This is a genomic window from Rugamonas sp. GW822-FHT03B10 (genome assembly GCF_058801745.1).
In genome coordinates this window covers 55,354-112,161 of sequence record NZ_JBXANP010000017.1, presented here as the reverse complement: position 1 = coordinate 112,161, position 56,808 = coordinate 55,354, and the positions used below count along the sequence as shown (strand labels likewise).

Annotated in this window: 53 protein-coding genes and 2 pseudogenes (2 of these 55 cut by a window edge); 20 read left to right on the top strand and 35 right to left on the bottom strand. The window is 64.9% G+C overall.

The window, feature by feature from the left end; translation table 11 throughout:
• The 7 genes from AC1RQG_RS22360 to AC1RQG_RS22330 form a co-directional block, all read left to right on the top strand.
• Positions 1–135: the end of an FtsW/RodA/SpoVE family cell cycle protein gene (locus AC1RQG_RS22360; protein ID WP_493134673.1), read on the top strand. The gene continues 2,340 nt to the left of window position 1, outside the view; 135 of the gene's 2,475 nt are visible here — the last part of the coding sequence; its start codon lies beyond the left edge, outside the window; its stop codon occupies positions 133–135.
• A complete protein-coding gene (locus AC1RQG_RS22355; RefSeq protein WP_493134671.1) occupies positions 96–1,697 on the top strand; it encodes a hypothetical protein in 1,602 nt (533 codons plus the stop codon). The genes AC1RQG_RS22360 and AC1RQG_RS22355 overlap by 40 nt, the downstream gene beginning before the upstream one ends.
• 21 nt (positions 1,698–1,718) lie before the next feature.
• The gene (locus AC1RQG_RS22350; RefSeq protein ID WP_493134669.1) at positions 1,719–2,225 is read left to right on the top strand and encodes an SH3 domain-containing protein; all 507 of its coding nucleotides are present in this window, start codon (positions 1,719–1,721) and stop codon (positions 2,223–2,225) included.
• 47 nt (positions 2,226–2,272) lie between these two features.
• Positions 2,273–3,262, top strand: coding sequence for a PP2C family protein-serine/threonine phosphatase (locus AC1RQG_RS22345; protein ID WP_493134667.1), 990 nt, complete (start codon positions 2,273–2,275; stop codon positions 3,260–3,262).
• 175 nt (positions 3,263–3,437) lie between these two features.
• Positions 3,438–4,955: an FHA domain-containing protein gene (locus AC1RQG_RS22340; RefSeq protein ID WP_493134665.1), complete on the top strand. Its 1,518-nt coding sequence runs from the start codon at positions 3,438–3,440 to the stop codon at positions 4,953–4,955.
• Between the two features lie 120 nt (positions 4,956–5,075).
• A complete protein-coding gene (locus AC1RQG_RS22335; protein WP_493134663.1) occupies positions 5,076–5,255 on the top strand; it encodes a type II toxin-antitoxin system HicA family toxin in 180 nt (59 codons plus the stop codon).
• A gap of 73 nt (positions 5,256–5,328) precedes the next feature.
• Positions 5,329–5,742 (top strand): type II toxin-antitoxin system HicB family antitoxin, encoded by a 414-nt coding sequence (locus AC1RQG_RS22330; RefSeq protein ID WP_493134662.1) that lies wholly within the window; start codon positions 5,329–5,331, stop codon positions 5,740–5,742.
• Positions 5,743–5,798: 56 nt separating this feature from the next.
• Here the strand turns inward: AC1RQG_RS22330 and AC1RQG_RS22325 are convergent, their stop codons facing one another.
• The 5 genes from AC1RQG_RS22325 to AC1RQG_RS22305 all read right to left on the bottom strand — a co-directional run bounded on the left by AC1RQG_RS22325 (position 5,799) and on the right by AC1RQG_RS22305 (position 11,212).
• Entirely contained in the window at positions 5,799–7,460 is a 1,662-nt protein-coding gene (locus AC1RQG_RS22325; RefSeq protein ID WP_493134660.1) for a methyl-accepting chemotaxis protein, read from the bottom strand.
• Between the two features lie 83 nt (positions 7,461–7,543).
• Positions 7,544–9,328 (bottom strand): sigma-54-dependent Fis family transcriptional regulator, encoded by a 1,785-nt coding sequence (locus AC1RQG_RS22320; protein WP_493134658.1) that lies wholly within the window; start codon positions 9,326–9,328, stop codon positions 7,544–7,546.
• A gap of 195 nt (positions 9,329–9,523) precedes the next feature.
• Positions 9,524–10,402, bottom strand: coding sequence for a pirin family protein (locus AC1RQG_RS22315; protein ID WP_493134656.1), 879 nt, complete (start codon positions 10,400–10,402; stop codon positions 9,524–9,526).
• Positions 10,403–10,413: 11 nt separating this feature from the next.
• Positions 10,414–10,812, bottom strand: coding sequence for an OsmC family protein (locus AC1RQG_RS22310; RefSeq protein ID WP_493134654.1), 399 nt, complete (start codon positions 10,810–10,812; stop codon positions 10,414–10,416).
• Between the two features lie 112 nt (positions 10,813–10,924).
• Positions 10,925–11,212 carry a DUF1330 domain-containing protein gene (locus tag AC1RQG_RS22305; protein WP_493134652.1) on the bottom strand — a complete coding sequence of 96 codons (288 nt, stop codon included), beginning with the start codon at positions 11,210–11,212 and terminating at the stop codon, positions 10,925–10,927.
• 143 nt (positions 11,213–11,355) lie between these two features.
• Between AC1RQG_RS22305 and AC1RQG_RS22300 the strand changes: the two genes are divergently transcribed.
• On the top strand, positions 11,356–12,240 hold the full coding sequence (locus AC1RQG_RS22300) for a LysR substrate-binding domain-containing protein (RefSeq protein WP_493134650.1): 885 nt from the start codon (positions 11,356–11,358) through the stop codon (positions 12,238–12,240).
• Positions 12,241–12,503: 263 nt separating this feature from the next.
• Here the strand turns inward: AC1RQG_RS22300 and AC1RQG_RS22295 are convergent.
• The 4 genes and pseudogenes from AC1RQG_RS22295 to AC1RQG_RS22280 form a co-directional block, all read right to left on the bottom strand.
• Positions 12,504–12,660, bottom strand: a pseudogene (locus AC1RQG_RS22295) (SDR family NAD(P)-dependent oxidoreductase); the annotation flags it as partial.
• 31 nt (positions 12,661–12,691) lie between these two features.
• Positions 12,692–13,696, bottom strand: coding sequence for an aldo/keto reductase (locus AC1RQG_RS22290; RefSeq protein WP_493134648.1), 1,005 nt, complete (start codon positions 13,694–13,696; stop codon positions 12,692–12,694).
• A gap of 37 nt (positions 13,697–13,733) precedes the next feature.
• Complete coding sequence (locus tag AC1RQG_RS22285; RefSeq protein WP_493134711.1) at positions 13,734–14,186, bottom strand: MaoC family dehydratase; 453 nt, start codon at positions 14,184–14,186, stop codon at positions 13,734–13,736.
• Positions 14,187–14,285: 99 nt separating this feature from the next.
• Positions 14,286–14,465 carry a hypothetical protein gene (locus AC1RQG_RS22280; RefSeq protein WP_493134646.1) on the bottom strand — a complete coding sequence of 60 codons (180 nt, stop codon included), beginning with the start codon at positions 14,463–14,465 and terminating at the stop codon, positions 14,286–14,288.
• Between the two features lie 223 nt (positions 14,466–14,688).
• Here AC1RQG_RS22280 and AC1RQG_RS22275 point away from each other — a divergent pair, with 223 nt between their 5' ends.
• Both AC1RQG_RS22275 and AC1RQG_RS22270 read left to right on the top strand, forming a co-directional pair.
• Positions 14,689–15,534 carry an alpha/beta fold hydrolase gene (locus AC1RQG_RS22275; RefSeq protein ID WP_493134644.1) on the top strand — a complete coding sequence of 282 codons (846 nt, stop codon included), beginning with the start codon at positions 14,689–14,691 and terminating at the stop codon, positions 15,532–15,534.
• 46 nt (positions 15,535–15,580) lie between these two features.
• Complete coding sequence (locus AC1RQG_RS22270) at positions 15,581–15,979, top strand: helicase (RefSeq protein ID WP_493134642.1); 399 nt, start codon at positions 15,581–15,583, stop codon at positions 15,977–15,979.
• Between the two features lie 87 nt (positions 15,980–16,066).
• Here the strand turns inward: AC1RQG_RS22270 and AC1RQG_RS22265 are convergent, their stop codons facing one another.
• The 16 genes from AC1RQG_RS22265 to AC1RQG_RS22190 form a co-directional block, all read right to left on the bottom strand.
• Complete coding sequence (locus AC1RQG_RS22265) at positions 16,067–16,465, bottom strand: hypothetical protein (RefSeq protein ID WP_493134640.1); 399 nt, start codon at positions 16,463–16,465, stop codon at positions 16,067–16,069.
• 108 nt (positions 16,466–16,573) lie between these two features.
• Entirely contained in the window at positions 16,574–16,984 is a 411-nt protein-coding gene (locus tag AC1RQG_RS22260; protein WP_493134637.1) for a type 2 periplasmic-binding domain-containing protein, read from the bottom strand.
• Between the two features lie 9 nt (positions 16,985–16,993).
• Positions 16,994–18,157 carry a porin family protein gene (locus AC1RQG_RS22255; protein ID WP_493134635.1) on the bottom strand — a complete coding sequence of 388 codons (1,164 nt, stop codon included), beginning with the start codon at positions 18,155–18,157 and terminating at the stop codon, positions 16,994–16,996.
• A 127-nt stretch (positions 18,158–18,284) separates the two neighbouring features.
• Positions 18,285–19,289: an NADP-dependent oxidoreductase gene (locus AC1RQG_RS22250; RefSeq protein ID WP_493134633.1), complete on the bottom strand. Its 1,005-nt coding sequence runs from the start codon at positions 19,287–19,289 to the stop codon at positions 18,285–18,287.
• A gap of 16 nt (positions 19,290–19,305) precedes the next feature.
• Positions 19,306–20,943 (bottom strand): GMC oxidoreductase, encoded by a 1,638-nt coding sequence (locus AC1RQG_RS22245; protein WP_493134631.1) that lies wholly within the window; start codon positions 20,941–20,943, stop codon positions 19,306–19,308.
• Positions 20,944–20,946: 3 nt separating this feature from the next.
• Positions 20,947–21,642, bottom strand: coding sequence for an OmpW/AlkL family protein (locus tag AC1RQG_RS22240; protein WP_493134629.1), 696 nt, complete (start codon positions 21,640–21,642; stop codon positions 20,947–20,949).
• A 53-nt stretch (positions 21,643–21,695) separates the two neighbouring features.
• Positions 21,696–22,505: an SDR family oxidoreductase gene (locus AC1RQG_RS22235; RefSeq protein ID WP_493134627.1), complete on the bottom strand. Its 810-nt coding sequence runs from the start codon at positions 22,503–22,505 to the stop codon at positions 21,696–21,698.
• The gene (locus AC1RQG_RS22230; RefSeq protein ID WP_493134625.1) at positions 22,498–23,970 is read right to left on the bottom strand and encodes a class I adenylate-forming enzyme family protein; all 1,473 of its coding nucleotides are present in this window, start codon (positions 23,968–23,970) and stop codon (positions 22,498–22,500) included. The genes AC1RQG_RS22235 and AC1RQG_RS22230 overlap by 8 nt, the downstream gene beginning before the upstream one ends.
• A 38-nt stretch (positions 23,971–24,008) precedes the next feature.
• A complete protein-coding gene (locus AC1RQG_RS22225) occupies positions 24,009–24,917 on the bottom strand; it encodes an alpha/beta hydrolase (RefSeq protein WP_493134623.1) in 909 nt (302 codons plus the stop codon).
• 5 nt (positions 24,918–24,922) lie between these two features.
• Positions 24,923–25,897, bottom strand: coding sequence for an enoyl-CoA hydratase/isomerase family protein (locus tag AC1RQG_RS22220; RefSeq protein WP_493134621.1), 975 nt, complete (start codon positions 25,895–25,897; stop codon positions 24,923–24,925).
• Between the two features lie 117 nt (positions 25,898–26,014).
• The gene (locus AC1RQG_RS22215) at positions 26,015–26,722 is read right to left on the bottom strand and encodes a TetR/AcrR family transcriptional regulator (protein WP_493134619.1); all 708 of its coding nucleotides are present in this window, start codon (positions 26,720–26,722) and stop codon (positions 26,015–26,017) included.
• A 139-nt stretch (positions 26,723–26,861) separates the two neighbouring features.
• The gene (locus AC1RQG_RS22210) at positions 26,862–27,320 is read right to left on the bottom strand and encodes a DUF2147 domain-containing protein (RefSeq protein WP_493134617.1); all 459 of its coding nucleotides are present in this window, start codon (positions 27,318–27,320) and stop codon (positions 26,862–26,864) included.
• A gap of 77 nt (positions 27,321–27,397) precedes the next feature.
• Positions 27,398–28,405, bottom strand: coding sequence for an NADP-dependent oxidoreductase (locus AC1RQG_RS22205; protein WP_493134615.1), 1,008 nt, complete (start codon positions 28,403–28,405; stop codon positions 27,398–27,400).
• 119 nt (positions 28,406–28,524) lie between these two features.
• Positions 28,525–29,607 (bottom strand): alkene reductase, encoded by a 1,083-nt coding sequence (locus AC1RQG_RS22200; RefSeq protein ID WP_493134613.1) that lies wholly within the window; start codon positions 29,605–29,607, stop codon positions 28,525–28,527.
• 35 nt (positions 29,608–29,642) lie between these two features.
• The gene (locus tag AC1RQG_RS22195) at positions 29,643–30,440 is read right to left on the bottom strand and encodes an SDR family NAD(P)-dependent oxidoreductase (RefSeq protein WP_493134612.1); all 798 of its coding nucleotides are present in this window, start codon (positions 30,438–30,440) and stop codon (positions 29,643–29,645) included.
• Positions 30,441–30,536: 96 nt separating this feature from the next.
• Entirely contained in the window at positions 30,537–31,145 is a 609-nt protein-coding gene (locus AC1RQG_RS22190) for a TetR/AcrR family transcriptional regulator (RefSeq protein WP_493134610.1), read from the bottom strand.
• 681 nt (positions 31,146–31,826) lie between these two features.
• Here AC1RQG_RS22190 and AC1RQG_RS22185 point away from each other — a divergent pair.
• From AC1RQG_RS22185 to AC1RQG_RS22160, 6 genes are all read left to right on the top strand, one after another.
• Entirely contained in the window at positions 31,827–33,290 is a 1,464-nt protein-coding gene (locus AC1RQG_RS22185; protein ID WP_493134608.1) for an efflux transporter outer membrane subunit, read from the top strand.
• 129 nt (positions 33,291–33,419) lie between these two features.
• Positions 33,420–34,037, top strand: coding sequence for a TetR/AcrR family transcriptional regulator (locus AC1RQG_RS22180; protein ID WP_493134606.1), 618 nt, complete (start codon positions 33,420–33,422; stop codon positions 34,035–34,037).
• Positions 34,038–34,128: 91 nt separating this feature from the next.
• Complete coding sequence (locus AC1RQG_RS22175; protein ID WP_493134604.1) at positions 34,129–35,265, top strand: efflux RND transporter periplasmic adaptor subunit; 1,137 nt, start codon at positions 34,129–34,131, stop codon at positions 35,263–35,265.
• Entirely contained in the window at positions 35,262–38,405 is a 3,144-nt protein-coding gene (locus AC1RQG_RS22170; protein ID WP_493134603.1) for an efflux RND transporter permease subunit, read from the top strand. The genes AC1RQG_RS22175 and AC1RQG_RS22170 overlap by 4 nt, the downstream gene beginning before the upstream one ends.
• A gap of 125 nt (positions 38,406–38,530) precedes the next feature.
• Positions 38,531–39,055 carry a PaaI family thioesterase gene (locus AC1RQG_RS22165; protein WP_493134710.1) on the top strand — a complete coding sequence of 175 codons (525 nt, stop codon included), beginning with the start codon at positions 38,531–38,533 and terminating at the stop codon, positions 39,053–39,055.
• Positions 39,056–39,091: 36 nt separating this feature from the next.
• Complete coding sequence (locus AC1RQG_RS22160) at positions 39,092–39,898, top strand: oxidoreductase (protein WP_493134708.1); 807 nt, start codon at positions 39,092–39,094, stop codon at positions 39,896–39,898.
• An 89-nt stretch (positions 39,899–39,987) separates the two neighbouring features.
• Here AC1RQG_RS22160 and AC1RQG_RS22155 read toward each other — a convergent pair whose 3' ends face one another.
• From AC1RQG_RS22155 to AC1RQG_RS22115, 9 genes are all read right to left on the bottom strand, one after another.
• Positions 39,988–42,822, bottom strand: coding sequence for a TonB-dependent receptor (locus AC1RQG_RS22155; RefSeq protein ID WP_493134601.1), 2,835 nt, complete (start codon positions 42,820–42,822; stop codon positions 39,988–39,990).
• An 88-nt stretch (positions 42,823–42,910) separates the two neighbouring features.
• Entirely contained in the window at positions 42,911–43,855 is a 945-nt protein-coding gene (locus AC1RQG_RS22150; RefSeq protein ID WP_493134600.1) for a carbohydrate kinase family protein, read from the bottom strand.
• On the bottom strand, positions 43,852–44,973 hold the full coding sequence (locus AC1RQG_RS22145) for an ABC transporter ATP-binding protein (protein ID WP_493134599.1): 1,122 nt from the start codon (positions 44,971–44,973) through the stop codon (positions 43,852–43,854). The genes AC1RQG_RS22150 and AC1RQG_RS22145 overlap by 4 nt, the downstream gene beginning before the upstream one ends.
• Before the next feature lies 1 nt (position 44,974).
• The gene (locus AC1RQG_RS22140; RefSeq protein WP_493134597.1) at positions 44,975–47,269 is read right to left on the bottom strand and encodes a GH32 C-terminal domain-containing protein; all 2,295 of its coding nucleotides are present in this window, start codon (positions 47,267–47,269) and stop codon (positions 44,975–44,977) included.
• A 48-nt stretch (positions 47,270–47,317) separates the two neighbouring features.
• Positions 47,318–48,283: a family 43 glycosylhydrolase gene (locus tag AC1RQG_RS22135; protein WP_493134595.1), complete on the bottom strand. Its 966-nt coding sequence runs from the start codon at positions 48,281–48,283 to the stop codon at positions 47,318–47,320.
• A gap of 25 nt (positions 48,284–48,308) precedes the next feature.
• Positions 48,309–49,193, bottom strand: coding sequence for a carbohydrate ABC transporter permease (locus AC1RQG_RS22130; RefSeq protein WP_493134593.1), 885 nt, complete (start codon positions 49,191–49,193; stop codon positions 48,309–48,311).
• Positions 49,190–50,260: a carbohydrate ABC transporter permease gene (locus tag AC1RQG_RS22125; protein ID WP_493134592.1), complete on the bottom strand. Its 1,071-nt coding sequence runs from the start codon at positions 50,258–50,260 to the stop codon at positions 49,190–49,192. The genes AC1RQG_RS22130 and AC1RQG_RS22125 overlap by 4 nt, the downstream gene beginning before the upstream one ends.
• On the bottom strand, positions 50,250–51,536 hold the full coding sequence (locus AC1RQG_RS22120; RefSeq protein ID WP_493134590.1) for a sugar ABC transporter substrate-binding protein: 1,287 nt from the start codon (positions 51,534–51,536) through the stop codon (positions 50,250–50,252). Before AC1RQG_RS22120 ends, AC1RQG_RS22125 begins: the two co-directional genes overlap by 11 nt.
• Positions 51,533–52,699 (bottom strand): LacI family DNA-binding transcriptional regulator, encoded by a 1,167-nt coding sequence (locus AC1RQG_RS22115; protein ID WP_493134589.1) that lies wholly within the window; start codon positions 52,697–52,699, stop codon positions 51,533–51,535. Before AC1RQG_RS22115 ends, AC1RQG_RS22120 begins: the two co-directional genes overlap by 4 nt.
• A gap of 509 nt (positions 52,700–53,208) precedes the next feature.
• On the opposite strand from AC1RQG_RS22115, the gene AC1RQG_RS22110 reads away from it, so the two are divergent.
• The 4 genes and pseudogenes from AC1RQG_RS22110 to AC1RQG_RS22095 all read left to right on the top strand — a co-directional run.
• Positions 53,209–53,829: a TetR/AcrR family transcriptional regulator gene (locus AC1RQG_RS22110; protein WP_493134588.1), complete on the top strand. Its 621-nt coding sequence runs from the start codon at positions 53,209–53,211 to the stop codon at positions 53,827–53,829.
• Complete coding sequence (locus AC1RQG_RS22105; RefSeq protein WP_493134586.1) at positions 53,822–54,715, top strand: NAD(P)/FAD-dependent oxidoreductase; 894 nt, start codon at positions 53,822–53,824, stop codon at positions 54,713–54,715. The genes AC1RQG_RS22110 and AC1RQG_RS22105 overlap by 8 nt, the downstream gene beginning before the upstream one ends.
• 97 nt (positions 54,716–54,812) lie before the next feature.
• Positions 54,813–55,676 (top strand): class I SAM-dependent methyltransferase, encoded by an 864-nt coding sequence (locus tag AC1RQG_RS22100; RefSeq protein ID WP_493134584.1) that lies wholly within the window; start codon positions 54,813–54,815, stop codon positions 55,674–55,676.
• 87 nt (positions 55,677–55,763) lie between these two features.
• Positions 55,764–55,859 (top strand): annotated as a pseudogene (locus AC1RQG_RS22095) (oxidoreductase); the annotation flags it as partial.
• Positions 55,860–56,003: 144 nt separating this feature from the next.
• Here the strand turns inward: AC1RQG_RS22095 and guaA are convergent.
• Positions 56,004–56,808 carry the final stretch of a glutamine-hydrolyzing GMP synthase gene (gene guaA / locus AC1RQG_RS22090; RefSeq protein WP_493134582.1) on the bottom strand. 806 nt of this gene lie beyond the right edge of the window, so 805 of the gene's 1,611 nt are visible here — the last part of the coding sequence; its start codon lies beyond the right edge, outside the window; it ends in the stop codon at positions 56,004–56,006.

Sequence of the window (56,808 nt, the reverse complement as noted above, 5' to 3'; positions counted from 1 at the left end):
TTCCTGTCCGCCGGCGGCAGCCACCTGCTGTTTTTCCTGTGCCCCCTGCTAACGCTGGTTGCGGTCAGCGCATCATCATCCGAGGAGAATCCATCATGCCGATCTATGTTCAACACCAAGTCCTGGGCCGGGTAGCGGACGTTTTCAACGCCGAGGCGATCTGGCAGGCGCCGGGCCTGGCGCTGTTCGCGCGCCGTCCGCTGTTGCGCGACCTGCTCGAACGCTGCCCGCGCGAACACCGGGGTCGCGCCGCCACCCGCTGCTTCTCGCACGTGACGCTGATGCTGCCGCAGGAGGAGGTCGATGACGACTACCACCTCACGCGCGGCGCCCGCGCGCGCGACCTGGCCCAGACGCTGACGGCCCTGCACCAGAAGGACTTCGGCGACCTGCTGGGCGCCGACCAGGTGCGCTACGACGTGGTGGGCGCGGACGCGGTCGCACCCGGCCAGATCGAGGTCAAGTTCGGCCACGCCGTCTACCTGCCCGCGCCGGGCGAGAAAATCCTGTTCAACGTCAGCGTCTCGCGCGACAGCGCCGTGTGGCATCCCGTGTGTCCCGTCTATCCCGACCAGCGGCTGGTGCTGATCGGCGCCGACGCCGGCGGCGCAACCTGCGCCGCCCCCGGCTGGCCGTTCGGCCCGGACGGCGCCATCCTCATCATCAACGACGGCCCCGACGCCCCGCCCACCGTCCAGATGCGGCCCAAGGACGCCTTCGATTGCCGCTTCGACCCGCGCAGCGGCTACTACACCATCAAGTCGGCCACGGGCGGCATCGACGGCGGCGCGGGCGGCCCGCGCCTGCTGCTGAAGATCACGCGGGTCGGCCCCAACCCGACCGCCATGGCCGCGCCGCCCATCTCCGCCCCGCCATCGGCATCGCGCAACAGCATCAAACCCGCCGTCTGGCAAAGCCGCGCGGCCGCCCATTGCGCGCCGCCGGCACCACCTGCGCCGTCCGCGCCCGCCGCCGCCGATCTGACGGCGCTGCCGGCCAGCCACAAGCACCTGTCGCGCCCGGCCGAGAGCGAAGCCACCTATGCGCCCACCGCCCAGCAGCGCGTCAGCCTGGTGGCGCTGGCCCTGCCGCGACTGAGCCGCTACCGCGACACCGGTGCCAGCGTGCTGGAACTACCGTTCGACGCCGCGCTGGCCATTTCGCACGACGCGGCGGCCATCACCTTCGGCGTCACGGCCGCCGACGAACTGTATGCGCGCACGGCGGCCGGCCGCCAGCGCATCGCCGCCCCGGCCACCTTCAATCCCGTCGACGGCCGCAGCATGGCGCTGCTGGCCGTGGCGCCCGAGATGGCCGAACGCTATTGCGCGCTGCTGTCGCTGGCCCAGCCGCTGACGGCGCCCGTGGCCGGCGGCGCGCGCTTCACGTTCGGCCGCAGCAGCCCCGTGCTGGCGGCGCTGCGCGTGCTCGACTCGCCCCGGTTCCTGCGGCGCGACGCCGGCGCCGATGGCGCCAGTGCCGAGCGACTCGGCCTGTCGCGCACGGCGTTCAGCTTTGAGGCGACGGCGCAGGGCTACCGGATCGGCCGCCTGGCGGCCACGCAGGCCCTGTTCCACCTGGACGACAAGCTGGCCTTCGTCGCCACCATCGGTGAGGCGAGCGCCGAGGCGCCCTACCTGCTGCCCACCGGCCACCACCTGGCCGTCGGCCACTACGTGCTGCGCTTCGACGCATGATCAAAGGGGGATGGCATGGACATGGCTAAACTCTACGGCGCGGCAGCGTTCCTGGCCGGGCTGGTGCTGACGCTGTTCCTGGCGTCCGCGCTCACGCCGCGCCAATGGTGGCGCCGTCCCAATGCGCGCGCGCTGCTGATCCTCGTCGCCGGCAGCTGGGGCCTGGGCAGCCTGATCCTCGCGCTGGCGCCCGCGCCGCGCACGTGGGCGCAGGCGACCGGGCGGTCCGGCATCGCCACCACGCCGGCCACCGCGCCGACAATCGCCGGTATGAACACCTCGCCTCCCGGTCCACATGACGCGCCGCGCCCCGACACCGCCGGCCAGCCGTTCCAGACGCACCGCGCCTTGCACCTGCGGGCCGCCGCCGGCGTGAACGCACCGCTGCTGGCCACCGTGCCGCCCGGCGCCACCGTCACGCCCACGGGCGCGCGCGACGGCGACTGGTGGCAGGTGCGCGCCGTCATGGCCGAAGGCAGCAACGTCGGCTGGGTCAGCAGCCTGTGGCTGCGCCGGGGCGGCGAATGAGGTGCATGCGCGGCGCCAGCGCCCCACAGCGCCCTTCCAGCGATCCCATGACCTGCCTGGCCGACAGTCTCGATTTTGGCCCCGGCTTGACGGTGGCCGCCCGCAGCGCCGCCAGCGCGAGCCGGCTCGTGGTGCCCGAGAACCAGGACAATGTGCTGCTGATCGACGCCACCGGCCACGCCGTCCGCCTGCAAGGACAGGCGCCGCTGCGCACGCGCGTCGAGGGCTGGCCCGCCGGCCACGTACGGCTGGCCGTGCTCGATGGCATGGGCGGCCACGGCAACGGCAGGCAGGCGGCGGAAGCCGTGGCCACCGCCCTGCTCGACGTGCCGGCCTGCCGCACGCTCCACGAACTGTCATCCCGCCTCGACGCGCTGCACGCCACGCTGCAAGCGCGCTTCCGCCAGCCCGGCGATGCCGACACCTTCCGCCGTCCAGGCACCACGCTCACCTTGCTGGAGATCGCCCCCGGCCAGGCGCCGCTGCTGTACCACGTGGGCGATTCGCGCCTGTACGAAGTGACGGCCGACATGGCCGTGCCGCTCACCATCGACCACGTGCCGGCCACCGGCTACGCCATGCACGGCCTGCTCGGCGCGCACGAATGGTGGCAGCAAGTGCACACCGAGCACCGCACGCAGATCGCGCAAGCCTTCATCCTCGGCAACGCCTTCGCCAACCCGCAAGTGCTGGACGACGGCCTGCATGCGCTGGACCAGGCGACGCTGCCGCCCTTCCTCCATCCGCTGGCCGACCGCCGCGCGCTGACGCTGCGGCCCGGCGCCCTGTACCTGCTGGCCACGGACGGCCTGTGGGCCTGCGGCCAGCCGCAGCCATGGCTGGCGCGCTGGCCGCGTCTGCTGGCGCAGCACACGGTCCGCGTCGACGACGCGCTGGCCACCCTGTTCGACGCCTGGACGACCAGCCCGCCCCCGAAGTTACATATCGACAACATGACGGCCATCGCCATCCGCTTCACGGAAAACAATCTTGACCAGACGGCACTGCCACATTCCATTCTGACCACATTTTGCTGAACAGCGTTGTTACAAAAACAGCAAACCGGCGCAATCGGGCCACAAATCCTGTGCAACCCCGGTTCCTCGATTGCCAAGGGCCGGCAAAAGCGCATAAACTCATGGTTATCCCGTCGGTTTGAATGCCATGAAAAAATGCAGTAACCCGCAGCATCCGCACTGCACGTACTGGGTCATGCCTGGCGAAGACGTGTGCGCGGGCGGCCACGGCCAGCCCGCAGCGCAACCTTCCAGCTACGACCTGCTCAGTGCCGTGCGCCATGCCCGCGCCGAAGTCCCGGCGACGGCGCAGGCGGCTGCACAGGCATCCCACCATCCCGACACCGGCGCGCCGGCCGCCGCCGACCTGGCCCCCGCCTACGCCCGCACGCTGGTGCGCGCCCAGGCCGAACGTCCCCAGCTCCACATCAGCGGTTTCGACCCGCGCGCCGCCGGCGGCCGCCAGACCCTGAAAATGGAATTGCGCGGCATGCCGCAAGGCTGCGCGCCCCAGCTGGCGCTGCAACTGCAATCGGACCTGATTCCGCACGGCGCCGCGCGCCAGCAGATGGTGCGCTCGACCAACGGCGACTGGCGCCCGGTGTTCGTGGAATTCTCCTCGCGCGGCATGGAACATGGCCAGTACCAGATCAGCATCGAAGTGCTCAGCCAGCACCCGGAACTGGCCGCGCGCAAATGGGTGTGCACCTTCGTCATCCTCGTGCCCCGCCCCGACGCCACGCTGACGGAAATCCACCGCATCTTCCTGTCCACCCACAAGAACGTGCGCGTGATGGCGGAGGACGCGTCGATCGCGCGCGTGAGCGCGCAAGGCGGCGACCGGCTCGACATCGACGTCACCGCCCGCAACGCCGGCATCGCGCACCTGGACCTGGGCGCGCCGCAAGGCAAGGTGGACCTGGGCTTTTCCACCATCGCGTGGGATGAGGACCTGATCGAGATCGACATGCCGGCCGCGTCGGCGCTGCATCCGCACCCGAGCCGGGCGGCCTGCCTGGTGAACGCGGCGCCGGAAGCGGGCGCGCAGCGCCAGATCCGCCTGTTCGCGCTCGACGAATGCGTGTTCGGCCGCTTCGAACTGGTCGACCCCGAGGCCGACGCCCTGCTCACCCATTACACCGGCGATGGCCAGGAAACCAATGGCCTCACGCGCCGCCTGTCCGGGCGCCATGCCGTGATCCGCCGCGCCGGCCACGGCTTCGAGATCGAGGACGTGTCGCGCTACGGCGTGCTGCTGGACGGCGCCTGGCCCGGCAAGCACAAGCCGACGGCGCTGCGGCTCGGCATGCGCATCGAACTGAGCGCCAGCATCAGGGGCATCGTGGTGCTGACCGTGTCGGCCATCCTGCCGCACGCCGTGATCCTGCACCGCATCGACGAAGGCGCGCGCGCCGAGTGCTTCTACCTGGTGGCGCCGGAAACCCACCCCGGCTACCCGATGCCGGCCTACGCCAGCACGCCGCTGGCGTCCGGCCTGCCGCTGCTGCTGCACCACGACGGCGGCTTCTGGCACCTGGACCAGTTAAGCGGCAAGGAAACGGCGCTGGCGCCCACCACCTCGCTCGACAAGCTGACCCGCATCGCGCGCCACAACCGCTTCGCCAGCGACCCCTATCCCGAACACTGGATCATCCGCACCGGCGCGACAGGCCTGCACAGCACCATCGCCGCGCACGACTTGTCGACCGCCTGATTCACGACCTGGACCAGGGCCTGAGTCCTTCCCGACCGCACGGAAAAACATAACACATCTGTTTCAATAACAACAGAAGTGTTCTACAATGGCGTCATGGATTGACCATTCGGGCTGTTCATGAAATACAGCGAGTTCCGGCGGTGGCTAGAGCGGCAGGGGGCGCAGTTTACTCCGGGCCGTGGCAGTCACAACAAGGTAACTTTGAACGGTCAACGCGCCACCTTTCCGGACCACGGGACCAAAGAAATCAACAAAAGGCTGGTGGAAAAGATCAAGAAAGACCTTGGACTGAAATGAAGCAAACTCCGCAGCGGACTTTCCCGGACTCGCTAATGTGATCCCCCCTCGTACCTTGAAAGGACGAACCTTGTTGAATTACCCGATTAACATCACCCCGGACGGGGATACCCACCTGGTGGACTTTGTGGACTTCCCCGACGTGCATTCGGTGGGCGACACCGTGGAGGAAGCGTTGCGCGAAGCTGTCGACGGCCTGCTGACTGGCGTGGAGATGTATATGGATGACCGCCGCGCCGTGCCGCTGCCGTCCGCTGTGGCTGCTGGTCAGCACACCGTCAACCTGCCCGCGCTGGAAACGGCCAAGGTGCTGCTCTGGAACGAAATGCTGGCCAAGAAGCTGCGCAAGGCCGATCTGGCCCGCCTGCTGGACGTCCACCAGCCGCAGGTCGACCGCCTGTTCGACCTGCGCCACTCGTCCAAGGTGGACCAGGTGGAGCAGGCCGCCGCCGCCCTGGGCCGCCGCTTGAATGTGGAGCTGGTGTGAACGTGACGGTTGCAGGCAGGCGCGCCAGCGCTCTGTAGACGGACAAACGCGCCGCGTCAGCGCGCCGCGCGCGCGGCCGCGCCCGCCAAGGCGGGACGGCGCGTGGTCAGCGCGGCCTTGCCAGCACCCCCACGTGCCGGGGCGGACGTGGCGGCGGGCGCGGATGCGGTTGCTGGCGTCGCCACCGGCGCCGTGCTGGTCGCCGCATCCGAACGGTAGCCGATCCGGAACCCGCCCCAATGCCGGCCCCGCACCATGATGGGCGCCGACAGGTCGTGCATCACTTCCCCGGTGTCGCGCTTGTAGGTCTGCAGCAGGAAGGGCTGGGTGTGCGAGCCGCAACGGACGCCGATGCGGTCGTCGAAGATGCGCTTGGTGCGGTTGTGCACCAGGTCGTAGTCCATATCGCCGGTCAGCGGCTGGCTGAACTTGCGGTTATGGGTGGGGAAATAGCCATGGTCGTCCACGGCGCCGGCGTAGGCCAGCTGCGGCAGGCGCTCCAGCACCGCTTCCTGGATCGCCGGCAGCACACTGTCCGTGTAGGCGTCGAAGGCGGTGCGGTACTTGGGCGGATTGGTCCCGGCGATGGGCGTGTAGCGCCGGTCGAACAGCGCTTGCTCGCTGATGACGCCGCACTTGAGTCCCTGCTCGAACAGTTCCCCCACTTCGCGCGCGGCCTGCTGGGCGGCGGCGCGGATGGCGTCATGCGCGCCGGCCGCGTCGGCGCCCGCGCCCGCGTGGAACAGGGCTTCGGCCCGCTCGCTCAGCATCATGGCCGACTGCGAGGCGAGCGGCAATTCGGCCTGCGTGTTGAGCATGCCGTCGCGGATCGCCTCGATGGCGCCGCCGATGGCGCGCGTGCTGTCCACATGGCCGCGCGAGGACAGCGCGATGCCCTGCACCTCGCCTTCCGCCGTGGCCGAGGCCTGGTCGATGGTCTGGAAGAAGGCGTGCACCTGTTCGACCTTGCCGCTGGCCGCCACCACCTTGCCGCTCAAGGCCTCCATGCCGCTGGCCGCGCGCTCGGCCTGCTCGCTGATGGCGCGCACCAGCTGGCCGATCTCGTTGCTCGATTCGCTGGTGCGCTGCGCCAGTTGTCGCACCTCGCCGGCCACCACTGCGAATCCACGCCCATGCTCGCCGGCGCGGGCCGCCTCGATGGCCGCGTTCAGGGCCAGCAGGTTGGTGCGCTGGGCGATCTGGTTGATGGTGTCGGTGATGGTGTGGATGGTGCGCGACTTCTCCTGCAAGGCCCGCATCAGCGCGACGGCCGCATGGGCGTCATCGCGCGCCTGGCCGATCTGCTCCAGGCTCCGGTCGGCCTCGCTGCGGCCGGCCAGGCTGGCCTGCCGCACCTGGGCCGCCACGGCCGACGCGCGCTCGGCGTTGGCCGCGATCTGTTCCGTGTTGTCGGTGGAGCGGGCCGCGTGGCGCACGATCTCCTGCACGGCCTGCAGGTCGTGCTCGACCTGCTTGCGGATGGTGTCGATGAAGTGCGAGGTCTCGGCCGCGCCTATCATCATCTGGTCGATCATGGAGCCGCTGCTGGCCAGCAGTTCTCCGGGCGAGCCCGCGCCGCGCCCGCGCAGCAAGGCCCCCAGCCAGATGCCGCCGGCGGCCGACAGCGCCGCCGCCAGCCGCGCCGGCCACGCCGCCCCGGCCAGCGCGCTGATCCCCAGCGCCAGGGCGGCGAACAGGGCCGCCGTCGTCAAAACCATCAACCGCCGCCGCGGAACGGATTGCGCAATCATCGTCGTCTCCCACTATCTCGTTATGGTGTCGCGCCCGGCCCGGGCGCGCCTCACGCCGCCGCCAGCCGGTCCATACCCAGCTTGCGATAGATCGTGTTGCGCGAAATGCCCAGGGCGCGCGCGGCGGCGGACGTGTTGCCGCCGTGCGCTGCCAGCGTGCGCTGGATCATTTGTAATTCCATCTGGTCCAGACCGTGCGCCGGTGCACTGTCGTTGTAAGCAGCTTCCGTGCCCGCGATGTCCGCCCCCAGGTCATCCATGAAATCGTCGGCCAGGTGCTCGAGCCGGATCTCCTCGCCGGGCCCCGCCATCACGGCGGCGGTGCGCAGCACGCTGCGCAACTGGCGCAGGTTGCCGGGCCAGCGATGGCGCTCCAGCAGGCGCGCCACGGCCGGCGCCACCGTGCAGCCGCCGCCCTCGTCGGCCAGCACGCGCGCCAGCAGGGCCGGCAGGTCGCTGCGTTCGCGCAGGGCCGGCAGCTTCACCACCAGCCCGTTGATGCGGTAGTAGAGATCCTCGCGGAAGGTGCGCGCTTCGATCTGTTCGCGCAGGTTGCAGTGGGTGGCGCACACGAGGGCGATATCGACCGGGATCGATTTGGCGCTGCCCAACGGCGTCACCTGGCGCTCCTGCAGCACCCGCAGCAGGCGCGCCTGCAACGGCAGCGGCATGTCGCCGATCTCGTCGAGGAACAGCGTACCGCCATTGGCCTGGGCGATCTTGCCGGGGCTGCCCTTGCGGCGGGCGCCCGTGAACGCGCCCTCCTCGTAGCCGAACAGCTCCGATTCGATCAGCGATTCCGGGATGGAGGCGCAATTGATGGCCACGAACGGCTGCCGCGCGCGCGGCGAATCGCGATGGATGGCCTGCGCCAGCCATTCCTTGCCGCTGCCCGTCTCGCCCGTGATGAGGACGGCGATGTCGGTGGCGGCCACCTTGCGCAGCTTGGCGATCACCTGCGCCATGCGGGCGTCGCCCGTGTCCAGTCGGCCCAGCGCCGTCGCGGCCACCGGGAGCGGCGGGTCGGGCAGCCGACCCAGGCCGGCCCGCACGCGCCGCGCCCGGGAGAGGTCGGCGCCATCGGTGCCGGCGCCGGCACTGGCGCCGGGATCGGCGTCGGGCCGGTCCATCGTGTCACAGCTGTCCCAAAATTGCACACGGCAGTGCACGGTGCCGCCATGACGTAGTTGCAAGCTGGCCTGGCCGGCCGCCGCGGCCCCGCAACGTTCAAGCAGTTCGGCCAGCGTGCAGCCGAACAGCGAGGGGAAGGTGTGGGAGGCCAGCGCCGCGCGGGGCAAGCCCAGTTGCGCCAGGCCGGCGGCGTTGACCATGACCACGCGGCCGTCCGCGCTGCAGCTGGCCAGGCCGTCCTGCAACGTGCCAAGGCACGCGCCGCGGGTGTGGAAATGCAGCGTCAAACCTTGCGGGGCGGCCGCCAGGAACATCTGGCGTTCTATCATGTTGGCCGACATGCGCGCCAGCGCCAGCATGCACGGTTGGTCGCTGGCGCAGTCGCCGAGGATGGCCAGCGCGCCGCACAACTGGCCGTCGGCGTCCAGGATGGGTGCCGCCGCGCCGCCGGACGCGTCGTGCTGGCACTGCGGCGCGCAGGGGCCGGCGCACAGGGCGGGCAGGCAGGCCGGCTGCTGGCCGCTCTGGAGGATGGCCATGACGTCGGCCATGCGATCCGCGCCGGTCCCGGCGTCGCCCCGGGCATGGAGCGGCTTGCCCAGCGGATCGACGACGAGGATGGTCATGTCCTTGCCGCCGATCTGTTGTTGTAGCAGGTCTAAAACGGGTAATGCATGGATCCACAGCAGACTGGAAGAATTCATCGCGCTCTCGTGCTGCAACCTGCAAGAGCGCATTCGCTGGGCGCACTACCGGGTGACAGAGTTAGTTGGGGAAAACTGATTCTGACACACACTGTACCCGGATCGGACAACGCCAAACTTTGATCTAGATCAATGCGTCTCCCAAGGTGCACCATCACAACAAACTGTCCAAGACAGCCCCGCCAAGCAGGCAGCTCAGGCGGGCATCCGGGCCGGCAACGGTATCCATTCCGTCTCGCCGGGGACGGGATCGAAGCGCCGGGCCATCCAGTCGTCGGCCGCCTGCGCGATGCGCTCCTTGCGCGAGGACACGAAGTTCCACGACATGAAGCGCCGCCCTTCCAGCGGTTCGCCGCCGATCACGACGAAGCGCGCGTCCGAGCCGGCCAGCACGCGCTGGGCGGCGGCCGTGTCGAGCAAGGCCATCGTGTGCAGCGCCAGCGGCACGCCGTCCACTTCCAGCGCGCCGCTGATCGGATAGATGGCCGCTTCCGGCGGCAGACCGGCCAGGCCCAGTTGCTGGCCCGCCTGCAAGGTCACGTCCAGGTACAAGGTCTGGCTGTAGGTGCGCACCGGGGAGGTTTTGCCGAACGCGCTGCCGATCAAGACCCGCACGCGCGCGCCCTGCACTTCCAGTTCGGGAATCTCGTCGGCGGCCGTGTGGCAGAAACTGGGCTCGTCCTCCTCGTGCGCCAGCGGCAGCGCGGCCCACAGTTGCAGGCCGTGCGTGCGGTGCGGACGGTCCACCAGATCCTTTGGGGTGCGCTCGGAGTGGACGATGCCGCGTCCGGCCGTCATCCAGTTGATCGCGCCCGGCTCGATGCGCTGCACGGAACCGATGCTGTCGCGGTGGTCCATCGCGCCTTCGAACAGATAGGTCACCGTGGCGAGCCCGATGTGCGGGTGGGGCCGCACGTCGTGGTTGGCGCCGGGCGCCACGTCCATCGGGCCGAAGTGATCGAAGAAGATGAACGGTCCGACGGCCTGCTTGACGGCGGCCGGCAGGAAGCGCCGCACGATCAGGCCGCCGCCCAGGTCCTTCTCGTGGCCTTTTAACACAGTGGCGATCGTCATGGGCCGTTCCCCTATCCCAGCACCGTCGTCACTTCCGTCGTCACCGACGTCATCAGCTTGTGGACCGGGCATTTCTGGGCCACGGCCAGCAGGTCGGCGCGCTGCTCGTCCGTCAGGTCGCCCGTCAGGTGCAGCGTGGTGGTCAGGCGATAGGTGCCCTTGCGTTCATCGCTCGCGTCGCGCTCGCAGCTCACCTCCACCTGCTCGACGGGGATGCCCTTGCGTTTCGCGTACCAGACCACGGTGAGGGCCTTGCAGGAACTGATGGCGGCGTCGTACAGGTCGTGCGGCGACGGGCCCGCGTCGTTGCCGCCTTCCTCCAGCGTGCCATCGGTGGAAATCAGGTGGTTGCGGACATGGACGATGTGGCGCATCGGCAGCGACTGGTCGCGAATTACTTTGAGTGTCATGGCGTTCCTTGGTGAGCAATGATTCAGAACCGACAATTTACACCGTTTGGACGATTCGCGCCCGCCGCAGAGACAGAAAACGGGCCGGCGACGCCGGCCAGTCCGCAGCGCCTTACAGGCCGTCGACCAGCATCATGTCCATATGCGAGCCGCCCTGACGCAGCTGTTGCAGCGGCAGGTGTTGCGGGTCCGCGTGCCAGGATTGCGCATGTTCCTTGCTGGGGAACTCGATCATCACGGTCACGCCGTGATGCAGCACCTCGCCTTCGAGCCGGCCGGCCGGCGCGCGCGCCAGCAGTTTGCCGCCATGCTTCTGGATCAGGGCCGGCATCTTGCCGCCATATTCCTGCTGCCAGTCGGTGTTATGTACAGTCAAAGCGCCAATCACGTATGCAGCCATGGGATTCTCCTCGGGTCGGTTAGGGTCGCGGCCAGCGCGCCAGCGATGGTGCCGGTGCGCTCGTCGTGGTTGAATTATCAATCCGAACCAAATCGGCAGAAATAGCACTACAATTTCGATACTCGAAACTATTTGTTCTGGATATGAGCGACAAACTGCGCAGCATGCAGGTGTTCGTGGTGGCGGCGACGGCCGACAGCCTGGCGGCGGCCAGCCGGCAACTGGGCATGTCGGCCGTCATGGTCGGCAAGCACGTGCGCGCGCTCGAACAGCAGTTGGGCGCGCGCCTGCTGGAGCGCACCACCCGCACCCTGACCTTGACCGAGATCGGCGCCAGCTACCTGGAACGGTGCCGCGACGTGCTGGCCAGCGTGGAGGCGGCCGACCAGGTGGCCGAAACGCTGCGCGCCGTGCCGCAGGGGAGCTTGCGCATCACGGCGCCGGTGGCGTATGGCGCGCAGCGGCTGGCCCCCGTCATCAGCGCCTACACGGCCGCCTTTCCGCTGGTGCGGATCGAGCTGCTGCTGAACGACCGCGTGGTGGACATGGCGGAGGAAGGCATCGACATCGCGATCCGCTCGGGGAAACTGGCCGACACCGGCCTGATCGCGCGGCCCCTGGCGCGCAGCCGCATGCTGGCCGCCGCCAGTCCGGACTATCTGGCGCGCCACGGCGTGCCGCGCCAGCCCGCCGATCTGGAACAGCACAACTGCCTGGCCTTCGACACCTGGGGTCCCGACCATCGCTGGCGCTTCAGCCAGGGCGACACGACGGTGGCCGTGCACGCGCGCGGCAATTTCGTCAGCAACCACGGCCACGCCTTGCTGGCGGCCGGGCTGGCGGGCATGGGGGTCGTCATGCAGAACGACGCACTGCTGGCCGCCCATCTGGGCTCGGGCGCGCTGGTGCAATTGCTGCCGGACTGGGAACTGCCATCGCGCGCCGTCCACATCGTGCGCCGGCCGGAGCCGCGCCCCAGCGCCAAGGTGCGCAGCTTCGTCGATTTCGCGCTGGCGCGGTTGACCTGATCCTGCGCTGGCGCGCCGCGCCTGCGACGGCGCGCAAAAAACGGCGCCTGGCACACCCGCCGGCTGCCCAGCAGTGCCATGCAAAATAAAAAAGCCCCTGAAACTCGGGGGCTTTGCGTTTCGAATTGCCGGGAGTGGCCTTACCCGGCGGGATCGAAAATCATCCCCACTCGATTTTCAATTGGTGCGATAAGGAATTGATTTTATTCACCTTGTTCCAGAACGCCGAAACCCATAGCATCAGAAACACCATCAACTCGATCAAGCGGAAGCGTGCCGAAAACGGAACCGGTATTGATGATGCGGCCGGTTCTGGGCTCGCATATGCGCTAACACGGCGCGCGTCATGCGCATCAATCCGAAGACGTTCTTATCGAACAAAGCTTGTGCTTGGTTAAGAGAACTCTCTTCTGCCCCTGCCCGGATCATGCAACGTCTGTTGTGGCACAGCTCAAGCTACCGATCCGGAATTGCCCGCAGCCCAGCGAATCGGCACCCTTGCCGACGCCGCGGGTGCGCAGTCGCCGGCGTTGTCAAGGCGGTCGATGTGTTCCGCAGAGAGCTCAACTGTCAATGCGCCGAGGTTATCACTCAGTTGACTCAGTGTGCGCGGTCCGATGATCGGCACCGCGCCATGCGTTCCGGCCCAGCTGATGGCGACCTGGCTGGCGCTGACGCCTAGCTCGGCGGCAATGGACAGCACCGTGTCCAAAATCTGCGTGCGCTGTGCCGAATTCTCGAACTGGAAAACGCGTCCACCAAAACCTTCGGCCCGGCCTTTTTCTCCTTGCCGATACTTGCCGGTCAGCATGCCTCCACCCAGCGGGGACCATGTGACGATGCCAAGACCCAGCGCGTGCGCAGCCGGGAACAGATCGGCCTCCGGTTCACGGCGAACCAGGCTGTGCTCGAACTGCGCCGCCGCGATGGGCACCGCGTGAGTCAGTTCAGCCATGGTAACCGCGCGGGCCAGACGCCAGGCGGCGAAATTCGACAATCCCGCATAAAGAATTTTGCCCGCACGCGCCAGATCCTCGAATCCGCGGACGATCTCCTCGACGGGTGTGACACCATCCGGGTGATGCGCCCAGTAAATGTCTATCCGGTCGGTCTTGAGCCGCTTCAGGCTGGCTTCAACGGAAGCGACCAGCGCCTTGCGACTATTGCCGGTCACCAGCCGGTTGGCATTGGGCGCGGCACCGTTGCTGAACTTGGTGGCCAACACAAAATCCTCGCGTCTTCCTTGCAGTAGCGTTCCGAGCAACTCCTCCGATTGACCGAACTGATAAACATCCGCCGTGTCGATGAAGTTGCCACCGGCCTCGGCATAGGCGTCAAAGACCGCCTTCGCGGCATCCGGATCCGCCCCATAGCCCCAACCAGTGCCAAAATTGCCCGTGCCCAATGCGACCTGCGACACCCGCAGGCCGGTCTTGCCAAACGTCGTATATTTCATCTGCCACTCCAGTATTTTTGAGATACATCACACTTAACTACGACGGACGTCGTTGCACGATGAGATTGCCCACCGACACCTGGACCGCCTCGCCCCGCTGGTTGAACGTATAGGTGCGCATCTTAATCACCCCCTGTCCCGGCCGGGACTTCGACGGGCGCACTTCCAGCACCTCGCTTTCTACGCGCAACGCATCACCCGGGCGCACCGGACATGGCCAGCGCAGCTCATCGAAACCCGCGCCAACAATGCCTCCCGCAGGCTGGAATTGACTGTCGACGAGCAAGCGCATCGTCACCGCAGCGGTGTGCCAGCCGCTGGCGGCCAGCCCCCGGAAAATCGATACGCTTGCCGCTCCTTCATTGACATGAAAGGGTTGAGGATCGAACTCCGCCGCAAATGCCTTGGCACGCTCGGACTCAATACAGATACGCGTGCCGCCGATGAAACGCTGCCCTGGTGTGAAATCTTCAAGATAGAGAATTGTCATGATCAAACCTTTATGCAAAGTAATGTGCCTGGCGTCGCCACCACTGGCACCCGGTGATGTCCCCCCCAACAGAAATTCCGACATCTACAACTACCTTAATCATGATACAAAATATGATGACAATAATATTTTTATCGTCATCAAGTCTTCAAAGTACGCCAATTTTCCGGCCTTCTTGCTTGCATTCAAGCAATAGCCGGGAAGCGCAAAGCCCATTCCGCCGACGCCCGCGAATCCCAGATCGTTGGCCGCAGCTTCGCCGCCACCATTCAGGCTCACCGCTGGCGCCGCATTCCCGGACTTTCAGGGGCAGAGCCTATGGCGAATTTCCAGCCGCCACATTTTTGGGAAAGTCGCATTGACTTTATGATGAGCCGCAAATATGATGACCATCATAACACGATCAAACACAACTTGCACGGTGCTCGAAAGGACAAAAGGGTTGCGACATGCCCTACAGCCTATCGGTCCACCGCACCACAGCCACGCAACGGACAAGAACATGACTGACACGCACAGCACCACGCCCACGCGCCACGTGAACATCGCCGGCGCCCGGTTTGCCTACCGCCGCTGGGGCAATACCGCGTCCCCGCTGCCACCGATACTCCTGCTGCAGCATTTTCGCGGCGGCATGGATCATTGGGATCCTTTGCTCACCGACGGTCTCGCCGAAGGGCGTGAAGTGATCCTATTCAACGGCCGGGGCGTCGCCTCGTCCACAGGTACGCCCCGCACGCGCATTGAGGACATGGCGGATGACGCCGCCGCCTTCGTGCGCGCGCTCGGCTTGCAGCAGATCGACCTGCTCGGCTTTTCGCTGGGCGGCTTCCAGGCGCTGGACCTGACTTGGCGTCATCCGCAGCTGGTGCGCAAGCTCATGCTGCTTGGCACGGGGCCGCGGGGCGGCGACCCCGAGATGGAGACGAAGGTGCTGACCACGGCTGTGAACGAGGTGCCCACGTTCGAGGACTTCCAGTACTTGTTCTTCGGCCGCTCAGCGCAAGCGCGGCAGGCCGCGCGCGATTTCTGGCAGCGTCGACACCTGCGCGTTGACCAGGACCCGCCCTCCTCGCAGCAGGTCGCCATGGCGCAGATCGAAGCGAATCTGCACTACCTGCCGCGCCTGTCGGAAGACGACCCGTTCGCCTACCTGCGCACGATTCACCAACCCACCTTCATCCTCAACGGGGTGCATGACGTCATGGTGCCCACCGTCAATTCCTTCTACATGGCGCGCAACATGCCGAACGCTCAGCTCTTCATCTATCCGGATGCCGGCCACGGCGCCCAATTCCAGTGGCCGCAACGCTTCCTCTGCCACGCCGTGTACTTCCTGGCCGAGTGAAGGCGGCACCATCCTTTTCAACTTTTCAGCAACCAAAGATACCACCATGCTAAAGTTCAAATTCCTGCTGTGGATTTTCAACCAACTCTTGCACCGGCAAATCAAGAACAATCCTGAATGCGCGCGCTATGTCCAAGGGAAAACACTCGTGTTCCAGATCCGCACCGCCGCCGGTGTCGGTCGCTACTATGAGATCCGCGATGGCGGCATCCGCTCCTTTGGCGGACTGGCCACGCACCCCCAGTTCACCTTCACGTTTGTAGACGCGGCGACAGGCTTCGCCATCCTCTCAGCCAAGGATAGCCAGTCGGCATTTATCCGCGGCGTGGGCAGCAAGGAGCTGATTGTCAGCGGCGACTTTCGGGAGGTGATGTGGTTCCAAGGTCTGAGCGCCTTTCTGCAGCCCCCCAAGGTGGTCACACCATATGACCGCACGGCATTCTGAGCACGCCATTTAGCCATCCGCACGCCACTCCAAGCGTCATTGACCGCAGTTCGTTGGCAGATTAAGGAATACCCAAGCTCTTCCGTCTCAAGCACCATCAGGGCTTAGATGCTTCAGCGCAGCTTCACTGAGCGCGGCGGACAGCTTGGGATCGTCGAGAACGCGCGCCAGTCGCAGCACGCCAGCCAGTGCGGATGACGTCGAGGCGGTACGCGCACGCGCAACCGGCTGCTCCCAATCGGGTGGCTGACGAACGAGCAAGGCTATCAGCGCTTTGATTCGGCGGCGCACGGCGCCGCCGTGTTCAAGCGACACCAGATTAATGGATCGGACGCGAACGCCAGCCGCGGCGAGAACCGCGTGACTCGTCAACGTATTCGCATCGTGGCCATCGTGCGTCAGACCGACGTCCCGCATGATGTCTGCAACCGCGGCGACGATGCGTTTATCCTCCATTTGCTGACGACTGGAATGAACTCGTTTCATGATAGCGTACTAGTGCTTTCTGGACATATTGCCGTATTTCAAACCACCTGGTTGCCGACCAACCTATCCTGAATGGACAAGGGCGCCGTGGCCGGCGCCCTTTGAACCTTACTGAACCGTGAGGATCACTTTAACGGTGTCGTCGACCTGGGCCTTTTCGATGTAGCCGATGGCGTTGACATCCGCCGCGACCGCCTTCTTCACGTCGGCACTGGACGCGAGCTCCCTTGGCGCGATGGCCTTGCCGGTAAACACCAGCTTGGACCAGATCGTCTTCACCTGCGATGCATCCTTGTCCAGCACTTTCCTGTAGAACTCGCCGCGCAACGGTCCGTCGGTGTGCTCGATCGGCGTAAACATGGCGGATTTCCCAAGGAAGAACTGGCCCGCCTGCTCGCTGAACATCCGGGTGGCCGGGTTCTTGGGATTGACGATGACCACGATCTCGGTGGCGAAGACCGGCACTGTGGCCAGCCCAATTACTGTTGCCAATAGCAACTTTCCAATCGGCGTATTCATGCGCTCTCCTTAGAAGACGAAGTCAATGGCCGCCGCATATACGGTGACGGGGCCACTGAATCCAGGTTTGGTATTGAGGAAGTAGCCCACCCCGTCACGCGGCTTGACGCGGTCCACCTGCAGCTTGAAGGCAGCCGACTTGTAGAAATCCCAGCGCACCCCGACCGAATCGGTCGACTGCAACGGTGACTTGACCGCACCGTTGACTACCGCGCTCAGTGGCGCCAACGGGCCGTTGGTGGGCAACGCCGCGACCGCGCGCGGGCTATCCTGCTTCACATTGCCATGGACGTAGAACGGCACCCACTTCCCCCATCGATAGCCCAGCATGACGTACCAGGCGCTGGTGTCCGGCGCGAGCGCCGTGTCGACCTTGCGCCTGCCATACTCCGCCTGGGCCAGAACATCGTGATAGTCCATCGTGAAACCGGCCGAGGCGAATGTGCCGCGGTTATCGATAGGATTGAGCTGGTCCGCCACCGCGCCGAACCCCACCTGCCTGAGCGCGTCCAGCATGGTGGTGATGTCGGCGCTATGCAGGCTGATCCGCGCGCGCGAATAGGCGACCCGGTAGGTGAACGGACCTTGTTCCAGTTGCAGTTGAGCGGCCATGACGTTGGCGTTGGCGGTGGCCGGCCCGGCCGTCGTGTTCTTGGCCGAGCCATAAGCGAATTGCGCGGTGGCCGTGGTTTCACCAAAACTGTGTTGATACAGCAGGTCGCCGCCGTCGGCATAATCGAGCGGCACCTGGCGGTACATCTCGGTCGGCGGACGCAGCATGGTGCTGGCGTAGCCGATGTTGACCGAGTCGGACAACATGTAGATCGGCATGCCGATACGGCCCAGGCGCGCGGAGAAATCGTCATTGATCTTATATTTCACGAAAGCCCAGTTCAAATCCGCGCCGTACTGATCCCGCTCGCCCGATTTGCGCGCCAGTCCTTGCGCGGTGAATGACCAGGCGTCGCTGAATCTGGCGTTGGCCTGGATGCCGAAGTTCGAGTCCACGCCGGTACGGGCATCCTTGCCGGCCCCGGCGGCCTGGTCGACACGGCTGAATTCACCGCCATCGGTACTCGTCCTGGTCAAGGCGGCGGTGCCGAATCCGCTGACCGTGACTTGCGGCGCGTCTTGCGCCTGGGCGCGGCAGGCAAAGGCGGCCATGACTGCCATGGTCGATAATCGAAGTGCTTTTCTTTTCACTATGGTCTCTCTGGTGGTAAAAAATCTCTGTATATGACGATCATCATATTTTAAAGCTAAGCCTGACGATCAGGCGAACCGATGTGCTCACCCCACGCTAAACAGGCATCTTGAGCACAACCTTGCCTTTTGCGCGGCCCGTGTCGACATAATCGAGCGCCGCCAAGGTCGATGCGAATGGAAAGACCCGGTCCACCACGGGACGGATGGCGCCGGCATCGATCAGCTCGGCGATGCGGCGTAACTGGCCGCCATCGGCGCGCATGAACAAGAACGCGTAGCTGATTTGATGGCGCCTGGACAGCGCCCGTATGCGATAGCTAAGCATGCCCATGGCCGCCCTGACGAACCACGGCGCGCCGCTGGCCGTGGCGAAGGCCGGATCGGGCGGACCGGAGATCGAGATCAGCCTGCCGCCCGGCTTTAGCACGCGCACCGATTTCATCAGCGTGTCGCCCCCTTGCGTATCGAGCACGACGTCGTAATCGTGCAGCACGGTCGCGAAATCCGTTTGTTTGTAATCGATGACGACGTCCGCGCCCAGCCCCTTGACCAGATCGCTGTTGGCGGCGCTGGCGGTGGTGGCGACGTACGCGCCCAAATGCTTCGCCAGCTGGATGGCGAAGGTGCCGACACCGCCGGAGCCGGCGTGGATCAACACCTTCTGCCCCTGCTGCAAGTCCGCCTTCTCGACCAGGGCCTGCCATCCCGTCAGGCCCACCAGCGGTATCGATGCGGCTTGTTCCATCGTGAGCGTGCGGGGTTTGAGCGCCAGCGCATCCTCGTGCACCGCCATCAATTCGGCGAACGTGCCGATGCGCTCCTGCCTGGGCCGTGCGTACACCTCATCGCCAACCTTGAACTGCCGTACGCGTGCGCCGACCCGCTGCACCACGCCCGCCATATCGTTGCCGAGGATCAGCGGCAAGCGATAAGGCAACACCAGCTTCAACGCGCCACTGCGTATCTTCAGGTCCAACGGATTGATGCTGGCGGCGTGGATACGGACCAGCACGTCCTCGGCCCCCGGTTCCGGCTCCGGCATCTCGCCGGCGTGCACCACATCGCCGCGGCCATAGCGGCCCATGACAAATGCCTTCATGTTTGCTCTCCCCTGTCTAGCGCGCGGATTCGGATGTGCTTGTTTGCTGCGCAGTGCGGCTTAGTGTACGCTCAGGGACGTGGGCCATCGCGTACTCGGCCAGCGCGGTGATCGTCAGCGCCGGATTGACGCCCGGGTTGGCCGGCATCGCCGCGCCGTCGCAGACCAGCATGTTCTGGTAACCGAACACCCGAAACTGCCGGTCGATCACACCGCTCGCCGCGTCGGCGCCGACCACCGCGCCCCCCAGCACGTGGGCCGTGGTGGGAATGTCGGCCAGCGCCTCCAGCACATTGCTCTGGGCGATGCCGCCGGTGCGGCGCGCCAGCCACTGGGCGGCCTGGTTCGCCACCTCGATGTAGGTCGGGTTGGGCTTGGCGCGGTCCTGCTCGGTGACCAGCCGGTAGCCGCGCCCCAACCAGCGCTTGCGGGGACGCAGCGCGATCGCGTTGTCCAGGGACTGCATCACCAGCAGCGTCACCATGTGCCGGCTCCAGCCCACCGGCCAGACCGTCTTCAGCCACTGCAACGGATGGCGCGCGATCGCGGCCAGCCACTTCAACGGCCGGGTCAAGCGGCTGCCATCGCCGACCAGCACGGTGTACATCAGGCCCATGGCATCGGCCCGGCGTCCATAGGTGAGGAACTCGATGTGGGTATTCTGATCCACATGCACGCTGCTGCTTGCCGTGACGTCGTTCCAGGTCTTCAGATCCTGCGGCAACCGCACATTCAGCACCGACTCGCTGTTGGTGCGCACCAGCTCGCCGAGACGATCGCTGATGCGTGGCAGCGCGCCGCCCTGCTTGCAATTGGCCAGCAATTCGTTGGTGCCCAGCGCCCCGGCCGCGAACACGACGCCGCGCGCGGTGTGGGTGCGGCGCGCGCGGGCGAACCAGGCGCCGGGGCGCTCGGTGGTGACCAGATAGCCGTCACTGCCGTCGGCCGCGCCCAGCGGGCGGATATCGACCACCTCGCGCTCCGCCAGAATCTGCACGCCCCGCTTCTCCGCGAACCACAGGTAGTTCTTCACCAGCGAATTGGCGGCGCCGACACGGCAACCGACCATGCATGCGCCGCAGCGCGTGCAGCCGGTGCGGTCGGGCCCTTCGCCGCCGAAGTACGGGTCCTTGACCGTCTTGCCCGGCTCCCCGAAGAACACGGCGGTGGGGGAGCGCGCGAAGCCGTCGGGATGACCGAAATGCCGCGCCATTTCCCGCGCCAGTTGCTGATTAGTCGAGTCGAAAGGAATGGTCGTGGCGCCCAGCATGCGCTCGGCGGTGTCGTAGTGACCCGCCAACACCCGCTCCCAGTCGCCCAGCCGGCGCCATTGCGGATTGACGAAAAACTCCGGACGGGCCCGGTAGAGCACCCCGCCGTAGACCGTGCTGCCACCGCCCACGCCGGATTGGCTGGGGAAGAAGACGTGACGGAACACCTTCATGCGCATGACGCCATGCAGCCCGATGGCGGGGGCCCAGAGGAATTTGCGCAACTGCCAGGTCGACTCCGGCAGATCCTGATCGCGGAAACGACGGCCGCGCTCGAACACGCCGACGCGGTAGCCCTTCTCCGCCAGGCGCAGCGCCGACACGCTGCCGCCGAAGCCCGATCCGATGACCAGCCAGTCGAAGTCAAATGGAGGCGTCGTCATGGCTCAGAAGCGGTAGCCGATGGTGGCCCCGAAGATGCGCGGCGCATCCTTCAGGTCGACGTGCCGGCTGATGGTGCCGAAGCCCGGCGTCTGGGTATCCACGGTCGCCGTGGTTTTCAGGTGAAACGAGGAAAACTCGACGTTGATGCACCATTGCTTGTCGAGTGGATACTCCAGCCCCACCCTGGCGTATGCCCCCCACGAACCCTTCAGGTCGATCGAACTGCCGGCGCCTTGCACTGCGGTGTTATAGCCGGGACTGGTCTCCTGCTCGGTGAAGAAGGTATAAGTCACCCCACCGGCCACATAGGGCCGGACGACGGAAAAGCCGGGGATGGTGTAGCGCACCATGGCGGTTGGGAACCAGATGCGCGCCTTCGCCACGGTGCCAACCGGGGCGGCCACGCCGGCGCCCACTGCAGTCAAGGTCGGCGGGATGCCGGCCTGGAGTTGCGCCGCCCAGTTGTCGCCCAGGCGCCGCTCATAGCTGATCGCGAACACATCCAGGTCTTTGGCGTCGATCTTCAAGCCTGGCGGCGTGGTGCCCGGTGGCCCGGTTAGATCGCCCGATTGAAGATTGAAGCGGACTTTGGCGTAGCCGATCCGGACCGCGTTGTTCTCTGGTTCGTCGGCATGGGCGGCACCGCAAATCGCCAGCGCCACCGCTGCGGCGGCGGCGAGGAATCTCTTGTCTTGCATGTTTTGTCTCCTGGGGATGGGTAGAATTTATTTTTGTGTGAATGCTCGAACCATCAGTGCGCCAGTCTCCGCACCACCAGGCGCGTGAGCGCGGCCGGCGCGACGCGTGTCGCGAACGACAACACTCCCGTTTGCAGACCGACGTTCCAGTGGGTCTTGTGGATCAACCGGCGCGAGGTGGCGCAGCGCCACACCGTCGCGGCGACGTCCGCTGGCGTCAAACGGATGCCGAGCGATTTGGCGCTGGCGATGCGCTCGAAACCGGTGGCCATCCCGGTCCGCACGAAGCTGGGCCAGATGTCGCTGACGCGGATGCCGAACCGGCTCCATTCCAGGTCCAGGCCCTCGGTGAAGCCGCGCACCGCGAACTTGGTCGCCGAGTAGGTCACCAGATCGGGCTGGCCATAGATCGCCGTGGCCGAGGCCATGTTGATCACGCGCGCACCTGGCGTCTGTGCCAGATACGGATAGGCGCTGTGGCAGCCGATCACGATACTGGCCACGTTCACGTCCAGCATGGCCCGGTGCCGGGCCAGCGGCACGGTCTCGAACGGTCCCGCCGTCAATATCCCCGCGTTGTTGAACAAAACGTCGAACCGCGCACCGCTATGCGCCCAGAAATGCGCCAGCGCCCGGTCCCACGCAGCCGGGTCGCCGACGTTGAGGTGACCGCAGCAGGCGTTCCCCTCCCCCAGCGCGGCGGCGAGGTCGGCCACGCCTTCCACGTTCACATCGTACAAACCGACGAACCAGCCACGGCTGGCGAACAACTCGGCGCAGGCCCGTCCTATCCCTGACGCCGCACCAGTCACGAAGATCGCCGGCCGCTGGCCGACACCGGCCAATTGCGCCACCTTATCCATGCTCCTGCCTCCACAAGGCGCGCAGCTTGAGTTTGTCGACCTTGCCGACCGCGTTCTTGGGCAGGCTGCCGACGACGTGGATGGCGGCCGGCCGCTTGTAGCGCGTCAGCCGCGCGGCGCAATGGTCGTTCAAGGCTTCCAGCGTGCAGTCCTGTCCGGCGCGGCAGGCCACGTAGGCGACCACAATTTCGCCCAGCGTCGGATGCGGCGCGCCGATGACCGCCGCCTCCAGCACGGCGGGGAACGCGGCGAGCGCATCCTCGATCTCCTTCGGATAGATGTTCTCGCCGCCACGGATGATCATTTCCTTCAGCCGGCCCACGATGGACAGGTAGCCGTCGGCATCGATGCACCCCAGGTCGCCCGTGCGCAGCCAGCCGTCGACGATGGTCTTGGCGGTCTCCTCCGGCTTGCCCAGATAGCCGCGCATGACGTTCGGCCCCTGCACCACCACCTCGCCGGTCTCGCCGGCCGGCAGCAGGCGGCCGGCCGCGTCGGCGATCGCGACGCGCTGGCCCGGAAATGGCAAGCCCACCGTTCCGGCCTTGCGCACGCCGTCCAGCGGGTTGATGGTCGATGCGCAGGTGCCCTCCGACAAGCCATAGCCCTCCACCACGGGGAAGCCATAGCGCGCCTCGAAGTGGGTCAGCAATTCCGCCGCCGCCGGCGCCGCGCCGCAGATGCCGTAGCGCAGGCTGGAGGTGTCCGGTGTCACGTGTTCCGGCAACGCATCGAGCAAGGCGTAGATGGTCGGCACCGCCGAGAAATACGTCGGCCGCAGTCGCTCGACGTCGGCGAAGAAGGTCTCGATGTCGAAACGGGCCCGGATGGTGACCCGGCTGCCGGCCGACAGCGGCGTCAGGATGCTGGCCACGATGCCGTTGACGTGGAACAGCGGCAGCACCAGCAGGCAATGGTCGCTCGCCGTGATCCGCATGGCGTCGCGCGACATCTGCGCCATCGCTTCGAGGTTGGCATGGTCCAGCATCACGCCTTTTGGCAGGCCGGTCGTGCCGCTGGTGTAGATCAGCAACGCCAGGGCGGCCGTGTCCGCGACCGGCGGCACCGCGTGGTGCGCCCCGAACTGCACCTCGCCGTGCAGCGCGGTTGCCGGTATCGTTTGCACGTGCTGCAGCACCTTGGCGCCACTGCCATTGATCAATAGTCTGGCGCCGGAATCGCTCATCTGATGGATGGCCTCCTGCGCCGTCAGGTTGGGGTTGATGGGGGTGACGGCGGCGCCCAGCCGCCACGCGGCGAACATCGCCACCACGAATTCAACCTGGTTGGGCAACATGATGGCCACCACGTCCCCCTTGCGGATGCCGAGTTCGTCGAACAGCCCGGCGGCCACCAGCACCCTGGAATAGAACTCGCCATTGGACAGGCTGGCCGTCGCGTCGGCCACACAGTGGGCTTGCGGCGCCTGCGCCGCGCGCAGGTCTGGAAGTTTGGAAAATCGCATGATTACACTCTCAAAAATACGTTGTCGCGGCGCGCCGCTCAGCGCGCCGACAAATGCCGCGCCAGGAACTCGGTCTGGTCGGCCACCGCGCGCTCGAAGTGCTCGCCAAGATAGAAATCGAAGTGGCCGCAGTCATACAGCTTGATCTCGCCGCGCGGCGCCCGTCCGGCCATGGCGATGGTGCGTTCCGGCGGCGTGACCGTGTCGGTCCGGCTCACGCAGAACAGGATCGGCGGTTTGACCTTGGCGGCCCGCCGTCCCGGACGGTAGCTGACGATCTCGGGGATCACCCGGGCGGCGACCCGGTTGACAAAGGCCATCCCCTTGGGCATCAACGCCAGATAGCCGGGCAAGGCGTCATGGGCGTTCATCAACGCCGGCTGGCCGGGCAGCGCCGCGATCGGCACCATCACTGGCGGTTTGCCGAACAAGCGCGCCGCGAAATCGCGTACCACCACCGGCGTGATCTGCAGCGTCGCCTTCAGGCCCAGCGCGGTGGCCGATTCGAAGCCATCCGTGAACGGGCATTGGCTGATGGCCGCCTTCAGCTCGGGATGCCGGCTGGCCACCTGGATCGCGTGGCCGCCGCCGAAGGAACTGCCCCAGATCGCCACCCGACTGCCGTCGAGTTCGGGGCGGTCCTTGACGAAATCAAGCGCCGCATCCCAGTCAGCCAGCTGACGGCCCACCGACATCAACTGGCGCGGCACACCACCACTGTCGCCAAAATAACGGTAGGTGAACGCCAGCGTCGCGATACCGGCTGCGGCGAAGCGTTCCGAATAGGCGTCCAGGCGCATTTCGCGCACGGCGCCCAGCCCGTGGCCCAGCACCACCACCGGCGGCCGCTCAACGCCGACCGGCAGATACAGCCATGCCGAACAATAGGCTTCTCCGGATTGGAAACGAATACTGCTACGGGTGAATTGATGAGGAGTCTGTGCCATGGGATTCACTTGACGGTTTGACTGCCGGTGAACGGAAAATGCCCAAGCTCCAACGCCTGCTCGAAGATGGCGGGTTGGTACAGGGGCAAGTCGCCTTCGCGCTCGGTGCGCGCCATGTATTCGATCATCAGCGACTGCGAACTTGCCCCCGACAACGCCGACATGAATTCGGTGCGCTCCACATGCAAGCCATCCTCCAGCGACATCGAGCCGCCAACGTAGACCGCACGCTTGATGGCGCGGATGGCCTCACGTGGGCGCGCGCCCAAGTACTGGGCCAGCGCCAGCGCGCGCTCGATCAGCGCGTCGGGCGCCACGACCTCGTCGACCAGGCCGATCTCAAGTGCCCGCGCCGGCGATGCCGGACGTCCTTCGAGCATCATCATCAGCGCGCGATGGGCGCCGACCAGGCGCGTCAAGCGCTGCGTGCCGCCACCGCCTGGCGGAATGCCCAGCAATACCTCGGGTTGGCCGATGAAGAAGTCACCATCCGCCATTAAGCGCACATCGCAGGCTTGCGCCAGTTCGCTGCCGAGGCCCAGCGCCGAACCATTCAGCGCACCGATGAACACGACGCCGCAGCGGTTCATGCGCATGAAGGTGTCGTGGAGCTTGTCGAGCTGCATGGCGCCTCCCAACGGCGTGTAGGCCGCCATGGGCGCCACCAGCGGCATGCGCCGCACCGTGGCCGCGCTGTGCGCAACGGCAGACGTCATGCCGCGTGCGATGGAAGGGATGGTGGTGCCGCCCTCCTGCAACCACGGCACGTCCGCATGGCCGATGAAGCGGCCAGGATGCGTCCCGGTCAAAACCACCGCCTTGACCTGCTGATCGGACTCCAGTTCGTCGACCAGGTCGGCCAGCGCCTCGGCCATCTCCAGCCCCATCACCCCTTGCGGACCGCCATCCAGACGCACCATCAATACCGCACCATGGTTGTCCACTTCCAGCCCACCGGGCCGGATCCTCGTGTTCTTCATGTCCTGTCTCCTTGAATGAATCAACTTCTGACGATAAATAACATTGTTATGGCTCACAATAACACTGTTATTTGCGGATTTCAAGATTGAATTCACGCGGTGCGGACCGCCGCTCGACTATTTGTTGCGAAGCTGGACGATTTTGTTGTTTTGCGCCGAAGACCAGAGCGCCCCGGCGGCGGCGCCCGAAGCTTCGGCCTTGTCACGCTTGGCGCCCATGCCGACCACCAGGTTGACGCACATGGGCACCAGCACGTCGACAACTGGGTTGGCGATATTGGCGAAGTGCCCGCCAAGGTCGAGCATGATGAAGCCGTGCAGCGCGCTCCACAGCTGCAGCGCCATGAGATCGGGATCGACATTACGGACGCACTTGGCGGTCACCAGCCGCGCGCACCCCTGCAGCAGAAAGGTGTAGGCCGCGCGGAACGATGGCGATTGTCCACTCAAGATGGGTTCGGCGTCGCCGCGGGAAGGACTGTAGCGGCCATGGATCGACAGGCCGAACATCAGATCATAGAGATGCGGGTTGCGCCGCGCGAAGTCATGGCAGGCCAGCGCCATCGCGCACAAGTCGGCCATCGGATCGTCGGTCAGCGCCAGCCGGCCGAAGACGGCCGCTTGCTGCCGGAAGCCGTCGTCGGCCACCGCTTGCAACAGCTCCGGCACACCGCCGAAATACGTGTACACCCCCATGGTGGACAGCTGCGCTTCCGTCGCCACCGAGCGCGCCTTCACTTCGGACGGTCCGCTCCGCGCCAGCAAACGGATAGCAGCTTCAACAAGGCGCGTGCGCGGGTCCTGCAGGGAGATATCAATGGTCATCGAGATAGAGAGTGGGGCTATAACAGCGTTATCATAGCATGCCCCCTCCCTGCTCCGAGACGCTCGCAGTAGCCTGGAACGCCTGCGCCGCGCAATCCACCGGCGGCCAGCGAAGAGCGCCAGCCCGATTCAACGTTCGCTATTCTTGTCGCACCCAAGTCTGCGTACGCCCCAGCAAGGGCACGCCAATATAGCCGCGCACGTTCAGCTTCCTGCCACCGTCGATCAGTTGGACCTTGCTGCGATAAGTCTTGCCATTGTCCGGATCGAGGATCTGCCCGCCGGCAAATTCTTCGCCGTCGCGTCTCAAACCGCTCAGAATCACCAATCCGACAATTGGCGCATCTTTGCTGGCACCCACGCATTTCTCGCACTTGGGGTTAGGACCTTCGTCAGGGCCAGGAAATACCTTCTCAATCTTGCCTTGTAACGTGCCGTTCAGCTCGGTTATGCGTATCAGCGCTCTGGGCTTACCGCTAATGTCATCAATGTTGCGCCACAAACCGGCCGGCGAGCTATCGTCGGCCCAGACCACAGGCGACAACAGTGCCGCCAAAAGAGTTAGTACGACGAAGCTTGATTGTTTCAAATTACGCATTGCAATAGTCTCCATAATCGACTGCAAGATGACGCGTGAGGTCAGCGAGGACCACAACGAGCACGCAGCCGCCATCGTCAGGCGGCAACTAGTTGCACCACAACCTTCCCTTTGGCCCTGCCCTCCTCCAGATACGCCAATCCCTGTTTCGCTTGAGCAAACGGCACCACCCGGTCGATCACCGGACGGATGCGCGACGATTCCAACAGCTCGGCGATCTTGGCGAGTTGGCGCCCATCCGGACGCACGAACAGGAATGAATACCTTGCACGTTGTTTGGTCGCAAGGCGGATGATCTTCCGGCTCAACAGCCCAAACACGAAGCGCATCAGGAAGTTCATGCCGCGCGCGCGCGCGATGGCCACATCCGGCGGTCCGATGAGCGAGACCACACTGCTGCCGGGCCGCAAAATCCGCATCGCCTTTTCGAGCCCGTCGCCACGCACCGTGCCCAAGACGACGTCATAGCCCTTCAGCACCTGCTCAAATTCCTGCTTCTTGTAGTCGACCACCTCGTCCGCGCCCAAGCTGCGCACCAACTCCACGTTGGCCGTGCTGGTGGTCGTCCCCACCTCGGCGCCCAGATGCTTGGCAAGCTGGATCGCGAACGTTCCAATGCCACCCGAGCCGGCCGGAATGAATACGCGCTGTCCACGCTTGACCTGAGCACGTTCGGCCAGCGCTTGCCAGCTAGTGAGCCCGACCATCGGAATCGACGCCGCTTGCACAAAGTCCAGATTGGAGGGTTTGAGCGCCGCGACATGCTCCGGGACCGCAGCGTATTCAGCAAGCGAGCCCTTACCCAGGTCAAACAGGCTGGCGAACACCGCATCTCCAACTTTAAAGCGCGATACTCGACTGCCGACCTCGACCACGATCCCGGCCAGATCGCTGCCCAGCGTGGCCGGCAACTCAAATTTGAGCATGGGCTTGAAACTGCCCTTCGGTATCATGTAGTCGACCGGGTTCAGACCAACCGCGTGAACCTGGACCAGGATTTCATCCGGCTTGATCATAGGCCGGGGAACATCGGCGAATTGGATCTGATCGGATCCACCATAGCTTTTCAAGACAAGTGCTTTCATTGCTGTTCTCTTCGAATACGTTAAAAAATATGCCGCCCAGACTCTGGCGTGCCGCCATCGCCTGGACCGTTGTCTATCCTGCCGACCAATCCACCCCAGCGCTGCGTTCCACGCCCCGATCAGACAGCGGCAGAAAGCGCGGGATAATCGGTATAACCCTGCGCACCCGGGGTATAGAAAGTGCTTGGATCGGGAACGTTCAGCGGCTGATCCCCACACATGCGCTCGACCAGGTCCGGGTTGGCCAGGAACGCCCGCCCCATGGCGATCAGGTCCGCCTGCCCCGCGCTCAGCGCCTGCTGCGCACTGGCCTTGTCGAAACCACCTGCGAGGATGAAGGGACCGTTGAACGCGGCCCTCAGGTCGGCCTTCAGTCGGGCCGGAACGGGCGGCGCGCCGATGGCCGAATGGTCGAGCACATGCACGTACATCACCCCCAGCGCAGAGAGTTCCTTCACCAGCGACAGATATTGCTCGTCCACCCCGTCATAGCCGCCGGTCGCATTAAAGACGCCGTACGGCGACAGGCGGATGCCGACACGGGCCGCCCCGATTTCCGCAGCGACGGCGCGCGCCACCTCCAGCACGAAGCGATTGCGCCCGGCCGGAGTGGCGCCGTAACCATCGGTGCGACGGTTGACATTCGCGTTCAGGAATTGTTCGAGCAGATAGCCGTTGGCGGCATGCAGCTCGATGCCGTCAAAGCCCGCCGCGATCGCCAGCCGCGCGGCAGTTGCGTACTCAGCAATCGCATCCGCGATGTCGGCCTCGGTCATCGCTCGCGGCGGCGTATGCGGCTGGCTACCCTTGCTGTCGGTCCACATCTCGCCGGGACAGGTTTCCGGCGAAGGGCCCAGCACCGTGGCGCCGGCCGGCAGGTTTTCCTGGTGGCTTACGCGTCCGGTATGCATCAACTGCACAACGATCTTGCCGTTTCTGGCGTGGACCGCGTCGGTGACCAGTTTCCAGCCTTGAACTTGGGCATCGTTGAACAAGCCCGGTATGCGGGCGTAGCCCAAACCGTTTGGCGATGGCGAGGTGCCCTCGGTGATGATCAGGCCGGCGCTCGCACGCTGGGCATAATACGTGGCCATCAGGCTGTTCGGCGTGTTGTCTTCAACGGCACGACTGCGGGTGAGCGGCGACATCACGATACGATTGTTCAGATGGATGGCGCGCAGGGGGAAGGTGTCAAATAGCATTTTTCAAGTGTCCTGACAGAGAATTCAATAGGAAATTATTGTTGCAACAGGCGTGGCGCGACGCGCCCGGTTTGTGCGGTGCCGAAGAGCGCGGTGCGCGCGGTCTCAAAGCGTTCGATCACATCCAGCTCCGCGACGGACGGCCAGGTGGCATGCTCGCCCTGATCAAGCGCGGTCAGCGCCGCATCCACCATGTCTTCGGCCGCCATGACGGACTCGGGCGCAAACGCCGACAGCGGCACGCCGGAGTTGTCCCACACTTCCGTCGCAGTGGCGGCCGGCAGGACGACCTGGATCCGCACGCTGGTGTCGGCCAGTTCCTGTTGCAAGCCGCGACTGAACGCCAGTACAAAGGCCTTGGTGCCACTGTAGACAGCACTGACCGGCAGTGTGTTCACGGCCATCACGGAAGAGATGTTGATGATCGTGCCTTCATTGCGCGCCTTCATGCGAGGCAGGACCGCATGGGTCAGGCGCGTCAGCGCGGTGACGTTCAGCGCGATCTGCGACAACGAGTCCTGCAACGGACTGGCCGCGATCGGCGCGAGCCGGGCAATGCCGGCGTTATTGACAAGCACGCTAACGTTCGGATCGGTGGCCAGTAATTGCTCGACTGCCGCCTGCCCCGCCTCCGTCCCAAGGTCGGCGATCAAGGGCTCGACGCGCACGCCGTGCGCTGCCGCTATCTTTGCCGACAACGATTGCAAGCGGTCCGCGCGGCGCGCCACCAGCACCAGGTCGTAGCCTCGCTTGGCAAGGCGATCCGCATAGACTGCACCAATGCCCGACGAGGCACCGGTTACAACCGCAGTTTTTCGTAATGAAGTCGTCATGGTCTACCCCTTTGTTAATGCCGTGCGCATCGCGCCTGGCTGCGTTGATTAAATATGATGATCATCATATTACAGTGTAAAAAAATTGCCGCGGATTCAGGCGGCAACCGTTGGAAACTGCTTTAGCGTCGCTGCACACAATGCCGAGGAAAGCTTCGCATCATCGACGGCGCGCGCCACCATGGTGGTGCCAATCAAGGCGCAGACCAACGCCATCGCTCGCTCGTGTGCGTGGGGTTGGCCCCAATCGGGCATCTGGCGCGCAAATACATCTATCATCTCCTTGATGTGTATCGTCGCCGCCCGTCGCACTTCCGGCGCCTGACGGGGCATCTCCGAACCCAGTGCCGAAACCGGGCACCCAGTCTCAATGGCCGCTATATGCTCGGGTGACAAATACGCCTGCATCATGGCCTGTATGGCCTGCCCCGGCGGAGCGGCAGCGGCAACTTTGGCCGCCAGAGCGACCGCTTCCGCACCTGCACGATCGCCTGCCTCAGCCAGCAACGCATCCCGGGAGTCAAAGTGCGCATAAAACCCACCGTGGGTAAGACCGGCCTCTTTCATGATATCCGCTACGCCGGTGCCGCTATAGCCGCTACGACGGATCGCACGGGAAGCCACTTCCACAATGCGCTCATGCGTCATTTCCTTGCGGCCGGGCGCTGAAGATTTGGTCAGTTTTTTTGACATGATCACCATCATATACCATTTCCATGGAGCGTGCATGTGATCCGTTTGGATTCGATGGACGGGTCCGGGAATTCTGACGGGACTACCCGCCCCTTCAGCTCCGGTCGAAAAAGACATTCAGCGCACACCCACCACAAACAAAAAGGTCGTTGATGATCAATACCGCATCATCAACGACCTTCAATTTTTCTCTTTAAATCAACGATTTAAAGCGAGCTCGTCACTCCCATTCGATTATTATTTGGCCATCTAAGCGATTGATCTTGTTGATGTTATTCGGAAAAGCCACAGGCGATACCATCAGAAACACCATCAACCCGATCTTCAATGCGCGATGCCCGTCAGGTCACGCGAACAGTTGGAAGCGATGGTTTCAGCCGTGGGCGGCCACTCTTGCCTGAACTCTCCGGGGATTTAGGATTTGCGGATTAGGCTTCATTCGAGCGCGCATCCGCATGATGGATCGGGCGCTCACCCGGCGCATGGCGCCGCATTGCCATGTCGGCCAAGTAGCGATCAGCTGAAATGGCATAAGTGACCGCCATTACACATGGTCACAATCCTAATCTATCATCATCTGCCCGCCATCAAAAGCATCCTGCCGTTTAGCACCTGCCAAGATAGGCTGGCGAAGTGACTAATTTATGTTATAGTCACCAGACACAAACCAAAGTTGAGCCACGGATCATGCCCATGCTACCCAAACGCACCCTTCTCCTGCCCGCCATCGCCGCACTGGTCACCGGATGCGCTGCCGGGCCAGATTACGTCCAGCCCGGCAACACGCTGCCGAAGCACTACCTTAGCCAAACCGCGATTGAGCACCGGCAAGCCAGCGCCAGCGCCGACCTCGCGGTGTGGTGGGAAGGCTTTGGCGACCCACTACTGAGCCGCCTCGTCACCCAGGCGCTGCAGCAGAATCTCGATCTCGCGCAGGCTTCCGCGCGCGTTGCCCAAGCGCGCGCAGGCCTCGGGGCGGCCAACGCCGCGCTGCTTCCTTCAGGCAATGTCAGCGCCCAGGGCGCGCGCGCCTACCAGTCGCTGGAAACGCCGCTGGGACAAATCCTGAATGCGACACCCGGCTTCGACCGTCATGGCGACAGCTATGAAGCGAACCTCGCGGCTGGCTGGGAATTGGACGTGTTCGGCGGCCTGCGCCGTGGACGCGAAGCGGCATTGGCCGACTACCAGGCGTCCGAGGCGGGCCTGGCGGCGACACGGCTGGCCGTGGCGGCGCAAACGGCCGACATCTACATCACGATCCGCGGCCTGCAAACCCGCCTGCACGTGGCCCGCGACCAGGTGCAGACGCAGCAGAAATTAGTCTCGACAATCAATCTCTTGTATGCCAAAGGACTGGCGGCCGAATTGCAGTTGCGGCAAGCCGAGGGCGCGCTGGCCCAGGTACAGGCATCGATACCGGTGCTCGACTCCGGACTGGACGCGGCCATGAATGCGCTCGACGTCATGCTGGGCACGGCGCCCGGCGCCCATCGGGATGCCCTGACGACGCCGGGCGAGATTCCCGCCGCGCCGCGCATCGCGGCGACCGGCACACCGGGCGACCTGCTGCGGCGCCGACCCGATCTGATCGTCGCCGAACGCCGCCTGGCTGGCGCGAACGCGCGCATCGGCATGGAGGTCGCCGAGTATTACCCCAAGTTTTCCTTGAGCGGCATGCTCGGCAGCGCGACGACGGTTTCCGCCGGCAACCTGTTCAGCGGCGGCGCCAACCAGGCCGCCGGCGTGCTGGGCCTGCGCTGGCGGCTGTTCGACTTTGGCCGCATCAACGCGCAGATCGACGCGGCCAAAGGGCAGGAAGCGGAAGCGCTGGCGGCCTACCGCCTGGCTGCGCTACGCGCCACCGAAGACGTGGAAAACGCGTTTTCCGCGCTGGTCAACCGCGAACAGCAGGCCGGCATCCTGGCCCAGGGCGTGGCCTCGCTCAGCCGCGCGCGCGGGGCTTCGTTTGCCGCCTACGAAAAAGGCGTGGTCAGCCTCATCGAAGTCTTGCAGGCCGATGACAACCTGCTGCGCGCCAGCGATATGCGGGCGCAGGCGCAAACCGAATCGGCGCGCGCGGCCGTGGCCGCCTTCAAGGCGCTGGGCGGAGGCTGGCAGCCCGCGAACACCGTCGCCATCGCCGCAGCCAATTAAACACCATGGCGATAGCTTCCTACGCCGCCGGCATGGCCGATCCATCCACGCGCATACCGGCGCATGATTACCATATTACGAATTGGTCACTTATTGTGCATTGATGCGCCGCGCGGTAAGCTATCGGCCATGAACAAGCCCAGCCTCTCCCCCACCTCCGCCCGCGGCCCCGTCGAGCACGAGGTACGCGCTCAAATCGTCGCCGAAGCCACCAAGCACTTCGGCTTGTATGGTTACCAAAAGACCACCGTTTCCGACCTTGCCAAGGCGATCGGCTTTTCCAAGGCCTATATCTACAAATTCTTCGAATCCAAGCAAGCGATCGGCGAAGTGATTTGCGCCAATTGCATCAGTCAACTCGAAGCGGAGATGAAGGCCGCCATCGCCAGCACCGACCGGCCGCCGGAACAGTTACGGCGCATGTTCAAGGCCGCCGTGGACGCAGGCCTGCGTCTGCTGTTCGAAGACCGCAAGTTGTACGACATCGCCGCATCGGCCGCGACCGAGCGCTGGCAGGTGGTGCTTGACTACGAGGAACACATCGGCGCCATGTTGCGGGACATCCTGCGCCAGGGACGCGAAAGCGGGGAATTCGAGCGCAAGACGCCGCTCGACGAAACGGCCGGCGCGATCTACCTGGTCATGCGCCCCTATCTCAATCCCCTGCTCTTGCAGTACGGCCTCGACTATACGGACGAAGCCCCGGCCCTGTTGTCCAGCCTGGTGCTGCGCAGCCTGTCCCCCTGAAAAAATGTCGCAGGCGACGGTTTGTGACCGTTGACAAAATTAGTCACTAGTCCCAAAATGAAATCCTGTCTGGATTTCTTAGGGGATTTCTATGTTCCGCCGCCTCGCTGTTCCTGCTGTCATGGCAGCCTTACCGTTCGCGCTGTTCGCCTGCGGCGATAAAACGCAATCCGATCCACGCACCGTCGTGCCGCTGGTGCGCGCCGCCACCGTCCAAAACGCGACCACCGGGTCGCGCGCCTTCACCGGCGTCGTCGCCGCCCGGGTCCAGAGCGACCTCGGTTTCCGGGTGGCCGGCAAAGTGCTGGAACGCCTGGTCGATGCCGGCCAAACCGTGCGGCGCGGCCAGGTCCTGATGCGGATCGACCCCGCCGACCTGCAGCTGGCCGCCCATGCCCAGCAGGAGGCCGTCGCCGCCGCCCGTGCACGGGCCCGGCAGACCGCCGACGACGAAGCCCGCTATCAAAGCCTGCGCGGCACCGGCGCCATCTCTGCTGCGGCCTATGACCAGGCCAAGGCGGCGGCCGATGCCGCCCGCGCCCAGCTCAACGCGGCCGAAGCCCAAGCCGAAGTGGCGCACAACGCCAACCGCTACGCGGAACTGGTGGCGGACGCCGATGGCGTGGTCATGGAAACGCTGGCCGAACCCGGCCAGGTGGTCGGGGCGGGCCAGGCCGTGGTGCGCGTGGCGCACGCCGGGCGCCGCGAAGCCATCATCCAGTTGCCGGAAACCCTGCGCCCAGCGCTCGGCACCGACGCGGTGGCCACGCTGTTCGGCCGCGAAGACCGCGCCGTGCCGGCCAAACTGCGCCAATTGTCGGACACCGCCGACCGCCTGACCCGCACCTTCGAAGCCCGCTATGTGCTCGAAGAGGATCTGTCTGACGCGCCGCTGGGTGCCACCGTCACCATCCGGATCCCGGAAGCGCCGGCGGCGCCAGTAGCTGCCACACGCGCGGCAGCCCAGGCGGCGCAGGCCGCCCTGTCGGTGCCGCTCGCAGCCCTGTACGACGCCGGAAAAGGCCCCGGGGTCTGGGTCATTCAGGGCGCCCCGACCAAGGTGTCGTGGCGGCCGGTGATGGTCCAGCGACTGGGCGACGACGACGCGCGCGTCACCGGCCAGCTCAGGCAAGGCGAGCGGATCGTCGCGCTCGGCGCCCACCTGCTGCGCGAAGGCGAGCAAGTGCGCCTGGCCGACGCGGGCGCCACCACGGGAGCACGGCCATGAGCGAGCGCCGTTTCAACCTGTCCGCGCTCGCCGTGCGCGAGCGTTCCATCACCCTGTTCCTGATCTGCCTGATCACCCTGGCCGGCCTGGTTGCCTTCTTCAAACTGGGGCGGGCGGAAGACCCCGCCTTCACGGTCAAAGTGATGACGGTCGTCACCGCCTGGCCTGGCGCCAGCGCACAGGAGATGCAGGACCAGGTGGCGGAGAAGCTGGAGAAGCGCTTGCAGGAATTGCGCTGGTACGACCGCAGCGAAACCTACACCCGGCCCGGCCTGGCGTTCACGACCCTGACCTTGCTCGACACCACCCCGCCGTCCGAAGTGCCGGAGCAGTTCTACCAGGCGCGCAAGAAAGTCGCGGACGAAGCGGCCAACCTGCCCGCCGGCGTGATCGGCCCCATGGTCAACGACGAATACTCGGACGTCACCTTCGCCCTGTATGCCCTCAAGGCCAAGGGCGAGCAGCAGCGCGTGCTGGTGCGCGATGCGGAGACGCTGCGCCAGCGCCTGCTGCATGTGCCGGGCGTCAAAAAGGTCAACATCGTCGGCGAACAGGCCGAGCGCATCTACGTGGAGTTCTCGCATGAGCGCCTGGCCACGCTGGGCATCAGCCCGCAGGAGGTGTTCGCCGCCCTGAACAGCCAGAACGCCCTGACCCCGGCCGGCTCCGTGGAAACCCGGGGGCCGCAAGTGTTCATCCGCCTCGACGGCGCCTTCGACCAGTTGCAGAAGATCCGCGACACGCCCATCGTGGCGCAGGGCCGCACCCTGAAACTGTCGGACATCGCCACCGTCCAGCGCGGTTATGAGGACCCGGCCACGTTCATGATCCGCAACGGCGGCGAGCCGGCCCTGCTGCTGGGCGTCATCATGCGCGACGGCTGGAACGGGCTCGACCTGGGCAAGGCGCTGGACCAGGAAGTCCATGCGATCAACGCCGACCTGCCGCTGGGCCTGAGCCTGAGCAAGGTCACCGACCAGGCCGTCAACATCAGTTCGGCGGTCGATGAATTCATGGTGAAATTCTTCGTGGCGCTGCTGGTGGTGATGGTGGTGTGCTTCGTCAGCATGGGCTGGCGCGTGGGGATCGTGGTCGCCGCCGCCGTGCCGCTGACGCTGGCCACGGTGTTCGTCGTGATGGCCGCGACCGGCAAGAACTTCGACCGCATCACGCTGGGCTCGCTGATCCTGGGACTGGGCTTGCTGGTGGACGACGCCATCATCGCCATCGAAATGATGGTGGTCAAAATGGAAGAAGGCTACAGCCGCGTCGCCGCCTCCGCCTATGCCTGGAGCCATACGGCCGCGCCCATGCTGGCGGGCACGCTGGTCACGGCGGTCGGCTTCATGCCCAACGGTTTCGCCCGCTCCAGCGCCGGCGAGTACACCAGCAACATGTTCTGGATCGTCGGCATTTCCCTGATCGCGTCATGGGTGGTGGCGGTGGTGTTCACCCCCTACCTGGGCGTCAAGCTGTTGCCCGAGCTGAGGCAAGTCGCCGGCGGCCACGATGCGCTGTACGATACGCCGCGCTATCACCGCTTCCGCCAGGTCCTCGCGCGCGTGATCGCCCGCAAGTGGCTGGCGGCCGGCACCGTGGTCGGCCTGTTCGTGCTGGCCATCGCCGGCATGGCCATCGTCAAGAAACAATTCTTCCCGATCTCGGACCGGCCCGAAGTGCTGGTCGAAGTGCAAATGCCGTATGGCACCGCGATCAGCCAGACCAGCGGCGCCGCCGCCAAGATCGAGGCATGGCTGGCCAAACAGCCGGAGGCGAAGATCGTCACGGCCTATGTGGGCCAGGGTGCGCCGCGCTTCTACATGGCGATGGGACCGGAACTGCCCGATCCCTCGTTCGCCAAGATCGTGGTCCGCACCGAAAACCCGGACCAGCGCGAGGCGTTGAAGCTGCGCTTGCGCGTGGCGGTCGCCGACGGCCTGGCCGCCGAGGCGCGCGTGCGCGTCACCCAGCTGGTGTTCGGCCCGTATTCGCCGTTCCCGGTCGCCTACCGCGTGGCCGGCCCCGACCCGGACAAGCTGCGCAGCATCGCCGCCGACGTGGAAAAACTGATGGCCGCCAGTCCGATGATGCGCACGGTCAATAACGACTGGGGCACCCGCACGCCGACGCTGCATTTCAGCCTGCAGCAAGACCGCTTGCAAGCCGTTGGGCTGACGTCCAGTGCCGCCGCGCAGCAACTGCAATTCCTGCTCAGCGGCGTGCCGATCGGCAGCGTGCGCGAAGACATCCGCACCGTGCAGCTCGTCGTCCGCTCGGCCCGTCCAGGCAGCGACGCCCGGATCGATCTGGCCAAGCTGGCCGACTTCACCCTGACCGGCGCCAATGGGCAACGCATCCCGCTGTCGCAGGTGGGCAAGGTGGAGGTGCGCGCGGAAGAACCGGTCATCCGCCGGCGCGACCGCATGCCCACCATCACCGTGCGCGGCGATATCGCCGAAGGCTTGCAGCCGCCGGACGTATCGAGTGCCATCACCAAACAATTGCAGCCCATCGTGGACCGGCTGCCGGCCGGTTACTCCATCGAAGAAGCCGGTTCGATCGAGGAATCGGGCAAGGCAACCAAGGCCATGTTGCCGTTGTTCCCCATCATGCTGGCGGCCACCCTGCTGATCATCATCTTCCAGGTGCGCTCGATCTCCGCGATGATTATGGTCTTCCTAACCAGTCCGCTTGGGCTGATCGGCGTCGTGCCCACGTTGATCCTGTTCCGGCAACCGTTCGGCATCAATGCGCTGGTGGGATTGATCGCGCTTTCGGGCATCCTGATGCGCAACACGCTGATCCTGATCGGGCAAATCCAGCACAACAAGGATGCCGGACTGAGCCCCTTCCACGCGGTGGTCGAGGCCACCGTGCAGCGCTCGCGTCCGGTGATCCTGACGGCGCTGGCGGCCATCCTGGCCTTCATCCCGCTGACCCATTCGGTGTTCTGGGGCACCCTGGCCTATACGCTGATCGGCGGAACGTTCGCCGGCACCGTCCTGACCCTGGTGTTCCTGCCGGCCATGTACGCCATCTGGTTCAAGATCAAGCCGGACCAGGCCAGCCAGCAACCGGCTGCCATGCCACACCACGGCAACGTGGCATCCATCGCCAAAACCGGCACCGGCGCGGCCTGAATGCCGGGCAGCCATTGTCAACCAGGTCCGCCGCAGCCAACGCGGCGGACCAGTCACCGGAGAGAACCTTGAACGATCAAAGAACCTTAGTCTGGGCAAACCTGCAAGCCGATGCCCAGCAGCGCATGCGCGACGGCGGCGGCGCGCCCGGGCTGGCTCGCCTGGAGCAGCTGGCCGGCAAGAGCGGGCGCGAAATACTCGAAGCCATGATGGCCGGCGCGTTGCCCCATCCCCCCATGAACGCGACCATGAACATGACGCTGCTGGAAGTCGGCGACGGCCGCGCCGTGTTCCAAGGCATCCCGCTGCATCAGCACTACAACCCGCTGGGGACGGTGCACGGCGGCTGGTTTTCCACGCTGCTGGACTCCGCCCTGGGCTGCGCGGTGCAGACCACCTTGCCGGCCGGGCGTTCCTACACCACGGCCGAACTGAGCATCAACATCGTGCGGCCGGCCACCCACAAGACCGGGCCGCTGCGCGCGGTCGCCACGGTGATCCATGCCGGCCGGCAGATGGCCACGGCGGAAGCCCGCGTCGAGGATGAACACGGTAAGTTGTATGCCCACGCGACCACGACCTGCTTTGTGTTCGAGGTGCCGTCGGTGGCCCCGATCGGGGAAAGCATTCTGGATAGTGTCGTTGCGTAACGCATTCCCCTCATCACCCATATCGAAGGAATTATGATGTCGAATCCAACAATTGTCGTGATCACCGGCGTCTCGTCGGGCATTGGACGTGTCACCGCGGAAAAGTTTGCCAAGCGCGGATGCCAGGTCTTCGGCACCGTGCGCAACACGGCAACAGCGCAGGCTATCCCGGGCGTGCAACTGGTCGAGATGGACGTCCGCGACGACGCGTCCGTTCAGCGGGGGATCGCGACCATCATCGCACAAGCCGGGCGCATCGACGTGCTGGTCAACAACGCCGGCGGCACGCTGCTCGGCGCGGTGGAGGAAACCTCGATCGCCGAGGCGCAGTCGCTGTTCGACACCAACGTGTTCGGCACCCTGCGCACCATCCAGGCGGTGCTGCCGCACATGCGCGCGCAGCGCGCGGGACGCATCGTCAACATCAGCTCCGTGCTCGGTTTCCTGCCGGCGCCGTACATGGGCCTGTATTCGGCATCCAAGCACGCGGTGGAAGGCATGTCCGAGTCGCTGGACCATGAAGTGCGCAATTTGGGCGTCCGCGTGGTGCTGGTCGAACCGTCGTACACCAAGACCAACCTCGATGCGAATGCACCGGAAGCGGCCGCAAGCATCGCCGCCTATGATGCCCAGCGCGCCACCGTCGTGCGCGCCATCGCCAACAGCGTCAACAATGCCCCGACGCCCGATGGGGTGGCCACTGCGGTGCTCGATGCGGCATTGGGCACATGGAAAATGCGGCGCACGCCAAAAGGCGAAGCTTCGCTGTTGAGCAAGCTGCGCCGCTTCATGCCCGCCGGCCCGGTCGACGCCAGCCTGCGGAAAACTTTCGGGCTGGCCTGACATGCCGGCCCCAAAGCGGCGCCGGCCGTCGTGATGCGATAGGTTGGTTGGGGCAGGCGGGCCGCCCTGCCCCGCCTGCCCAACCTTGACTAGAACATATAGCTCAGGCTGAATCGAACCGTCCGTCCGAACAAGGGGCGGGCCACGCCGCGGTTGCGCGTCCCGTCCGGCGAAAGCAGGTCGCTGAACAAGGGATCGCCCTCTGTGAACGACAACTGATTGGTCAGATTGGCGACGTGCAGATGCGCGCTCAGACGTTCCGAGATCTGGTATTGCGCGCCGGCGTTGATGATGTGGTAGGCCGGATACAGCGTCACGTTGTTATCGGTCGCCTCCGAGAAGCGCGAACCATAGTACTGGTACTGCGCGTACAGGCTGACCGGCACCCCGGTGAGATTGAGCAAGTCGTACGATGGCATCAGGTTGACCATCACTTTCGGCAGCCGGCGCGGACGGCGGCCATCCTCACTGATCTGCACGTAATGGTAGCCGGTGATCACCCCTTGTGCATCCTTATCCTCTTGGGTGATGGTGTAGTTGGCGCCGGTGACCTTGGGATTCTGCAGCACGACATTCCCCTTCAGCTCCAGACCATCCAGCGCTGCGGGCCGCCAGCTCAACTCCACTTCGGTACCCACGTTCTGGACACCGCGCTTGTAGAGCTGCGCGACATCCGGGCACGAATTAATCTGTGTGACGCCCCCCTGCGTCGCGCACGAGGCCGACTGGATGTCCTTGTAGACATTGACCGCGCTACGTGGCGAGAAGTTGTTGTAGAACAGCGCCACCGAAGCGCCAAAGCCACGGGTCAGATAACGCAAGCCCATCTCGTACTGGCGGATATGCTCGACCGCGCTCACCTCCACCTGATTGCCGTTGACCACCGTGGCCCCCGCGACGCTGAGGTCATTCAAGTCCTGCAGGCTCGGCAGGCGGAACGAATTCGATGCCAGCGCATACACGGCCAACGCCTTGCTGAAGCTGTAATTGCCCCCCAGCGACCAGCCCAGGCCATGGTAGGTCTTGTTCAGCATGGAAGGCGCGCCAGGGAAGCTGATCTCGTTATCGGCGGCCGTGTCCTGGGTCGAGCCGACCACCGTTCCGGCCGGGGTCAGGTCGACCGTGTGGTTGCGGTCACGTCGCACCACATCCGCCTTCAAGTCTTGCCAGCGCACGCCGGCATCAATCTTGAGCTTGTTGCCCATGGTTTCCCAATGGTCGAGCAGATAGGCCGCATTGCCATCGCCATGGATCTGGCTGACGAAACCGAACCAGCCTGGCAGAATCGCGCCGCCGGAGGTCAGGCTAGGGCCAACCTGTTGCCCCTGGGCGTCAACGGCCGTCAACTCGACCGGCCGCGACTGGGCCGCCACGTCCGTGACCAGCAAACCGGCCTGGAAGTTGGGCGCATAGCTGTACCGGCTCTTGTAGACGCCGAAGGTCAGGTCGTGCGTACCCTGCAACTGGAACGACTTCTGGGCTTTGAGGTCGAGGGAGGTGCTGGTGGCGTCGACATCGGCGATGAACGGCACCGCGAAGTTCAGCGTGGCTGTGCCGGGCACCAGCGCGCCGTCGTTCAGGTAGTGTCCGACCACGCCGGTGGCCTTGGCGTACTTGCGGACAAAGTCGTCGCGGCTGATGTTGGCGAAGGCCGCGCACGGGTTGCTGGCCGGCACGTTAAAGTAGCCGATCAGCTTGGCATTGCCCAGGTTGCAGCCCAGCGCCGCGCCATGCGCCGGCGAGATCACGTCGTTCTGGTAGCGGGCATTCAGGAAGTTGGTCGCCGTGGCCGTGTCGTTGCCGGTGAATACGGCATTAAAGCCGTTGCTACCCGTCGTGTAACGCAAGCCCGACGACAGCTTCCAGCCGTTGGCCAGCTCGTGCGAGCCACTGAGCGTGAGCATCCTGAAGTCCGGATGGATGCCGTCCGCCTGGTCGATCGTGCGGCTTCCATACTCCCCCAACATGTTGAAGGTGCGGTTGTACGGCGACGCGGTGGTGCCATGGGCGAAGTCGATGCCAAGCGGCTGGATGGTGTCCTGGTTGATGACGGTCGGGTTGGCCGGGGTGCCGCTGCTGGTGAAGCGTGGCACGGAGATGGGCAGGTTCTGGTAGAACGCGGTGCGGTCGTTGATCAGCAGCGCGTCGACGCGCGCCGTGCTCATGTGGTCATCGCTGGTGTAGACCAGGTTGCCGCGCACCTGGCCGCCGCGGTCGGCCGTATAGCCGGTGTCACGGATGCCGTCGCTGCGGCGGTAGAAGCCGCCCACCGCACCCGTCAGGTTGCGATTGAGCGGGCCGGAGACGAACGCGTCCTGGCGGATGAAGCCATAGTCCGCGTATTCGATCTTGTAGCCGCCGGCCAGATGGTCGCCGCCGGTGCGGGTGACGTGGTTGACCGTCGCGCCCAGGCCGTTGGAATACAGGATGCCGCCCGGACCGCCCTTGACTACCTCCACGCTGTCGGTCATCAGATCGTCGCGGATGAACACGTCGTTGTTCATGAACGGCGCTTCCGGTTCCTCGTAGGCCGGCAAGCCATCGATCAGCTGCGGCGCGAAGCGATAGCCGCCGGTGACAGGCAGGCCGCGCACCGTGATGTTGTTGCTGGCCTCACCCGCGCTACTGCCCTCCGAATACATGCCGGGGAAGTTGGCCAGCAGGTCGGCCGTGCTCATTGGTGCCAGGCGCTGGATCTCCTCGCTGCCCAGGGTGTTGATCGAAAACGTCGCGTTCTTCTTGGTCGTGGTCTTGGTCACGCCGGTGACGATGACGACGGCCGACGGGTCAGTGCCGCCGGCCTCGGCGTTTGGCTGGCCCGGGGCTGCGGCGCCGCTCTGCTGCTGGGCGAACACCAGCGCCGGCGCAAGGCAAATGGCCAGCGCCGCCGAGCGGGCGATATAACGGTTCATAGAATAGTGCATGGTGTCTCTCCTTTTATGATTATCAACGGCGCGCGGCCGACTTGACAGGATTAGGTTTGTCCAACGTTGTCATCTCTAGCGTAATTTTTTACATGGTCGCCAACACCTCCTCCAGGCGCGGCAGGTCGGCACCGCGCCGCGAACAGGTTAAGGCGGCAGCCTGCGCCGCGAAGGCCAAGGCCGTGCGCAACGACGTCTCGTCGATCGCCGCCAGCGCGGCCGGGCTAAGCTGACCGCGCCGCGACAAGCAGGACAGCAACGCCGCCTGGAAGGTGTCGCCAGCGCCAACAGTGTCGATCACGGCGACGCGCGATGCCGGCAATTCAATCGGTGCCAGCGCCGGCGTGGCCGCCAGCACGCCTTCCGCGCCGCGCGTTACCACGACCAGCTTCACCCCGTGCCGCAACGCCAGGTCGATAAAATCGCGCGGCGTCATGCCCGGATACAAGTGGCCGATGTCTTCGTCGCTGATCTTCAACAGGTCGGTCCTGGGCAGCATCCACGCCATGCTCTCGATCCAGACGGCGAGGCTCGGCTGTATCGTCAGCCGCACGTTCGGGTCGAAGGCGATCAGGCTGCGGCCTTGCTGGCGCGCCACCAGCGCCCGCAGCGTGGACGCCACCGGTTCCACCGCCATGCAATACGAGCCGACGTGGATCACCGCGGCATCGTGCGGCACCCGCGCAAGGTCGGCGGGGTTCACCACCCGCTCCGCGGTCTGTTCGCCGTACAGCGTGTAGACCGGCACCCCCGCGGCGTCCAGATCGACGAAGACCAGGGCGGTGCTGGCCGACGGCCGCGGCGCGGCCGCAAGATCGACGCCTTCGTGCGCCAGCGCGTCGGCCAGCCGGCGGCCGAACACATCGCCCGACAGTCCGCCGAAAAACATCGGGGACGCCCCCAGCCTGGCCAGGCCCACCGCCAGGTTGAACGGCGAGCCGCCGATGCGCGCCGACAGCGAAAAACCCGCGCCGCCGGCCAGTCCGCCGTCGTTAAAGACGTCGAACAATGCTTCCCCACAAACGATGATCATGCTGCCTCCGGATGGCCGGCCGCACCGGCGTTTGCATTGATGGCGACGGGCTGCGGCTCCATGCGCAGGCCCGCCTGGTTAAACACGTGCACCCGCCCGGCCATCGGTGAAATACGCCAGCAATGATCGGCCGCCGGCGGTTCGCCCTGCGTCACGACGACCAGCGGCTTGTCCAATCCCGCCACCTCCACGTGCACATAGGACTCGGCGCCCAGGCGCTCGACCAGGATCACCGTCCCCTGAATCGTGCCGTTGGCGTCTGCCACCAGGTGTTCCGGACGTATTCCCACCGTGACCGCCGCCCCCTGCCCCGCGCCCGGCGCTTGCCACGCCAGTTGCGCGCCACCGAAGCGCAGGTGGCCCGACGGTGTCAAAGTCGCCGGAAACAGATTCATCTTGGGACTGCCGATAAAGCCGGCGACGAAGACGTTCGCCGGTCGTTCGTATAGCTGCATCGGCGCGCCGATTTGCTGGACGCCCGCCGGCCCCAGCACCACGATGCGGTCGGCCAGCGTCATCGCCTCGACCTGGTCGTGCGTGACGTAAATCATGGTGGCGCCGAGCTGCTTGTGCAGGCGCGCGATTTCCACGCGCATGTCGGCGCGCAGGGCCGCGTCCAGATTGGACAGCGGCTCATCAAACAGGAAGGCGCGCGGCTTGCGGACGATGGCGCGTCCAATCGCCACACGCTGGCGCTGGCCGCCCGACAGCTGCGGCGGTTTGCGCTCCAGCAGATGCTCCATTTGCAGCATCTTGGCCACCGCGTGCACCGCAAGCTTGATTTCAGCCTTGGGCACGCGCGCCAGTTTCAGGCCGAAGGCGATGTTCTCGAACACGCTCATGTGCGCATACAGCGCGTAGCTCTGGAACACCATCGACAAGCCGCGTTTCGCGGGCGGCGTATCGTTGACGCGTTCGCCATCGATCAGAATCTCTCCGGCGCTGATCTCCTCCAGCCCGGCGACCATCCGCAGCAGCGTGGATTTGCCGCAGCCTGAGGGACCGACCAGCACCACGAACTCGCCATCGCCGATGACGAAGTCGATATCCCGCAAGATATAGTGCGACTCTTTTCCAGGGTAAGTCTTGCCGACACCCCGCAATGAAATTTCTGCCATCTCAATTCCTTTGTGCTTTGCTACCCATCGTCCATACCTTCAGCGAGACGATCCTATCGCCGGGGGCGACCAGCAACCCCAGGCCATCCGCATCCGTCCGTGTCGGATAGGCGCGGCTGGTCACGCTCTTGCGTTCGTTGACGTAGGCCTCGACCATCGAGCGGTCCAGGAACACCCGCATGCGCAACGGTTCGCCACCCGGATCGAAGGCCCCGCCCTGGATCCCGTAGGCATGGGCCAGCGAGGTTTTGCTGCGGTCGATTTCCAGACGTTGGCGGGCGGCGTCGACGTACAGGTCGGTGTGCTCCAGTAGTCCGGGCGCCACGCGCAGCCGGAGGCCGCGCTTCGCCGCCTGTGCCCCCGGTGCCAGCATCAGTTCGATTTCGACGCCATCACCATGGATCTGCGCCAAGGCGCGCTCGGCCACCTCGGGTGTGACGTCGCGCAAGTCGAGCAGTTGCTGCTGCCGCAACTGGCTGACTTCGCCAATCGGCGCGATGCGCAAGTCGCCATCGTCGCCCAGCGCCAGCGTGATCGGCAAGCCGCCGTTATGCGCCCAACCGGCGTCCGCTTCGTCCTGCAGCGTACGTTCGCCCTGGGCGATGGAAAACACGATGGTGCGGCCGGTCTTGGGATCGACGAAGCCGCTCGGGCCAGAGAAATGGTGCTGTCCCAGGTCGAACACCCGTGGTGTTTCCAGATCAGGCGTGAAACGCGCACTGACCGGGTCGAACACGCCGATCCAATAATACGCCTGCCCATGCACATCATTGAGGAAGACGTGCCGCAGGCGACCGTCCTTGCCGTGGCCGATGGGGAGCAACACCGGCAGCTCCCAGGTCGCGTCCATGCCGGCCTGGCCACTGGCGTCGATCGAGAACAGCGGACCGCGCGGCGACCATGTGCGCAGGTCGGTCGATTCAAAAACCAGTGCCGTGCCGCTGCGGCCTGGAAGGGCGGAGCCGACCAGCTGAAACCAGCGGTCGCCGTCGCGGAACACGAAGGGATCGCGGAATTCACCAAAGCGCCCTAGTCCTTCAGGCTGCATCGTGACGGGGACGGGAAATTTGGTCCACCGGACGAGGTCGGGATCGTCGGGGTCCGCCGGCGTCGCCATGCCCGTGCGCTGATTGGGGCGCGCCTGGTCATTGCCAGCCGTGAAGAACAGCACCGGCACGCCATCAGCTCCATAGGTGGCGCTGCCGGACCAGATGCCGTCCGTCGCCAGGCCGTCATCCTCGGGCGCCAGAGCGATCGGCAGTTCGCGCCAATGCACCAGGTCCGGGCTGACCCAATGGCCCCAATGGATTTGATGCCAGAACGGCCCGAACGGATTCTTCTGGAAAAACAAATGGTACTGGCCCCGGTAATAGAACGGTGCATGCGGCTCGTTCATCCACCCCGCATCCGGTATCAGATGGTATTGCGGACGATCGCGGTCCCCCGCCAATACGCTGGCCGGGATGCTTACGTCCGTCGGCGCCAGTCGTGGCGCCTTGCCGCCATGCGGCGCCAAGTCCGCCGCCACCATTTGAGCGATGGAAGCGCGAGAGGCGGCGCCGGTGCTGATCCGGACTTCATCCATCAGGCCAAGAAAAGTATTGAGCTTGAATACGCCGCCGACCTGCTCCGGTTCCGAATGGCGCCCGATCGTCAAGGCGCGCTGCGGCAAGCTGAATGCCCCGTCGGCAGGCAACGCCACGTTGACCAGCCGCTCGCCATTGAGGTAGAGCGCCACCCGCCGGGTCGCCGCATCATAGCTGGCGGCCACATGCGACCAGGTGTCGCGCGGCAGCTTGCGCTTGCGGATGCGTACATCAAGAATGGCGTTGCCAAGGCCCAACTGCATCCCCCAGGTGCCGAAACGGTACACGCCGAACGAAAAACCCTGTTTGGCTTGCGCATCAAACTGGCTGAGGAAGGCCGAATAATGGCCGCCATCGCCCCACTCGAAGGCATGGGGGGCGACCCAGGCACTGAGCGTAAAGCCTTGCTGCAGTTGCGCGTCGGTCAGCCCTGGCGCGTTGACGATGGTCGAGTAGCCGTCAAACTGCAGGCAGCCATTGACCACGCAGCTGCCAGCAGCGTGCCACAAGGGCGGCGAATCCGGCTTGAAACGCGCGTGGTTGAAGACATAGCTGACCGGGTCGGCCCGACCGGATACTATGTCCTTGGCCTGGCTCCCCGTCTGTTCGTCCAGCGGCCAGTGGGCCAGAAACGCGGTGTTCTCCGCTGCGGCGGCGGGCCGCACCAGCATCGCTGCCAACACCCATGCTGCGGCGTGCTTGTGTTTCATACCGTCTCCTCGTGTTTTCTTATTCTTACTCAAAATTGTCTATCGTTGTCATTTCTCGTGCAAAAAAAACCGGCCCTGCTCGAAACGCAGCGGCAGCGGATCGCCAATCTGGCCGACGAACTGGCCGTCCACGCCGGTATCCTGAAACGCCATCAGGCTGTCGCCGCCGGTGACGGGATCACGCAGGATTTTCCCGGCATAGCGGCGGCACGGCATGTCGCCATCGAGGAAGCCCGGCGCCGGCTGCCACGGCCCCAGCGGATGATCCGCCACCAGGTAGTGGGTGCCCGACACGCCGCCACCGTGTTTGGCACGCAATTCGGGCGACCAGTGCGCGGCCACATTGCAGAACACGCAATACCAGCGACCGTCCCGTTCGAACACCTGCGGCACTTCAAGCTGGCCATAATGGCCACCCTCATAGACCGGCGCGGTGGCGGTCCAATGCACCAGGTCCGGCGACACCGCATGGCCGATCACGCCGCGTTCATACAGTGGACCATCGTTGCGGCGCGCAGTGAAGAACATGTGGTACTGGCCATCAATTTTCTCCGGCAGCACCCATGGATCGCGTAGTGCCCGGTCATGCCAGCGGCCGGCTTCATATTCTTCGTAAAACCGTTCATCAAGGTCGAGGGCCAGGCCAGTGCCGACCCGCGTCCATGGACCGTCGATGCTGGCGGACGTCGCGTGGCCGATGCGTTGACGCATGCCCTTCTCTTCGCGGCAGGTCCCCGTGTAGAACAGGTGATAGCCCCCTTCGGCCTTGATCACCGAACCGGTCCAGGTGGTGTAGTCATCCCAGGCCGGTGTTGGCGATGGCGCAAAGACGGTGCCCAGCGGCGTCCAGTTGCGTAAATCGGGCGACACGGCGTGCCCGATCGACACGTTCCAATGGCGCAGGTCTGGGTCCCCAATAGAGCGGTCCGCCTGCAGGAAGAACAGGTGCTGCGCGCCGTTTTCCTCAAAATGCCAGAAGTCCCAGATGTATTTCTCGTTCAGTTTCAGCGTCATGGTCTATCCCAGATCAGTTCCAAAGTTAGCCCTTGATGCCGGTGCCGGCGACCGAAGCGACGAATTGCCGCTGGAACGCCAGGAACACCGCCAGCACAGGGAGTGTGATCACCGTGGCGTAGGCCATGATCTGACCCCACGAGTTGGTGCGTCCAAAAAATTGCTGTATGCCTGGCTGCACAGGACGGAAAGCCTCCCCCTGTATCACCATGATGGGCCACAGGTATTGGTTCCAGGCCGAGATGAACAACACAATCGCGGCGGTGGCGATCACCGGACCGCTGTTGGGCATGATGATGCGGGCATATACCGTCCAAGGTCCGGCGCCGTCCATCTTGGCGGCCTCATCGAGTTCCGGTGGAATGTCACGGAAGAACTGGTAAAACAGGAACACGCAAAATGCGTTCGCCAGGAAGGGAATCACTTGCACATGCAGGCTGTTGAACCAGCCACTGTGCAGCGTCAGCTGTCCGTGCTCGAACGCCGGCCAGGGCAAGCGGGAGACCAGCGACAGCAGGGGGATCGCGATGACCTCAAACGGCACGATGACCATCGCCACCACCAGCGCCAGCACCACCTGCCGCCCACGCCAGCGCAGGCGCGCGATGGCATAGGCCAGCATGCTGTTGACGAGGACGCCGCCCACCACGACCAGCGCGGCAATCAGTGTCGAATTGAGCAGGAACGACGGCAAGTCACTCTTCTGGAACACGGCCGCGTAGTTGCGCAACGACCAGGCGGCGTTGGGAATGTAAGCCGACCAGCTGTTCAGGTTGGCGAAGATCGCGGCGTCATCCTTGAATGACGAGAGCAACATGAACAACAGCGGCGCAATAAACACCACACCGATGGCGCTCATGGCGGCCAGCAGCCCCGCCGCACGCACAACCTTACCCAAGTGCAGATTCATTTCCCCGCTCCTTTCGACACCAGCAACCGCTGCAACACCGACAACGCCAGCACGATCATGAAAAACACCAGCGTGATCGTCGAGCCGTAGCCCACGTCCTGTTCCTTGAAACCGGTACGCACGGCGTGGTACACCACGGTCGACGTCGAGTCCAACGGCCCGCCCGAGGTCATCACATCTACCTGGGTGAACAGGCCAAAAGCCAGCAAGGTGGTCGACACCAGCACAAAGATGATGGTGTTGCGCAGACCCGGCAAGGTCACATGCACAAAGCGCTGCCAGGCATTCGCACCCATCAGGGTGGCGGCCTCATACAACTCCGGCGAAATCGACTGCAGCCCGGCCAGGAACACCAGCATCTGGAATCCCGCCCCCTGCCAGGCCGACATCAGCGCGATGGCCGGCAGCGCGTAGCGGCTGTCGCCCAACCAGTCCGGCCCCGCGTTCGGGTCGTTCAGCAAGCCCCGCAACAGTTCATTGAGCATGCCGCGGTCCGTGTTCAGCATGAATGCCCACACGATCGAAGCGACGACCATGGAAGTGACCACCGGGGCGAAATACACGGTGCGGAAGAATATCCGTCCCCTCACCTTTTGGTTGACCAGTATCGCCAGCCCGAGCGCGACACCGCACTGCAATGGCAGCACGAGCAGCGCGAACAGGAAAGTATTGATCAGCGAACGGTAAAATAATGGGTCGCTCGCGGCCAGGACGATCCGCGATCCGCCGACGTCGACACTATATGCGACCCGAAAGCCCGCCAGCTCCGGCCGCTCCTTGCGCACCTGACGCCATGTTGGATAACGCACGCCATCGTCGTCACGCACGGCCGCGCCGTCCGGTCCGCGCAGCGGTTCGATCACCGTCAGCTTCAATGCCAGCAGGCGCTGGTAATTGGCCAGGCCAACATAACGCGTCGGCTCCGGGGACATCAACCTGTGATTGGTCAGCGTGGCCGCGGCCGCCAGCAGCATCGGCAGCACGACGAACAGGAAGAACAGCATCAGCGCTGGTGAAGCAAAGGCCGCCACAGCCCATGGGCTGTCCTGACCGTGTTTAGTTTTCATGCATCGCCTCCTTGGCGCGCGCCGGTGCGGCTTTGCCGAATCCATAGCCGTCATTGCGCGCAATATTGTGTTCCATCGCTTCCACCGCCTCATCCAACGCCTCGGCCGGATCCTTTCCGCTGCGTATATCGGCCATGGCCTTCTCGAACGCCGACGACATCGCCGGATAGGCCGGCGTGGCAGGACGCGGCACGGCGTAGCGCTTGGCGAATTCAAAGTACGGGCGCCAGTCCCCGCCGGAACGGTAATGTTTGGTCAGCGCCGCGCCTTCCGCGCTGACCGGCACCAGCCCCGTCTCGATGGAGGCGGCCGCTATTTCCGCCGGCGAGATGAGGAACGACAGAAAGGCGGCAGCGCCTTGCGGCTGTTGACAGCTGCGTGTGATGCCCCATTGCCACGAAGCCGCGCCGATTTTCGGGCCGTGTCCGAAGTCCGGCGGCGGCATGACCACCAGGTCGTCGCCGAACTGCGCGCTGTACTCGCGGGCCTTCCATGAGCCGGTATAGTGGAACAGCGAGCGCCCCTGTTCGAACGCCTTGTCGTCGGCCGGAATACGTTCGGCCAACCTCTCTTTGAACAGGTGGCCGTAGTAGCGGCCAACCGCCACCCCCGCGTCGTTGTTGAGGACACCGTCCACCCGCAGGTAATTGTCCCGGTCGATCAAATCCGTACCAGCGCTCTGCAGCCAGGGCGAGTACGCATAGCTGTACCACTCGCCCTTGAAGCGGCCATTCAGGTCGAGCGGAAAACGATATCGGCCGCTTTGTTTGACCTTGACGAGAATGTCGTGGAACTCGGCGGCGGTATAGGGATGATCGAGCGTCGCCACCCGCACGCCCAGCGCGTCCAGCTGCGAGCGGCGCGAAAACAAGGCGAGCACCACGTCGAACTGGCCAACGCTATACAGCCGGCCCTTGTACGTGCCGCGCCCTCCCGCCAGCAATGGCGCCACGGCCTGCGCCGGCAGCAGCTGGTCGAGTGGCTGCACGTGACCGGCCCAGGCGAAATTGGGAACGGTGGGCTGGTCCATCGCGATGATGCAAGGCAGTTGCCCCACCAGCGAAGCGGCGGTGATCGATTCCGTGTACGAGCCTTGGGGGATGGCTTCGATGACCACCCTCCAGTGCGCCTGCGAACGGTTGAACCGCTCGGCTGCGGCCTTCCCAGCCACCATTTCAAGGTCGCCGGTATCGTGGCGCCACAGCTTGATTTCCACCGGCGCGCCATGCACCGATGTCGCCGCCAGCGCCAGCAGGACTGTCAGATACTTGTTCATTGCCGCCCCGCCTTGGCCGCCGGCGCCCCCACCGTGCCGCGCATCACCGGCAGGCAGGGTACGCGGATCGTCGCGGCGGGATCGGCGGCTTGCTGCAGCACGTGCCGCCCGGCCAACTCGCCGATTTCGCGGTACGGCAGCGCCACCGTGGTCAACCCCGGATCGAGCGCTTCCGAAATCAGGCGAAAATCGTCGAAGCCGACAATCGACACATCGGCGGGAACCCGCAGGCCTCGGCGCTGCAGGATGAAGATCACGCGCATCGCCATTTTGTCGTTACCGCACAGGATGGCGGTTGGCCGCTGTTTGGCGGCGAACAGCCGCTCGACCGCCTCGGCCAGATGGGAAAACTCATTTTCCTCGGCAGCTTCCGCACCATGGATCAGCCACGCCGGATTCGGCGTCACCCCGTGCTCCCGCATGGCCCGATGGAAGCCGCGCAGACGCAAGTCGGTTGCGACCATGCTTGGAATTAATTGCAAGAAGGCGATGTGGCGATGCCCTGCCTGCAGGACGATCTGGGCGGCGGCGTAGCCTCCCCCTTCGTCGTCCGGCACCACCTGGGTGTAACGTCCGGGCGTTTCGAAGCAATTGGCGAGCGCCGTCGGCGTGTTTCCCAGCAACGGCTCCAGCGCCACTTCCCGGTGAAACGGGGTGGCGTACAGAATCGCTTCCACGCGGCGTTCACGCATATCCGCCACCAGCCGGCTCGCGACGTCCGCATGGCCGCCGGTCTCACCGATCAACAATACCTTGCCCAACTGCTCGCAGACGTTTTGGATACCCTTGATGATCTCCGACGAATCCGGCGTCGTGGTCAATTGCTCGGCGATCACAGCCACCAGGCCGGTCGGCCGGCCGCGCAGCATGCGCGCTGCCGCCGACGGGGTGAATTCCAGCGCCTGCATGGCCAACTCTATCCGTTTGCGGGTCCGCTCCGACACCTCCGTTCCGCCATTGAGCACGCGCGAAACGGTTTTAATGGATACCCCGGCTTTTTCCGCCACATCGTGAATCGTTGCCACTTTGTCTCCTTGCTGATTTCGCCGGCAATCCACTCCGGTGAAAATGTCCAACGTTGTCATTTGTTGGTTCGCATGATATTCCGTTGCCTCGAAGGCGTCAACAACAAGTTGAAAAGTGATCTGAAAGAATTGCCACAAGCAGCTTCACGAGGATCTGGTGGAGTTGGGATTCAAAGGATTTAACGACCGCCTGGCCGCGTTCGCCAGGCAATGGAAGGGGGGGTCAAAGGGAGTCAGTCAATTCAGCGCGCAATCGGACAGCGATGTCTGTTTGGGCACTGCTGAGGACAAGCTGGTTGGGCGTCGACTGGAAAAAATAAAGCCCTGCAAAACAGGGCTTTAGCTTTAGTCATTTACGAAAGATAACATTTCCAATTGGAAATTTCACTTCCGCTCGATTATCAATTACCCCTCCAAGTAGCTGATTCTTTTGAAGTTTTCTAAAGGCATCAGAGACAATACCATCAGAAGTACCACTATCTCCACCGCCGCGCGGTTGTCTCCGCGCCAAACGATCAGCTCTGAAGCTACCTACCCGGAAGCCTCCCGCGCGCCCGGCCTAACGCATCCGTCGCTTAGTCTCAAAATAGATTGCGATCGCACTCTATATTAGATAGAGTACGAACATAATCTAAAAGGAGATGACAATGCGGGTAAGTCGCACCCAGGCGGCGGAGAACCGGGAAACTGTGATCAACGTGGCAAGCCGCCTGTTCAGGGAACACGGCTTTGACGGCATAGGCCTCAAGGACCTGATGAAGGGCGCCGGCCTGACCCAGGGCGCTTTCTACAAGCAATTCGAGTCAAAAGACGATCTGGCCGCGCAGGCGTCCAGGCGGGCGATGGCGAGTGCCTTGAGCCGCTTATCTGCCACGGCCTTGGCGCATCCCGACGATCCCCTTGGCGCGCTGATCGCGCTCTACCTCAGTCCCGAACATCGCGAGGAAAAGCTGGACTGCTGTCCGGTGGTGGCGCTCGGCTCCGATGCCGCCAGGCAGGGCGCCGACGTCAAGGCGTCATTCGAAGCCGGAATCAGGGAATATCTTGCGCTACTCGGTGGCTGGGTGGGCGACGCTGAAGGCGATGAACCCAGCCGCAAGGCCATGACCATCCTCTCGACGATGGTCGGCGCGGTCGTCCTCTCACGGGTGGTCAACGACGAGCAGCTCTCGAAGCAGTTCTTGCAAGCGCCCATTCATAACTTGATGGAGTTGGCTGCCAGTGCTGTCCCCCTCCATCCACAACACGGAGCACATCAACATGGATGACGTCATCATTATCGGCGGCAGCTTTGCCGGCCTCGCCGCCGCCCTGCAGCTCGGCCGTGCCCGCCGCAAGGTCACCGTTCTCGATACCGGCCTGCCGCGCAATCGCTTCGCCGGCCACTCGCACGGCCTGCTCGGCCACGATCACAAGCCACCGCTGGATATCCTGGCCGAGGCCCGGCAGCAGCTGGCGCGCTATCCCACGATCAGGCTGGTCAATGCCAGGGCCGACAGCGTCTCCGGCACCATCGACAATTTCTCGGTCCTCACTGGCGATGGCGCAAGCCTCGGGGCGCGCCGCCTGATCCTGAGCTATGGCGTGAGTGACCAGATGCCTGATGTCCCGGGCTTTGCCGAAAGCTGGGGCACATCCATCGTGCCCTGCCCCTATTGCGACGGCTTTGAAGTCGCCGGCCAGCATTGGGGCCTGGTCTGGTCCGGGCCGCATTCGCACCAGTCTGCCAAACTGTTCCAGGATTGGACCGACAAGTTGACGCTCTTCGCCGATGGGCACGACATTCCGCCCGATATCCAGGCCGATCTGGCACGCCGCCAACTGCCTGTGGTCGATGGCCGGATCGTCGAAATCGCCCATCACAAAGGCCGTATCGCCACCGTTAATCTCGACACCGGCCGCACTATCGCTGTCGATATCCTGTTCGCCCAACCGCGCAATAAGCCGTCCGCTAGCCTGCATGAATCACTGGGCCTCGCCACGGTGGATACGCCCACCGGCATTGTCCTCAAGGTCGACGAGCGGCGCCAAACCAGCACGCCCGGTGTCTACGCCGCCGGCGACCTCGCCACGCCCTTCTTGCCCTCGGTCACCCTGGCATCATCGCAGGGCGCGATGGCCGGTATCTTCGCCCAGCAATCGATGCTGGTTTGAGAGCAAGGCTCCCCTGCTCCGATCGCGTTGGCGCCTTCGAGGAGGTTGGCGTAGATCGGCGCGGTGAGGCATGAAACAACCACAACAAGGAGATGGCATGGCAGAGAAAAATACTGATCAGACCGCCGACTGGAATGGTCAAAGCGGCGAGCGCTGGGTCGCCAACCAGACCCGGCTCGACGCGCTGGTGGCCGTGTTTGGCCAGGCCGCGATCGAAGCCGCCGCGCCCGCCCAGGGCGAACGGGTGCTGGACGTCGGCTGCGGCGCGGGCGCGTCGAGTCTGGCGCTGGCCGCGCGCGTCGGCGCACAGGGCCAAGTGCTGGGCGTGGACATATCCGAACCGCTGATCAGCCGGGCGCGCGCGCTGACGCCGCACGGTATGCCGGCCCTGTTCCAGGTGGCCGACGCCGGCAGTGCCGAACTGCCCGAGGGCGCGTTCGACATCCTGTTCTCGCGTTTCGGGGTCATGTTCTTCGACGACCCGACCGGGGCGTTCGCCCATATGCGACGCGCGCTCCGGCCGGGTGGGCGGGTCGCTTTTGTCTGCTGGCGCGGCGCGGCGGAGAACGATTGGGTGCGCTTGCCGATGGACGCACTCAAGGGCATCGTCCCGCCGGCCGCGCCGCCCGGTCCCGATGCGCCCGGTCCATTTTCGTTCGGCCACCGGGGCCGGGTGGCGCACATCCTGACGGCAGCCGGCTACACCGATATCGCCAGCGCGCCCTTCGATGCCGCCGTCCCGTTCGGCGAGGGCGCGACGCGGGACGCTGCGCTCGACGACGCGGTGAGGATGGCGCTCGAGGTCGGCCCGCTGTCGCGTGTGCTCGCTGACCAGCCCGACGACGTCCGCGCCCGGGCCTGGGCCGCGACGCGTGCCGCCTTCGCGGCCCTTCCCGGCGAGCGGTCGGTGATGATCGACGGCGCGGCGTGGATCGTCACGGCGCGCAATCCGTCTAGCTGACAGGGATGAACGGGGAGGTGCCCCCGCCAGCAGTCATGTCGATGCCCCTGCCTCCAATGCCCTGCTGACCCCGATGCCCTGCCGATGCCAAAAGGCGATGCTGCACTGTTGAGCAAGCTGCGCCGCTTCATGCCTGCAGGCCCGGTCGACGCCAGCCTGCGGAAAACATTCGGGCTGGCCTGACATGCCGACGCAAAGGTTGAGCCAGAGGCTCGGGCTGAAAAACATTCAATGCTCAACATAAACAAAAAGGCCGTTGATGATCAAAACCGCATCATCAACGACCTCTTATTTTCCGTTTTAAATCAAAGACTTAAAGCGAGCTCATCACTCCCACTCGATGGTCGCCGGCGGTTTGCCGCTGATGTCATACACCACGCGGTTGATGCCCCGCACTTCATTGATGATGCGGTTCGACACCTTGCCCAGCAGCGCGTGCGGCAGGTGCGCCCAGTGCGCGGTCATGAAGTCCTGGGTCTGCACGGCGCGCAGCGCCACCACGTATTCGTAGGTGCGGCCATCGCCCATCACGCCCACCGACTTCACGGGCAGGAACACGGCGAACGCCTGGCTGGTCGCCTCGTACCAGTTCTTCGGCAGCTGCTCCTCGTCCACGGCCTGGCCGGTCACGAACTCGTACGGCGTGTTGCGCAGCTCTTCGATGAAGATGGCGTCGGCGCGGCGCAGCAGGTCGGCGTATTCCTTCTTCACTTCGCCGAGGATGCGCACGCCCAGGCCAGGACCGGGGAACGGATGACGGTACACCATGTCATGCGGCAGGCCCAGCGCCACGCCCAGCTTGCGCACTTCGTCCTTGAACAGTTCGCGCAGCGGTTCCAGCAGCTTCAGCTTCATGTGCTCGGGCAGACCGCCCACGTTGTGGTGGCTCTTGATGGTCTGGCCCTTCTTGCCCTTGCCGGCCGACTCGATCACGTCCGGGTAGATGGTCCCCTGCGCCAGCCACTTGGCGTTGGTCAGCTTGCCCGACTCCTGGTCGAACACTTCCACGAACTCGCCGCCGATGATCTTGCGCTTCTGCTCGGGATCGGTCACGCCGGCCAGCTTGCCCATGAACTGGGCTTCGGCGTCGACGCGGATCACCTTCACACCGAGGTTCTTGGCGAACATGTCC

Bases quoted from the DNA above. Each gene is read 5' to 3' on its own strand.
- AC1RQG_RS22135 (WP_493134595.1), bottom strand. From the start codon at position 48,283: ATGACGCTGAAACTGAACGAGAAATACATCTGGGACTTCTGGCATTTT.
- AC1RQG_RS22335 (WP_493134663.1), top strand. From the start codon at position 5,076: ATGAAATACAGCGAGTTCCGGCGGTGGCTAGAGCGGCAGGGGGCGCAG.
- AC1RQG_RS22210 (WP_493134617.1), bottom strand. From the start codon at position 27,320: ATGCGTAATTTGAAACAATCAAGCTTCGTCGTACTAACTCTTTTGGCG.
- AC1RQG_RS22285 (WP_493134711.1), bottom strand. From the start codon at position 14,186: ATGACAATTCTCTATCTTGAAGATTTCACACCAGGGCAGCGTTTCATC.
- AC1RQG_RS22220 (WP_493134621.1), bottom strand. From the start codon at position 25,897: ATGAAGAACACGAGGATCCGGCCCGGTGGGCTGGAAGTGGACAACCAT.
- AC1RQG_RS22275 (WP_493134644.1), top strand. From the start codon at position 14,689: ATGACTGACACGCACAGCACCACGCCCACGCGCCACGTGAACATCGCC.
- AC1RQG_RS22200 (WP_493134613.1), bottom strand. From the start codon at position 29,607: ATGCTATTTGACACCTTCCCCCTGCGCGCCATCCATCTGAACAATCGT.
- AC1RQG_RS22145 (WP_493134599.1), bottom strand. From the start codon at position 44,973: ATGGCAGAAATTTCATTGCGGGGTGTCGGCAAGACTTACCCTGGAAAA.
- AC1RQG_RS22290 (WP_493134648.1), bottom strand. From the start codon at position 13,696: ATGAAATATACGACGTTTGGCAAGACCGGCCTGCGGGTGTCGCAGGTC.
- AC1RQG_RS22185 (WP_493134608.1), top strand. From the start codon at position 31,827: ATGCTACCCAAACGCACCCTTCTCCTGCCCGCCATCGCCGCACTGGTC.
- AC1RQG_RS22120 (WP_493134590.1), bottom strand. From the start codon at position 51,536: ATGAACAAGTATCTGACAGTCCTGCTGGCGCTGGCGGCGACATCGGTG.
- AC1RQG_RS22155 (WP_493134601.1), bottom strand. From the start codon at position 42,822: ATGCACTATTCTATGAACCGTTATATCGCCCGCTCGGCGGCGCTGGCC.
- AC1RQG_RS22340 (WP_493134665.1), top strand. From the start codon at position 3,438: ATGCCTGGCGAAGACGTGTGCGCGGGCGGCCACGGCCAGCCCGCAGCG.
- AC1RQG_RS22205 (WP_493134615.1), bottom strand. From the start codon at position 28,405: ATGAAAGCACTTGTCTTGAAAAGCTATGGTGGATCCGATCAGATCCAA.
- AC1RQG_RS22100 (WP_493134584.1), top strand. From the start codon at position 54,813: ATGGCAGAGAAAAATACTGATCAGACCGCCGACTGGAATGGTCAAAGC.
- AC1RQG_RS22225 (WP_493134623.1), bottom strand. From the start codon at position 24,917: ATGGCACAGACTCCTCATCAATTCACCCGTAGCAGTATTCGTTTCCAA.
- AC1RQG_RS22320 (WP_493134658.1), bottom strand. From the start codon at position 9,328: ATGAATTCTTCCAGTCTGCTGTGGATCCATGCATTACCCGTTTTAGAC.
- AC1RQG_RS22270 (WP_493134642.1), top strand. From the start codon at position 15,581: ATGCTAAAGTTCAAATTCCTGCTGTGGATTTTCAACCAACTCTTGCAC.
- AC1RQG_RS22235 (WP_493134627.1), bottom strand. From the start codon at position 22,505: ATGGATAAGGTGGCGCAATTGGCCGGTGTCGGCCAGCGGCCGGCGATC.
- AC1RQG_RS22150 (WP_493134600.1), bottom strand. From the start codon at position 43,855: ATGATCATCGTTTGTGGGGAAGCATTGTTCGACGTCTTTAACGACGGC.
- AC1RQG_RS22325 (WP_493134660.1), bottom strand. From the start codon at position 7,460: ATGGTTTTGACGACGGCGGCCCTGTTCGCCGCCCTGGCGCTGGGGATC.
- AC1RQG_RS22245 (WP_493134631.1), bottom strand. From the start codon at position 20,943: ATGACGACGCCTCCATTTGACTTCGACTGGCTGGTCATCGGATCGGGC.
- AC1RQG_RS22165 (WP_493134710.1), top strand. From the start codon at position 38,531: ATGCGCGACGGCGGCGGCGCGCCCGGGCTGGCTCGCCTGGAGCAGCTG.
- AC1RQG_RS22240 (WP_493134629.1), bottom strand. From the start codon at position 21,642: ATGCAAGACAAGAGATTCCTCGCCGCCGCCGCAGCGGTGGCGCTGGCG.
- AC1RQG_RS22160 (WP_493134708.1), top strand. From the start codon at position 39,092: ATGTCGAATCCAACAATTGTCGTGATCACCGGCGTCTCGTCGGGCATT.
- AC1RQG_RS22260 (WP_493134637.1), bottom strand. From the start codon at position 16,984: ATGAATACGCCGATTGGAAAGTTGCTATTGGCAACAGTAATTGGGCTG.
- AC1RQG_RS22130 (WP_493134593.1), bottom strand. From the start codon at position 49,193: ATGAATCTGCACTTGGGTAAGGTTGTGCGTGCGGCGGGGCTGCTGGCC.
- AC1RQG_RS22175 (WP_493134604.1), top strand. From the start codon at position 34,129: ATGTTCCGCCGCCTCGCTGTTCCTGCTGTCATGGCAGCCTTACCGTTC.
- AC1RQG_RS22315 (WP_493134656.1), bottom strand. From the start codon at position 10,402: ATGACGATCGCCACTGTGTTAAAAGGCCACGAGAAGGACCTGGGCGGC.
- AC1RQG_RS22265 (WP_493134640.1), bottom strand. From the start codon at position 16,465: ATGAAACGAGTTCATTCCAGTCGTCAGCAAATGGAGGATAAACGCATC.
- AC1RQG_RS22110 (WP_493134588.1), top strand. From the start codon at position 53,209: ATGCGGGTAAGTCGCACCCAGGCGGCGGAGAACCGGGAAACTGTGATC.
- AC1RQG_RS22140 (WP_493134597.1), bottom strand. From the start codon at position 47,269: ATGAAACACAAGCACGCCGCAGCATGGGTGTTGGCAGCGATGCTGGTG.
- AC1RQG_RS22345 (WP_493134667.1), top strand. From the start codon at position 2,273: ATGACCTGCCTGGCCGACAGTCTCGATTTTGGCCCCGGCTTGACGGTG.
- AC1RQG_RS22125 (WP_493134592.1), bottom strand. From the start codon at position 50,260: ATGAAAACTAAACACGGTCAGGACAGCCCATGGGCTGTGGCGGCCTTT.
- AC1RQG_RS22230 (WP_493134625.1), bottom strand. From the start codon at position 23,970: ATGCGATTTTCCAAACTTCCAGACCTGCGCGCGGCGCAGGCGCCGCAA.
- AC1RQG_RS22105 (WP_493134586.1), top strand. From the start codon at position 53,822: ATGGATGACGTCATCATTATCGGCGGCAGCTTTGCCGGCCTCGCCGCC.
- AC1RQG_RS22300 (WP_493134650.1), top strand. From the start codon at position 11,356: ATGAGCGACAAACTGCGCAGCATGCAGGTGTTCGTGGTGGCGGCGACG.
- AC1RQG_RS22180 (WP_493134606.1), top strand. From the start codon at position 33,420: ATGAACAAGCCCAGCCTCTCCCCCACCTCCGCCCGCGGCCCCGTCGAG.
- AC1RQG_RS22215 (WP_493134619.1), bottom strand. From the start codon at position 26,722: ATGACCATTGATATCTCCCTGCAGGACCCGCGCACGCGCCTTGTTGAA.
- AC1RQG_RS22310 (WP_493134654.1), bottom strand. From the start codon at position 10,812: ATGACACTCAAAGTAATTCGCGACCAGTCGCTGCCGATGCGCCACATC.
- AC1RQG_RS22255 (WP_493134635.1), bottom strand. From the start codon at position 18,157: ATGGCAGTCATGGCCGCCTTTGCCTGCCGCGCCCAGGCGCAAGACGCG.
- AC1RQG_RS22305 (WP_493134652.1), bottom strand. From the start codon at position 11,212: ATGGCTGCATACGTGATTGGCGCTTTGACTGTACATAACACCGACTGG.
- AC1RQG_RS22350 (WP_493134669.1), top strand. From the start codon at position 1,719: ATGGCTAAACTCTACGGCGCGGCAGCGTTCCTGGCCGGGCTGGTGCTG.
- AC1RQG_RS22170 (WP_493134603.1), top strand. From the start codon at position 35,262: ATGAGCGAGCGCCGTTTCAACCTGTCCGCGCTCGCCGTGCGCGAGCGT.
- AC1RQG_RS22355 (WP_493134671.1), top strand. From the start codon at position 96: ATGCCGATCTATGTTCAACACCAAGTCCTGGGCCGGGTAGCGGACGTT.
- AC1RQG_RS22190 (WP_493134610.1), bottom strand. From the start codon at position 31,145: ATGATGGTGATCATGTCAAAAAAACTGACCAAATCTTCAGCGCCCGGC.
- AC1RQG_RS22195 (WP_493134612.1), bottom strand. From the start codon at position 30,440: ATGACGACTTCATTACGAAAAACTGCGGTTGTAACCGGTGCCTCGTCG.
- AC1RQG_RS22250 (WP_493134633.1), bottom strand. From the start codon at position 19,289: ATGAAGGCATTTGTCATGGGCCGCTATGGCCGCGGCGATGTGGTGCAC.